The sequence below is a fragment of the Streptomyces venezuelae genome, from assembly GCF_008642275.1.
GTDB lineage: Bacteria > Actinomycetota > Actinomycetes > Streptomycetales > Streptomycetaceae > Streptomyces > Streptomyces venezuelae_E.
Window position 1 is genome coordinate 2740058 of the sequence record NZ_CP029189.1, and the last position, 56120, is coordinate 2796177.

The 56120-nt window shown below is 71.6% G+C and carries 52 protein-coding genes, 3 tRNA genes and 2 pseudogenes (2 of these 57 running past the window's edge); 17 read left to right on the plus strand and 40 right to left on the minus strand.

Translation table 11 applies throughout. The features are described from left to right. On the plus strand, window positions 1–2 hold a 2-nt sliver of the coding sequence (locus DEJ51_RS11750) for a hypothetical protein (RefSeq protein ID WP_150257556.1). 460 nt of this gene lie to the left of the window's left edge; only 2 of the gene's 462 nt are visible here; its start codon lies off the left edge, out of view; only part of the stop codon is in view: it crosses the left edge, with 2 bases visible at window positions 1–2. A 19-nt stretch (window positions 3–21) separates the two neighbouring features. Here the strand turns inward: DEJ51_RS11750 and DEJ51_RS11755 are convergent, their stop codons facing one another. Beyond that, a complete protein-coding gene (locus tag DEJ51_RS11755; RefSeq protein ID WP_150257557.1) occupies window positions 22–504 on the minus strand; it encodes a MarR family winged helix-turn-helix transcriptional regulator in 483 nt (160 codons plus the stop codon). Window positions 505–619: 115 nt separating this feature from the next. Between DEJ51_RS11755 and DEJ51_RS11760 the strand changes: the two genes are divergently transcribed. The 4 genes and pseudogenes from DEJ51_RS11760 to DEJ51_RS11775 all read left to right on the plus strand — a co-directional run bounded on the left by DEJ51_RS11760 (window position 620) and on the right by DEJ51_RS11775 (window position 2718). Further along, window positions 620–1189 (plus strand): NADPH-dependent FMN reductase, encoded by a 570-nt coding sequence (locus DEJ51_RS11760; RefSeq protein ID WP_150257558.1) that lies wholly within the window; start codon window positions 620–622, stop codon window positions 1187–1189. Between the two features lie 337 nt (window positions 1190–1526). Then, complete coding sequence (locus DEJ51_RS11765; protein WP_150257559.1) at window positions 1527–1868, plus strand: hypothetical protein; 342 nt, start codon at window positions 1527–1529, stop codon at window positions 1866–1868. A 160-nt stretch (window positions 1869–2028) separates the two neighbouring features. Next, window positions 2029–2683: pseudogene (locus tag DEJ51_RS11770) on the plus strand (bifunctional DNA primase/polymerase). Then, a tRNA-Lys gene (locus DEJ51_RS11775) sits at window positions 2645–2718 on the plus strand. Before DEJ51_RS11770 ends, DEJ51_RS11775 begins: the two are co-directional and overlap by 39 nt. 63 nt (window positions 2719–2781) lie before the next feature. Here the strand turns inward: DEJ51_RS11775 and DEJ51_RS11780 are convergent. Next, entirely contained in the window at window positions 2782–4017 is a 1236-nt protein-coding gene (locus tag DEJ51_RS11780) for a M6 family metalloprotease domain-containing protein (protein ID WP_150257560.1), read from the minus strand. 346 nt (window positions 4018–4363) lie between these two features. On the opposite strand from DEJ51_RS11780, the gene DEJ51_RS11785 reads away from it, so the two are divergent. Next, complete coding sequence (locus DEJ51_RS11785; protein WP_190620329.1) at window positions 4364–6250, plus strand: putative bifunctional diguanylate cyclase/phosphodiesterase; 1887 nt, start codon at window positions 4364–4366, stop codon at window positions 6248–6250. Window positions 6251–6396: 146 nt separating this feature from the next. After that, window positions 6397–8121, plus strand: a complete 1725-nt coding sequence (locus DEJ51_RS11790; protein ID WP_150257561.1) for a stealth family protein — start codon at window positions 6397–6399, stop codon at window positions 8119–8121. A 6-nt stretch (window positions 8122–8127) separates the two neighbouring features. Here DEJ51_RS11790 and DEJ51_RS11795 read toward each other — a convergent pair whose 3' ends face one another. The 4 genes from DEJ51_RS11795 to DEJ51_RS11810 all read right to left on the minus strand — a co-directional run bounded on the left by DEJ51_RS11795 (window position 8128) and on the right by DEJ51_RS11810 (window position 12371). Then, window positions 8128–8316, minus strand: a complete 189-nt coding sequence (locus tag DEJ51_RS11795) for a DUF397 domain-containing protein (protein WP_150257562.1) — start codon at window positions 8314–8316, stop codon at window positions 8128–8130. Then, complete coding sequence (locus DEJ51_RS11800; protein WP_150257563.1) at window positions 8276–9124, minus strand: helix-turn-helix transcriptional regulator; 849 nt, start codon at window positions 9122–9124, stop codon at window positions 8276–8278. Before DEJ51_RS11800 ends, DEJ51_RS11795 begins: the two co-directional genes overlap by 41 nt. A gap of 157 nt (window positions 9125–9281) precedes the next feature. Beyond that, window positions 9282–10976, minus strand: coding sequence for a glycosyl hydrolase family 18 protein (locus DEJ51_RS11805; protein WP_150257564.1), 1695 nt, complete (start codon window positions 10974–10976; stop codon window positions 9282–9284). 255 nt (window positions 10977–11231) lie between these two features. Next, entirely contained in the window at window positions 11232–12371 is a 1140-nt protein-coding gene (locus DEJ51_RS11810; protein WP_150257565.1) for an LLM class flavin-dependent oxidoreductase, read from the minus strand. Between the two features lie 250 nt (window positions 12372–12621). Here DEJ51_RS11810 and DEJ51_RS11815 point away from each other — a divergent pair, with 250 nt between their 5' ends. Beyond that, on the plus strand, window positions 12622–13380 hold the full coding sequence (locus DEJ51_RS11815; protein ID WP_030012142.1) for an IclR family transcriptional regulator: 759 nt from the start codon (window positions 12622–12624) through the stop codon (window positions 13378–13380). A 94-nt stretch (window positions 13381–13474) separates the two neighbouring features. Here DEJ51_RS11815 and DEJ51_RS11820 read toward each other — a convergent pair. From DEJ51_RS11820 to DEJ51_RS11845, 6 genes and pseudogenes are all read right to left on the minus strand, one after another. Further along, window positions 13475–13548: transfer RNA gene (locus DEJ51_RS11820), tRNA-Lys, on the minus strand. Window positions 13549–13596: 48 nt separating this feature from the next. Next, a pseudogene (locus DEJ51_RS35725) lies at window positions 13597–13665 on the minus strand (DNA-binding response regulator); the annotation flags it as partial. Between the two features lie 84 nt (window positions 13666–13749). Beyond that, entirely contained in the window at window positions 13750–15420 is a 1671-nt protein-coding gene (locus DEJ51_RS11830; RefSeq protein WP_150257566.1) for an AMP-binding protein, read from the minus strand. Window positions 15421–15446: 26 nt separating this feature from the next. Next, the gene (locus DEJ51_RS11835; protein WP_190620331.1) at window positions 15447–16064 is read right to left on the minus strand and encodes a lytic polysaccharide monooxygenase; all 618 of its coding nucleotides are present in this window, start codon (window positions 16062–16064) and stop codon (window positions 15447–15449) included. Between the two features lie 169 nt (window positions 16065–16233). Further along, window positions 16234–18354 (minus strand): SPFH domain-containing protein, encoded by a 2121-nt coding sequence (locus DEJ51_RS34980; RefSeq protein ID WP_223835765.1) that lies wholly within the window; start codon window positions 18352–18354, stop codon window positions 16234–16236. 11 nt (window positions 18355–18365) lie between these two features. Beyond that, window positions 18366–19709, minus strand: a complete 1344-nt coding sequence (locus DEJ51_RS11845; protein ID WP_150261843.1) for a peptidoglycan-binding protein — start codon at window positions 19707–19709, stop codon at window positions 18366–18368. A 223-nt stretch (window positions 19710–19932) separates the two neighbouring features. On the opposite strand from DEJ51_RS11845, the gene DEJ51_RS11850 reads away from it, so the two are divergent. Further along, window positions 19933–20006, plus strand: a tRNA-Lys gene (locus tag DEJ51_RS11850). Between the two features lie 70 nt (window positions 20007–20076). On the opposite strand, the gene DEJ51_RS11855 is transcribed toward DEJ51_RS11850, so the two are convergent. The 13 genes from DEJ51_RS11855 to DEJ51_RS11915 all read right to left on the minus strand — a co-directional run bounded on the left by DEJ51_RS11855 (window position 20077) and on the right by DEJ51_RS11915 (window position 33599). Continuing rightward, window positions 20077–20745 (minus strand): class F sortase, encoded by a 669-nt coding sequence (locus tag DEJ51_RS11855; protein WP_150257567.1) that lies wholly within the window; start codon window positions 20743–20745, stop codon window positions 20077–20079. Next, on the minus strand, window positions 20738–21337 hold the full coding sequence (locus tag DEJ51_RS11860; RefSeq protein ID WP_223835766.1) for a hypothetical protein: 600 nt from the start codon (window positions 21335–21337) through the stop codon (window positions 20738–20740). Before DEJ51_RS11860 ends, DEJ51_RS11855 begins: the two co-directional genes overlap by 8 nt. 188 nt (window positions 21338–21525) lie before the next feature. Beyond that, window positions 21526–22305 carry an HAD-IIA family hydrolase gene (locus DEJ51_RS11865; RefSeq protein WP_030728679.1) on the minus strand — a complete coding sequence of 260 codons (780 nt, stop codon included), beginning with the start codon at window positions 22303–22305 and terminating at the stop codon, window positions 21526–21528. A 108-nt stretch (window positions 22306–22413) separates the two neighbouring features. Next, window positions 22414–23934 (minus strand): alkaline phosphatase family protein, encoded by a 1521-nt coding sequence (locus DEJ51_RS11870; protein ID WP_223835767.1) that lies wholly within the window; start codon window positions 23932–23934, stop codon window positions 22414–22416. 151 nt (window positions 23935–24085) lie between these two features. Next, a complete protein-coding gene (locus DEJ51_RS11875) occupies window positions 24086–25162 on the minus strand; it encodes a 2-aminoethylphosphonate ABC transporter substrate-binding protein (RefSeq protein WP_150257568.1) in 1077 nt (358 codons plus the stop codon). 89 nt (window positions 25163–25251) lie between these two features. Then, a complete protein-coding gene (locus DEJ51_RS11880) occupies window positions 25252–26049 on the minus strand; it encodes an ABC transporter permease (protein ID WP_150257569.1) in 798 nt (265 codons plus the stop codon). After that, window positions 26036–27061: a 2-aminoethylphosphonate ABC transporter permease subunit gene (locus DEJ51_RS11885; RefSeq protein ID WP_411757302.1), complete on the minus strand. Its 1026-nt coding sequence runs from the start codon at window positions 27059–27061 to the stop codon at window positions 26036–26038. The genes DEJ51_RS11880 and DEJ51_RS11885 overlap by 14 nt, the downstream gene beginning before the upstream one ends. Continuing rightward, window positions 27054–28103, minus strand: coding sequence for an ABC transporter ATP-binding protein (locus DEJ51_RS11890; RefSeq protein ID WP_150257570.1), 1050 nt, complete (start codon window positions 28101–28103; stop codon window positions 27054–27056). The genes DEJ51_RS11885 and DEJ51_RS11890 overlap by 8 nt, the downstream gene beginning before the upstream one ends. Further along, a complete protein-coding gene (locus DEJ51_RS11895; RefSeq protein ID WP_150257571.1) occupies window positions 28100–28813 on the minus strand; it encodes a phosphonatase-like hydrolase in 714 nt (237 codons plus the stop codon). Before DEJ51_RS11895 ends, DEJ51_RS11890 begins: the two co-directional genes overlap by 4 nt. A 5-nt stretch (window positions 28814–28818) precedes the next feature. After that, window positions 28819–29946, minus strand: a complete 1128-nt coding sequence (locus DEJ51_RS11900; RefSeq protein ID WP_150257572.1) for a TIGR03364 family FAD-dependent oxidoreductase — start codon at window positions 29944–29946, stop codon at window positions 28819–28821. A 148-nt stretch (window positions 29947–30094) separates the two neighbouring features. Beyond that, complete coding sequence (locus DEJ51_RS11905) at window positions 30095–30859, minus strand: GntR family transcriptional regulator (protein ID WP_150257573.1); 765 nt, start codon at window positions 30857–30859, stop codon at window positions 30095–30097. A gap of 134 nt (window positions 30860–30993) precedes the next feature. Further along, window positions 30994–31737 (minus strand): hypothetical protein, encoded by a 744-nt coding sequence (locus tag DEJ51_RS11910; protein WP_150257574.1) that lies wholly within the window; start codon window positions 31735–31737, stop codon window positions 30994–30996. Between the two features lie 644 nt (window positions 31738–32381). Further along, window positions 32382–33599, minus strand: coding sequence for an ROK family transcriptional regulator (locus DEJ51_RS11915; protein ID WP_223835768.1), 1218 nt, complete (start codon window positions 33597–33599; stop codon window positions 32382–32384). Between the two features lie 55 nt (window positions 33600–33654). Between DEJ51_RS11915 and DEJ51_RS11920 the strand changes: the two genes are divergently transcribed. Then, window positions 33655–34776 carry a Gfo/Idh/MocA family oxidoreductase gene (locus DEJ51_RS11920; protein WP_150257576.1) on the plus strand — a complete coding sequence of 374 codons (1122 nt, stop codon included), beginning with the start codon at window positions 33655–33657 and terminating at the stop codon, window positions 34774–34776. Window positions 34777–34997: 221 nt separating this feature from the next. Here the strand turns inward: DEJ51_RS11920 and DEJ51_RS11925 are convergent, their stop codons facing one another. The 4 genes from DEJ51_RS11925 to DEJ51_RS11940 all read right to left on the minus strand — a co-directional run bounded on the left by DEJ51_RS11925 (window position 34998) and on the right by DEJ51_RS11940 (window position 38092). Continuing rightward, window positions 34998–35855 carry a fumarylacetoacetate hydrolase family protein gene (locus tag DEJ51_RS11925; RefSeq protein WP_150257577.1) on the minus strand — a complete coding sequence of 286 codons (858 nt, stop codon included), beginning with the start codon at window positions 35853–35855 and terminating at the stop codon, window positions 34998–35000. A 122-nt stretch (window positions 35856–35977) separates the two neighbouring features. Beyond that, window positions 35978–36697: a YidC/Oxa1 family membrane protein insertase gene (locus DEJ51_RS11930; RefSeq protein WP_150257578.1), complete on the minus strand. Its 720-nt coding sequence runs from the start codon at window positions 36695–36697 to the stop codon at window positions 35978–35980. A gap of 114 nt (window positions 36698–36811) precedes the next feature. Beyond that, window positions 36812–37165: a DUF6412 domain-containing protein gene (locus tag DEJ51_RS11935; protein WP_150257579.1), complete on the minus strand. Its 354-nt coding sequence runs from the start codon at window positions 37163–37165 to the stop codon at window positions 36812–36814. A gap of 96 nt (window positions 37166–37261) precedes the next feature. Then, on the minus strand, window positions 37262–38092 hold the full coding sequence (locus tag DEJ51_RS11940; protein ID WP_150257580.1) for a class E sortase: 831 nt from the start codon (window positions 38090–38092) through the stop codon (window positions 37262–37264). A 56-nt stretch (window positions 38093–38148) separates the two neighbouring features. On the opposite strand from DEJ51_RS11940, the gene DEJ51_RS11945 reads away from it, so the two are divergent. From DEJ51_RS11945 to DEJ51_RS11955, 3 genes are read left to right on the plus strand one after another with little or no spacing between them, the layout of a single operon-like run. Then, window positions 38149–39165 (plus strand): SEC-C domain-containing protein, encoded by a 1017-nt coding sequence (locus DEJ51_RS11945; RefSeq protein WP_150257581.1) that lies wholly within the window; start codon window positions 38149–38151, stop codon window positions 39163–39165. 41 nt (window positions 39166–39206) lie between these two features. After that, complete coding sequence (locus DEJ51_RS11950) at window positions 39207–40061, plus strand: NaeI family type II restriction endonuclease (RefSeq protein ID WP_190620333.1); 855 nt, start codon at window positions 39207–39209, stop codon at window positions 40059–40061. After that, window positions 40036–40518, plus strand: coding sequence for a very short patch repair endonuclease (locus DEJ51_RS11955; RefSeq protein ID WP_150257583.1), 483 nt, complete (start codon window positions 40036–40038; stop codon window positions 40516–40518). The genes DEJ51_RS11950 and DEJ51_RS11955 overlap by 26 nt, the downstream gene beginning before the upstream one ends. Here DEJ51_RS11955 and DEJ51_RS11960 read toward each other — a convergent pair. The 4 genes from DEJ51_RS11960 to DEJ51_RS11975 form a co-directional block, all read right to left on the minus strand. Continuing rightward, window positions 40515–41723, minus strand: coding sequence for a DNA cytosine methyltransferase (locus DEJ51_RS11960; RefSeq protein ID WP_150257584.1), 1209 nt, complete (start codon window positions 41721–41723; stop codon window positions 40515–40517). The genes DEJ51_RS11955 and DEJ51_RS11960 overlap by 4 nt on opposite strands. A 123-nt stretch (window positions 41724–41846) precedes the next feature. After that, window positions 41847–43676: a DEAD/DEAH box helicase gene (locus tag DEJ51_RS11965; RefSeq protein WP_150257585.1), complete on the minus strand. Its 1830-nt coding sequence runs from the start codon at window positions 43674–43676 to the stop codon at window positions 41847–41849. Next, window positions 43673–45088, minus strand: a complete 1416-nt coding sequence (locus DEJ51_RS11970) for a transcriptional regulator (RefSeq protein WP_150257586.1) — start codon at window positions 45086–45088, stop codon at window positions 43673–43675. Before DEJ51_RS11970 ends, DEJ51_RS11965 begins: the two co-directional genes overlap by 4 nt. A gap of 84 nt (window positions 45089–45172) precedes the next feature. Beyond that, complete coding sequence (locus tag DEJ51_RS11975) at window positions 45173–45856, minus strand: hypothetical protein (protein ID WP_150257587.1); 684 nt, start codon at window positions 45854–45856, stop codon at window positions 45173–45175. A gap of 195 nt (window positions 45857–46051) precedes the next feature. Here DEJ51_RS11975 and DEJ51_RS11980 point away from each other — a divergent pair, with 195 nt between their 5' ends. Continuing rightward, window positions 46052–46900: a hypothetical protein gene (locus tag DEJ51_RS11980; protein ID WP_150257588.1), complete on the plus strand. Its 849-nt coding sequence runs from the start codon at window positions 46052–46054 to the stop codon at window positions 46898–46900. Window positions 46901–46948: 48 nt separating this feature from the next. Here DEJ51_RS11980 and DEJ51_RS11985 read toward each other — a convergent pair whose 3' ends face one another. Both DEJ51_RS11985 and DEJ51_RS11990 read right to left on the minus strand, forming a co-directional pair. Further along, window positions 46949–47245, minus strand: coding sequence for a hypothetical protein (locus DEJ51_RS11985; protein ID WP_150257589.1), 297 nt, complete (start codon window positions 47243–47245; stop codon window positions 46949–46951). Between the two features lie 39 nt (window positions 47246–47284). Further along, window positions 47285–47476: a hypothetical protein gene (locus tag DEJ51_RS11990; RefSeq protein WP_150257590.1), complete on the minus strand. Its 192-nt coding sequence runs from the start codon at window positions 47474–47476 to the stop codon at window positions 47285–47287. Between the two features lie 186 nt (window positions 47477–47662). Here DEJ51_RS11990 and DEJ51_RS11995 point away from each other — a divergent pair, with 186 nt between their 5' ends. Together DEJ51_RS11995 and DEJ51_RS12000 are read left to right on the plus strand one after the other, a co-directional pair. Next, a complete protein-coding gene (locus DEJ51_RS11995; RefSeq protein WP_223835769.1) occupies window positions 47663–48199 on the plus strand; it encodes a GNAT family N-acetyltransferase in 537 nt (178 codons plus the stop codon). A 34-nt stretch (window positions 48200–48233) separates the two neighbouring features. Then, window positions 48234–49256, plus strand: a complete 1023-nt coding sequence (locus DEJ51_RS12000; protein ID WP_150257591.1) for a hypothetical protein — start codon at window positions 48234–48236, stop codon at window positions 49254–49256. Here DEJ51_RS12000 and DEJ51_RS12005 read toward each other — a convergent pair. From DEJ51_RS12005 to DEJ51_RS12025, 5 genes are all read right to left on the minus strand, one after another. Continuing rightward, complete coding sequence (locus DEJ51_RS12005) at window positions 49226–50584, minus strand: DUF445 domain-containing protein (RefSeq protein WP_150257592.1); 1359 nt, start codon at window positions 50582–50584, stop codon at window positions 49226–49228. The genes DEJ51_RS12000 and DEJ51_RS12005 overlap by 31 nt on opposite strands. A gap of 674 nt (window positions 50585–51258) precedes the next feature. Beyond that, the gene (locus DEJ51_RS12010; protein WP_150257593.1) at window positions 51259–51939 is read right to left on the minus strand and encodes a DUF1707 domain-containing protein; all 681 of its coding nucleotides are present in this window, start codon (window positions 51937–51939) and stop codon (window positions 51259–51261) included. Window positions 51940–52045: 106 nt separating this feature from the next. Then, entirely contained in the window at window positions 52046–53014 is a 969-nt protein-coding gene (locus DEJ51_RS12015; RefSeq protein WP_150257594.1) for an ATP-binding cassette domain-containing protein, read from the minus strand. A gap of 4 nt (window positions 53015–53018) precedes the next feature. Further along, complete coding sequence (locus DEJ51_RS12020) at window positions 53019–53873, minus strand: ABC transporter permease (RefSeq protein ID WP_223836165.1); 855 nt, start codon at window positions 53871–53873, stop codon at window positions 53019–53021. Window positions 53874–53922: 49 nt separating this feature from the next. After that, the gene (locus tag DEJ51_RS12025) at window positions 53923–54726 is read right to left on the minus strand and encodes an ABC transporter permease (protein WP_190620334.1); all 804 of its coding nucleotides are present in this window, start codon (window positions 54724–54726) and stop codon (window positions 53923–53925) included. Between the two features lie 186 nt (window positions 54727–54912). On the opposite strand from DEJ51_RS12025, the gene DEJ51_RS12030 reads away from it, so the two are divergent. After that, window positions 54913–56120, plus strand: the 5' portion of a protein-coding gene (locus tag DEJ51_RS12030) for a transglycosylase domain-containing protein (protein ID WP_150257596.1). 1168 nt of this gene lie beyond the right edge of the window; only the first 1208 of its 2376 coding nucleotides appear in the window; its start codon is at window positions 54913–54915; the stop codon falls past the right edge of the window.

A 56120-nucleotide genomic window follows, 5' to 3' on the forward strand; every position in this document is an offset into this window, starting at 1 on the left:
GAGACCCGCGCGACCGCCGGGTCAGGGCTTGCGGCGGGCGCCCGTGCGGGCGTGGAGGGTCTCGCCGACCTCGGCCAGGGTGCGCAGCTGGTCCGGGGTCAGGACGTCGATCAGGTGGCGGCGTACGGATTCCACGTGGAGCGGGGCCGCGTCCGTGATCGTGGCGATGCCGGCGTCGGTGAGGACGACTTCCGCGCCCCGGCCGTCGGCGGCCACTTCCTCGCGGCGGACGGCGCCGCGCTGCTCCATGCGGGTGAGCTGGTGGGACAGCCGGCTGCGGGACCAGCGCATCAGCTCGGCCAGCGCGCTGATGCGCATCCGGTGGCCGTCGGTGGAGCCGAGTACCGACAGGACGTCGTAGTCGGCTTCGGAGAGTCCGCTGTCCTGGCTGAGGTCGCGTGCGATCTCCGCGTTGACCAGCGGGAACATCCGCCGCCACGCGTACCAGGCGTCCTGTTCGGACTCGGTGAGCCAGCGGGGCCCGGGCTCCGGTGCGGGGGTCATGTGCGCCACTCTAACCAGGTCGGTGACACATCACTTATCTGATTGACATGTCACCCATTTCCTGGGTTTGATCAGCTGACACATCAATGATCACGCCGACCGGGAAGTCCTCACCATGACCCGCCTGCACGTCATCTCCGCCGCCACCCGCCCCACCTCCTCCGGCCGTCCCCTCGCCCGATGGGTGACCGAGCAGGCCCGCGAGCGAGGCGGCTTCGACGTCACCCCCGTCGACCTCGCCGAGATCGCCCTGCCCTTCCTCGACGAGCCCGAATACGCCTCCACCGGCAACTACGCGCACCAGCACACCCGCGACTGGAGCGCCCTGGTCGACTCGGCGGACGCCTTCCTCTTCGTCCTGCCGATGTACAACGGCGGCTTCACCGCCCCCTTCAAGAACGCCATCGACTTCCTCTACAACGAGTGGAAGGGCAAGCCGGTCGGCATCGTCAGCTACAGCGCCGGCCCCACCGGCGGCGTCCCGGCCGCCGAGATGCTGCTGCCGGTCCTCACCCGTCTCGGCATGCTGCCCGCCGAGCACTCCGCCGCGGTCCCGGGCATCCCCAAGCTGGTGGGCCCCGAGGGCTTCCAGGCCCCGGAGACGCTCGTGGGCGAGCTCGCCGCGGTCCTGGACGACGTGGCCGAGCTGGCGGCGAAGCGCGCCGCCGAGGCCGTCACGGTGTGACCAGGCTTCCCGCCAGGTGGTCGTACGCGGCGTGCGCGTGCAGCCGTACGCCGTAGCCGAGGGCGCCGCCCGCCTCCACCACCCGGACGGGCGGCACGGGCGCGGCAGCGGCCGCCCGGGCGCGGAGGCGTGCGACTGACGGCCGGTCAGCGCGACGCGGTCGGGACGGGGCACGTTCCGATCGCCTGTGCGACTCCCTCGCCACCGGGCCCTTCCACCTGCTCGTGCGCCTCGTCGGCCGGACGGGTGTTCCAGCCCGTCGAGCAGGGGTCTTGCGCGGCGTTGGACAATGGACGGTGGCCCGGAATCACTTCGCACGCGCAGCAGGAGGACACGCATGGCAGAGCCCGAGCGGACCGAGCGGCGGCTGCGGCCGGCGCCTCTGCTCTTCGAGCCCTCGGAGGCCGTGGCGGACCCGGAGCACTTCTTCGACCTGGAGTCGATAGAGGACCCGCGGGAGCTGCTGGCCCGTGCGACCGAGCTGACGCTGGCCTTCCGGGCCGCGCAGGAGCGGGCGGTCGAGTTCCAGGCCCTGGCGGCGGCGCAGCTGGCGGATCCCCGCCGGTTCGACCGGCTCTCGCCGGCCCTGATCGCCGAGCGGGCGGAGTGGACCGAGGACTACGCCCGCAAGATGATCGAATTCGGCGAATCGCTCCAGCGAGGCGCGGGTACGCCGTAGCGCCGCACCGGTCGGCCGCCGGTCCCCACAAGCGCGCAGGGGCGGGAGATCCAGCCCCTGCGCCGCGTGAAGGGCGCAAGATACTCCGGCGGCGGCCCCGCTGTCCTCGTTTTTCGTAACTCGTGGATACCGCTTCACTACGGCGGGTAGACAGTGGCATATGACGACGCTGACGAAGGCTCCCGGCTGCACCGCCCTTCACGCGCGCGGCGAACGCACCCGCACCGCACCCGCCACCCACGTCACCCCCCAGGGCGCCGCCTGGCTGACCTCCGCGGCCGCCCACCCCCGGCGCACCCTCGCGGTGTGGGAGGCGCGGCCCGGGCTTCCGGCCACCCTGCCCTGCGGCGACCCCTTCGACGTCGTCAACGTGCCGCTCGTCCTCGGGCGCCGGATCCTCGACCTGCTGTGGGCCGAGGGTCCCGGCTCCGGGCCGGTCGCCGTGCACCGCGGGCGGATGCTGCTCTTCGCCGCGCCCGGGACCGCGCACCGGCTGCCCGCCCTGCTGGCCTGGGAGGAGTGGGGCGGCTCCCGCACCGCGCCGGCGCCGCTGTGCCACGGCCGGGGCGACGCCGTCACCGTGCCGCCGCTGGCGGCCACGCCCGGGCCGTCCCGGTGGCTGGTGGCCCCCGACGCGCGCGAGCCCTGGCTTCCCGGGCCCGAGGCCCTGCTCTGGGCCTTCGTACGGGCGGCCCGCAACCCGGCACCGACCGGACCTGGGGATATCGATTTTTCGTTCCGCCGATCCTCCTGCTAATGTCTTCCACGTCAGACAAGCGCCGCTAGCTCAGTTGGTTAGAGCAGCTGACTCTTAATCAGCGGGTCCGGGGTTCGAGTCCCTGGCGGCGCACAGACGGAAGAAGGCCCCCACGCGAGTGGGGGCCTTTTTCGTCGTCCCGCGGGGTGCCCGCGGTCACGTCGTGATCTTCACCGTGTACGCGCCGGACCGGGTGCGGTCCGCCACCTCGATGGTGATCCGCTCGCCCGGCACGGTGTACGTCTCGCCCACCTCCAGCGGTGCGTCCGCCAGCGGCGGGTACACCGAGCGGTCCCAGCACGCCTCCGTCGACGGGTGCGCGTCCAGCACCTCGATCGGGCCGCCGCCCGACGACGCCTCGTTGCGCACCCGGTAGACCAGGACGCCCTCCGTGCAGGTGTCCCCGTCGTTGCCGGCGGAGCCCCGCGCCTCGACGGCGATCGCGCTTCCGGGGCCCGTACGGATCACCGCGAGGCGGGTGCCGCCCGTTGCGCCGCTCGGCGGGGCCTGGGCCAGCGGCTGCAGGGTGTGCATCGAGGAGCCCGACTGCACGCAGTCCACCTGGGAGGCGTCGAGCCAGCCCAGCTTCCACTTGTGCCAGGCGAAGAGGTCCGGGGCCATGCCGAACTGGCTGCCCATGACGTCCCAGTCCCCGACGTAGGTGTCCCAGTCGCCCTTGCCGTCGGTGGGCCGGTGGTAGAGGTCGGGCAGGTCGAAGACGTGCCCGGTCTCGTGGGCCAGCACGTTCCGGTCCGGCGGGTGGCGCTCGAAGACGGTGACGATCCGCCGCAGTTCCGTGCCGTCCGCGACGATCGGGTGCTCGAAGTTGACGACCTTGGTGGCGTCGGAGTCCACGCCGGGCGCGTCCGGGTCGGCGACGAAGTAGACGACGTCGTACTTGCGGAAGTCCACCTGGGCGTCGGCGGTGGCGACCGCGTCGCGCAGGTAGGAGGCCCGGTCCCCGGCGGCCCAGTCCCGCTTTATGCCGTACGCCGTGGACGGCTTGGGCATCTGGATCCACTTCTTCTGCGGGTGCGGGACCAGCCGGAACCGGCCGTACGAGGCCTGCTCGAAGAAGTCGCTGGTGGCGGGGAAGTAGTCGCCGACGATCTCCTCGGTCTTCAGGGTGCTCCGGTGGTCGGGGAAGGAGAGGAAGACCATGACGGCGTTGAGCGTGCGCTCGGGCCTGGGGTAGGCGCCGTTCCAGGTGTCCAGGCCGAGGGAGTGGTGCGCCGAGGTGCGCGTCAGCGCGCAGGGCGCGGATCCGGAGTCGGCCACCGCGGGACCGGCGACGAGCGACATGGCGGCGAGCGCCGTGAGGGAGGTGAGCGCCGCGGCGGTACTTCGGATGCGGGAGCGTTCCACTCCCCCGGGTGTCTGCTGTCGCGCCACATCGACCTCCGGTGGTGGATTCGTACCTGTTCATCCACCTTGAGGCGATTGTCTTACTAATGCCCTGTTCCGCTGCCCCACACGAGTGAGTAATACGGCAAGTCGGTGACCCTCCAACTTCACGCCACTGCCTACAGAACGTCACGACCGATCACCTGAGATCAGCAGAAGCCCCCGCATGCTCAGAGCCGCGCAGAAACGATCGCCCCGTCTTTCGCCGACGATCCGTCATCACGCCGAACCGAACCGTCTCAACCGGTGGCGCCGCTGGATAGGGCCTCCCGGCAGCCTCTATGATCGGCACACTTTCCTGCGCGGACACTCACGAACACTGCGGGAGCCAACGGTGAGCGGAACCTCAGAAGGAACCGGTTCGGCGGCCGACAGCATCCGATCGGCCATTACGGAGCGTCACCCGGCAGTGCCGGCAGTGCCGTCGGCTTCGGCCACCCCGGCCGCTCCGCCGTCGCCGTACCGCGCCGCCGACTCCGACCTGCGCGACTACCGGGCCGCCTTCAACGCGGCCCACCTCGCCATGGCCGTCGTCGACCGCGAGGGCTACGTCGTCGCCGCGAACCAGGCCTTCGCCGGGCTCCTCGGCAGCGAACCCCACGCGCTCGTGCACCGGTCCGCCGCCGACCTGGTCGACCTGGCCGCGGAGGCCCGCACCTGGGCCGCGTACCAGGAGGTGCTCCGCGGCCGGCAGGCCCGGCTGCGCTGCACCCGCCGCCTCAAACACCCCGACGGGCACTCCCTCTGGACCGAGGTCACGCTCGGACCCGTCCCCGGCACCGGGGACGTCCTGCTGTCGGTGGCCGACATCAGCGACCGCCGCGACCTCCAGGCCCGCCTGCGCCACCTCCAGATGCACGACCCGGTCACGCGCCTGCCCAACCGCGCCCTGTTCTTCGAGCGGCTCTCCGCCGCCCTGGAGGCCGCCTCGTACGAACACGGCGGCGGCACCGGCCGGATCGGGCTGTGCTATCTGGACCTCGACGGGTTCAAGGCCGTCAACGACACCCTCGGCCACCGCGTCGGCGACCGGCTGCTGACCGCCGTCGCCGCCCGCCTCACCCAGTGCGCCGACCAGTCCGGCTACGGGCGCACCGGCGGCCACCTGGTCGCGCGCCTCGGCGGTGACGAGTTCGCCCTGCTGGTCGAGGACTCCACCGGCACCGAACAGCTCGCGGACCTGGCGCGGAGCGTACTGACCGCCGTACAGGAACCGTTCGACCTGGCCGGGCAGCGGCTGTCCGTCTCCGCCTCGATCGGGGTCGTGGAACGGACCGCGGCCGGCACCTCTGCGACCGGCCTGATGCAGGCCGCCGACACGACGCTGTACTGGGCCAAGGCGGACGGCAAGGCCCGCTGGACGCTGTTCGACCCGGAGCGCAACGCGCACCGGATGACCCGCCAGGCGCTCTCCTCCACCCTCCGGCCGGCCGTGGAACGCGGGGAGTTCGAGCTGGAGTACCAGCCGCTGGTGGATCTGGAGAGCGGTGCGGTGCGCGGGGTCGAGGCGCTGGTGCGCTGGAACCACCCGCAATTCGGCACACTCACGCCGAATCGGTTCATCGGGATCGCCGAAGAGGACGGGTCCATCGTCCAGCTGGGGCAGTGGGTCCTGCGGACCGCCTGCCGGCAGGCCCGCCGCTGGCAGATCGAACAGCCCAGCGACTGCCCCGTCTTCGTGTCCGTCAACGTCGCCGTCCGCCAGGTCTGGGACTCGGACCTCGTGGGCGACGTCGCGGAGATCCTGGCCGAGACGGGCCTCGCCCCGCAGCTGCTGCAGCTGGAGCTGACCGAGTCCGCGGTGATGGGCTCGGCCGGGCGCCCCCTCCAGGCCCTCCAGGCGCTCAGCGACATGGGCGTGCGGATCGCGATCGACGACTTCGGCACCGGCTACTCGAACCTCGCCTACCTCAGCAGGCTCCCGGTGTCGGTCCTGAAACTGGACGGTTCCTTCGTACGCGGCTTCCGCTACGAGGAGGGCACGCACCCGAACCCGGCCGACGAGACCATCGTCGAGGCCCTGGTCCAGCTCGCGCACCGGCTCGGCCTGACGGTCACCGCGGAATGCGTGGAGACCGCCGGACAGGCCGCACGGCTGCGGCGCGTGGGCTGCGACACGGGCCAGGGCTGGCTCTACTCACGCGCCGTCGCCCCCGAGCGGATCGCCGAGATGATCGGCACCCGGCCGGGCGCTGAGCCGCACGAGCCCCGCCCCACATGAGAACTCGCTGTAATTCGGGACGGTGGGACTCCCGGCCCTTGCATGAACGGTGAACAAGAGGAAACGTATCGCTGAACAAGCCATCCACCGCTGTTCCTGACCGCGCCCTCCGCTCAGGACACCCGAACATCCGGCCGAGGACGTACATGCAGGGAATTCGCCGCCTCTCCCTTCCGGCCGGGCTGCGCAGACTCGCCCGCACCGTGCGTGGCCGCGGCGGCATCCCGCGGCAGACGGGCCCCTCCGGCCGGGAGCACACGGGCGACGGGCCCGCACGGGGCGGCCGGGCCGCCGACCGCGAGGACGAACTGCTGGCGGCCGTTCCGGCCCTGGTCCGCCACCGCGGCAGGCTCGCCCTGGTACGGGACGACCTGCTCCCCGCCGACGCCCGCGACGCCAACCTCCGGTCGGTCGCCGAGGCCCTCGAAGCCGCCGCCGTCCCCTACGGGCTCGTCCCCGACGGCCGGCTCCGCCACCGGGTGGCCATCGCCCCGGGCGACCGCGACACCGCGCTGAAGGCCTGCGCCGCGGCCTTCACGGGACTCCCCCTCTACGCCCGCCTGATCACCGCCGACGGCGAGGCCGGGGACGTACTCGCGGAGGACCTCCCGGCAGCGGTCGAAGCCGCCGAGGCGCACCCCGCCCGCGTCCGGGCCGTACGCCTCCACCATCCGGTCGTCACCTCCGGCCGGACCCTGGCCTACGGCCCCGAGACCGGCTGCGACCTGGAGTTCTGGGAGGCCCCCGACTCCGGCGAGGGCGCCCTCGCCACGCTGTGCGAGACCCCGTACGGCTGGTGGGTGCCCTCCCTGGCGGCCTCGGCCACCCGCCGGATAGGCGACCGGGACTACCCCGTCGTCGACTGCTTCGCCGGCCGCTTTCCGGACGACATCGACTTCCCGGTCGACGCGGTGATCACCTGGGTGGACGCCGCCGACCCCGCCTGGCGCAGCCGCCGGGACCGCGCCGCGCAGGCCGGGTCCGCCGCCGGCACCGGCGGCGGGACGGGGGTCGACCTCGCGGACAACCGGTACCGCGACCGCGGCGAGCTCCGGTACTGCCTGCGCGCGATCGCCGCCTACGCGCCCTGGATCCGGCACGTCTTCCTCGTCACCGACGACCAGGCCCCGGACTGGCTCGACACCTGCCACCCCGACATCACGGTCGTCGACCACCGCGAGCTCTCCACGGACCCCGACGCCCCTGAGGTGTTCAACTCCCACGCCATCGAGAGCCGGCTGCACCGCATCCCGGGCCTCGCCGAGCATTTCGTCTACTTCAACGACGACATCTTCATCGGCCGCCCGCAGCGCCCGCAGGACTACTTCCTGCCCTCGGGGCTGCCCAAGGTCTTCCACGACCAGCGCGCCGTCGACCCCGGCAGCCGGGTGGGCGACGACGTGTTCACGTCCTCGCAGAAGGTCACCCGGCAGGCCGTCGAGGAGGTCGTCGGCCGCACCTATCCGCACATCCTCGCCCACACCCCCTACCCGCTGACCCGCTCGCTCTTCACCCGGGTGGAGGAGCTGCTGCCCGGCCGGCTCGACGCCACCGCCCGCTCGGTCTTCCGCAGCACCGACGACCTCGCCCCCGTCACCCTCGCCTCCCACCTGGGGCTCGCGGAGGGCCACGCCGTCGAGGGCCACCTGGCGCACACCTACGTCAGCACCTCGTGCCAGGACGTGGTCGAGACCCTCCCGCCGCTGGCCGCCGAGCGCGGCCACGACGCGTTCTGTCTGGCCGACGACGAGGAGACCGGGGCGGAGGGCACACTGACCGCGACGCAGCAGCAGAACGTCGTCGCGGCCTTCCTGGAGGCCTACTTCCCGGTGCCGTCGCCGTTCGAGCGGCCGCCCGTACCAACGGGCTGAGCCTGCTCAGAGGCTGCGCACGAAGACCGCAAAGGCTTCTGGAGCCACGGTGAACGCGGGCCCGCCGGGGTTCTTGGAGTCCCGGACCGCCACGAGGCAGGGCTGAGCGGCAACCTCGACGCAGTCACCGCCGTTGGTGCTGCTGTAGGACGACTTACGCCACGGCACGGCCGTCAGATTCAGAGTGGTGCCCATACCGTTCCTCCATTACGCGCGCGATCAGAAGGGCCGAGGCCGCCGGCGAAAGGGCGTCGGCTTGCAGGCGAGCGTATCCGACGGAGCGTTCCTTGATCACTTTCGGGTTTGCCGTCATACGGCCTGAGTCATAGCTCTCCGTGTAGAAGAGGTCGGGGTCGTCGTCGAAACGGAGGAGGTTGAACGAGCCCGTCATCCCGGTGTGTTCACCGGCCGAGAAGGGCATCACCTGGATCTGCACCCACGGCCTGTCTGCGACGCTCAACAGGTGGGCCAGCTGGTTGCGCATGACCTCGCGGCCGCCGACGTTCCGGTGCAGCAGCGCCTCGTCCAGCACCACCAGCAGCACCGGCGGCTCCTCACGCATCAGAATGCGCTGGCGCTCCATTCGGGCCGCCGCGATCTCGTCGGCCCGGTCGGGAAACTCCACGCTCACCAGGGCCTTCGCGTACTCCTCCGTCTGCAGCAGCCCGTAGACCACCTGCGCCTGGTACGTGGAGATGAACGTCGCCCTGGCCTCCATCTCCGCGTACGCCTGGAACCACGTCGGCAAGATACTCCGCAGGACGAGCCCCACCAGGCGGGAGAAGTGGCCGTCCGTGCCCAGCGCCACGTCGACCCGCTCCGAGAAGTCGCGGGTCGGGACCCGTTTGCCGTTCTCGATCATGCCGATCAGGGACCCGGTGCAGAAGATGCTCGCGCCCAGCTGCGCCTGTTTCAGCCCGGCTTCCTCCCGCAGGCGGCGCAGCTCGTAACGGTAGTAGTCCAGCGGCGAAGCACTGGGATCGATGTCACGGACCACGGCCATCAGACGGCACCTCCAGGCGGAGAACGAGCTTGTGGCCGAGCGTAGCGATCCCGACACGGAGTGATGTGCGGAATCCCGCAACCATGTCACACACCTCCGCCCCGCCCCCGGAGAGGGGACAGGGCGGAGGTGTCGCTCGGCGCGGGGTGGGGGGAGATCAGCAGGCGCCGAGGTCCTTCCAGACGCCCCACTCACCCGTGGTGCCCGGGGTCTCGTTCTGCGTCCACCACTGGGCCTTGTACTTGCGGCCGTTGTGCGCGACCTCGTTGCCGGCCGTGTAGACCGTGCCCGCGACGTACGCCGGGGTCGAGCCGCAGCCCGTCGGCGGGGTGGTCGGGGGCGTGGTCGGCGGGGTCGTGGGCGGAGTGGTCGGAGGCGTCGTCGGCGGGGTGGTCGGCGGGACCGTGGTGCCGCCGAGGGCGTCCGAGATCTGGTTCAGCAGGGTGGTGTTGTTGTCCAGGCCGAGCAGGGAGTACATCATCGCGCCGGCCAGGCCGCGCTGCTTGCCGTAGTCGACCCGGGCCTGGATGGACTTCTGGTTGAGGCCGGTGAAGAACTCGCCGTCCTTGTAGAAGTACGAGGCCTTGGCCTGGTCGTCCCAGAAGGTGGTCGCCGGGTTGTCGACGAGGCCGCCGAGTTCCTTGTAGTTGGCGATGCCGGCCTGCTGGCTGGTGGGCCGGGCGCCGGAGGCGCCGGTGGCGGACTGGGCGAGGCCGTTGTTCGGCCCGGCGGGGACGCCCTTCCAGCCGCGGTAGTAGAACTCGTAGCCCAGCGTCAGCTTGTTCGCGGGGAAGCCGCCGGTGATGCCGTAGGCCGGGTTGCCGTCGATCCAGGAGTCGATCGCGTTGTCGATGCTGTACTTCTGGGTGCCCGGCGCGATCGGGTCGGTCGGGTCGTTGGCGCCGGAGTACAGCGGGGACTGGTGGTACGTCGGGCCGTCGCCGTCCCAGGCGCCGTGCATGTCGTACGTCATGATGTTCGCGTAGTCGAGGTACGCGCCGATCTTGTCCGTCTCGATGTACTTGATCTTGTCCTGGCCGGCCGGGAGCGCCGAGGTCAGCAGGTACTTCTTGCCGCCGTTGGCCTGGCCGTAGGCGTCGAGCTGCTCGCGGAACTCCTTGAGCAGGAGCGTGAAGTTCTGCTTGTCCTCGGGGGCGTAGTGGTTGCCGAGGTGGCCGCCGGAGGAGCCCGGGTACTCCCAGTCGATGTCGATGCCGTCGAAGATGCCGGCGGCGACGCCCTGGCCGCCGTAGCCGCCCTCGACCGGGAGGTTGCCCTTGATGTACTGGTCGATGCAGGAGGAGACCAGCTTCTTGCGGGAGGCGTCGGTCTTGGCCGCGTCGCTGAAGTACTTGGAGTAGGTCCAGCCGCCCAGCGAGATGTTGATCTTCAGGTGGGGGTACTTGGCCTTGAGCTGCTTGAACTGGTTGAAGACGCCGACGATCGGCTGGTCCCACTTGTCGGCGACCCCGCTGACGCTGTCCGCGGCGCTGAAGGACTTCTGGTAGTCGGCGTACGAGTCGCCCGCGCCGTCACCGGCGTTGGGGTTGTTGTCGTCGCCCGCCGCCTTGTTCGCCTCGAAACAGGTGAGGTTGGTGGGGTGGATGTTGCCGAACGAGTAGTTGATGACGTCCAGCTTGCCCGCTATGCCACGGGTGTCGAGGTGCTTGGGGTAGAAGGCGTTCCCGTACACGCTCCACTGGTCGTAGTAGGCGATGCGGACCCCGCCCGCCGCGGCGGTGGCGCCCGCGTCGGCGGCCTGGGCGGTGCCGAGTCCCGCGAAGGAGGCCAGCGCTCCGGCGGCCAACGCGGCCGTGGCGGCGGCTGCGAGGAGTGGTTTACGGATGTGCATGAGCTGTCTCCGTGGGGGTGGGAGGGGAGTTCAAGCGGTTCGGGTGAGAGAAGTGATAGCGATCACTCCACCCCCACGTCAATGGTTCGGACCAAAGAAGGACTAGACCACTCAGGTGCTATTTCCCCAAGTCAGAGACCTGAACGCACATCAGAAACCGCCCGCCACCCCGGGTGACGAGCGGTTTAAGGCTGCCTTCAGGCAGCTCCGTGCAAGGTTTCGGCAACAAACCAGCCAAACGCCGTTCGCACGCCGTCAACCGGCGGCGGGTACCTCCACCGGCATGCCGTACGCGTCCGCGACGAGCTCGTACGAGCGCAACCGGGCCGCACCGCCATGGGCGTTGGCGGTGAGCATCAGCTCGTCCGCGCCCGTGCGCTTCGCGAGGTCATCCAGCCCGGTGCGGACCTCGTCGGGGGTGCCGTGGACGACGTTCGCGAGCCAGCCGTCGACGAACTCCCGCTCCAGCGGGGAGAAGGCGTACGCCGCCGCTTCCTCGGGCGTCGGGATCAGGCCGGGCCGTCCCGTGCGCAGCCGCAGCATCGAGAGCGCTCCCGTGAGGACCTGGGAGCGGGCCTGCGCGTCGGTGTCGGCGGCGAGTGCCGAGACGCCGATGACGGCGTAGGGGGCGTCGAGGACGGCCGAGGGGCGGAAGCTCTGGCGGTAGAGGTCGAGCGCGGGCAGGGTGCCGGCCGCCGAGAAGTGGTGGGCGTAGGCGAAGGGCAGGCCGAGCTCGCCGGCGAGGCGGGCGCTGAAACCGGAGGAACCGAGCAGCCACAGCGGCGGCCGGGCGGCGGGGCCCTGGACCGGGCCGGGTACGGCGTGCACGCGGGCGTACGGATGCCCGTCGGGGAAGTCGTCGTCCAGGAAGCGGGTGAGCTCGGCGAGCTGCCGGGGGAACGCGTCGGCGGCCTCGTCCAGGCGCCCGGAACCGCGCAGCGCGGCGGCGGTGCGGCCGTCGGTGCCCGGGGCGCGGCCGAGTCCGAGGTCGATCCGGCCCGGGGCCAGCGCCTCCAGGGTGCCGAACTGCTCGGCGATGGCGAGCGGGGCGTGGTTGGGCAGCATGACCCCGCCGGAGCCGAGCCGGATGCGGGAGGTGTGCGCGGCGAGGTGGGCCAGGATCACGGCGGGTGAGGAGCTGGCGACGCCGGGCATGGAGTGGTGCTCGGCGACCCAGTGGCGGTGGTAGCCGCGGGATTCGGCCAGGCGGGCGATCTCGACGCTGGTGCGGAGGGAGGCGTGGGCGGTGCTGCCCGCGCCGACGGTGACGAGGTCGAGGACGGAGAGCGGTACGATCGCCCGGCCCGGCGCGGTGGCGCGGATCCCGTTCGCGTTCCGGTTCGGCGCTCCGCCCGCGCTCGCGTCGCCCCGCGCGTCGTCCCCTGCGTCACTCATCGTCGCTCCCGTTTCGCTCTCGCGTACGTACGACATCAGTGCGACACCGTACGAAGAACTCGAACCGTGAGCGGTCGCCGGGCATTCCCGGAGGGACCGGGCTAAGCTCATGACCTTGGCATATGCCAATAGGGTAGATCCTGGCAGACGGACGTGATTGAGCCAGCAATCTCCCCAACAGGCGCTCCACATGGGCCTCTTGGTGGCTATCGTGGTAGGGCAAGCGGTAACAACCTGCTAGGGGGAAACCGTGGCGCTGAAGCCCGAGCCGACCGCGCCGTTCCACTCGGTGCAGTACGCACTCCGCGTACTCGAAACGATCGCACGCCACACCGGTGGTGTGACGGACGTGCAGATCGCGCGTGAGACCGGCCTGCCCGCAGCCCATCTCGCGCCGATGCTGCTCATGCTGCGCCGGGAGGGGTACGTCCTGCAGGTGTCGGACGGCGCATACGCCATAGGGGATTCCCTCGTCCTGCTCGGCTCCGGCATCGACCGGCAGCAGGCGCTCACCGACAAGCTGCAGGAGACCCTGGACCGGCTGCGCGACTCGGTCGGCGCGGCCGTCTACATCAGCCGGTACGTGGACGGCGAGGTCAGGATCACGCAGTTCGCGGACAGCCCCCGCACCCCGAAGGTGCACGAGTGGGTCGACTTCCGCTCCGCCGCGCACGCCAGCGCGGTCGGCAAGTGCCTGCTGACGCAGCTCGACCTGAACGGGCGCCGCGACCACCTGTCCCGGCACAAGATCGCCCGGCTCACGTCGAAGACGATCGTGAACGAGCGGATCCTGTTCTCCAAGCTGGACGCCCAGCCGGCCACCGTGCCCATGCTGGACCTGCAGGAATACGCCGTGGGCACGGTCTGCGCAGCGGTCCCGATCACGGCCGGGGCCTCGGTGGGCTGCCTGGCCCTGTCGATGCCGGTCGAACACGCGCACCGGCTGCGGGCCGCCGCGGACACCCTGAACCGGAAGGCCGCGCCACTGCTGCTGTCGCTCACGCTCTAGAAGAGCGGGGCGGACGGCGGCACCGGTACTGCCGGCGGACCCGGAAAACACTTCGGGCGGTTCCCGGTGAACCGGAAACCGCCCGAAGGACAGGTGCGCCGCCAGGGACTCGAACCCCGGACCCGCTGATTAAGAGTCAGCTGCTCTAACCAACTGAGCTAGCGGCGCCTGCTGACAAAGAAAATACTACCCGGTCCTCAGGGGTGCTCAAAACCATCAGCCGCGGAGGTACGCCAGGACCGCCAGAACCCGGCGGTGGGTGCCCTCGGCGGGCGGCAGGTCCAGCAAGAACCCGGGGCACCGCCCCGGACCCCCGCGCCCTCATCGCCGGCAGGGCTGAGATGCGGCCCCGCCGGCGATCGAGGCGGGTCAGTCGGGGAGGAGGGCCGCGCGGCCGTGGGTCTCGTACGCCGCGAGGAGCGCCGCCCGCGCGGCCGCGTCCAGGCGGCGGTAGCCCCCGGCAGGGGACCGGTGCCAGACCTGGTCCGCGCGGTGGAAGCCCTCGCGGCGGAGGGAGACCCGGTGGATCTTGTTCGTCGCCGTGGTCGGCATGGTCTCGACGATGCGGACGTAGCGCGGGGCCATCTTCGTGCCCAGATCCGGCTGCCGGGCCAGGAAGTCCTCGAAGGCGGACGGGTCGAAGGCCGCGCCCTCGCGGAGGGCGAGGGCCGCCATGACCTGGTCCCCCGCCACCTCGTCGGGGACGGCGTAGACGGCGACCGCCGCCGCGTCCGTCCAGCGGGCCAGGATGTTCTCGATCACCGCCGCGGCGAGGTTCTCGCTGTCGACGCGGAGCCGGTCGTCGGTGCGGCCCGCGAAGTAGAGGAAGCCCGCCTCGTCGCGGAAGAAGAGGTCCCCCGTCCAGTACCAGCCGTCGCGGGTGCGGTCGGCCTCCGCGTCCGGGTTGCGCCAGTACCCCTCGAACAGGCTGCGGCCCCGGTTGACCAGTTCTCCGATCGCCGCCGACCCGCCCAGCAGACGGCCGTCCGGGCCGAGGACCGCGGGCGGGCATTCCGCGCCGGTGGCCGGGTCGATCACCGCCAGGTCGTCGCCGGCGCCCGCCCGGCCCAGGGCGCCCGGCGGGGTGTCGGGGGTGCGCTGGACGGAGGCTCCGCCCTCGGTGGCTCCGTAGCCCTCCACCAGCCGGACCCCGAACCGCTCGGCGAAGCGGGCCGCGTCCACCGCTCCGGCCTCGGTGCCGAAGCCGAGGCGCAGGGTGTGGTCGCGGTCGTCGGGGCGGGCCTCGGTGGCCAGGAGGTACTGGATCGCCCGCCCGACGTAGGTGAAGTACGTGGCCCCGTACGCCCGTACGTCGTCCAGGAACGCGGAGGCCGAGAAGCGGCGGCGCAGCGCCACCGGGGCTCCGCCGACGAGGGCCGGCAGCCAGTCGGCGATGACGGCGTTGCCGTGGAAGAGCGGCATGCAGATGTAGTGGACGTCGTCCGGGGTGACGGTGAACTGGCGGGCCAGCGCGGCTCCGGCGGCGGCGAGCCGGCCCTGGCTGCAGATGGCGGCCTTGGGGGCACCGGTGGAGCCGGAGGTGAAGTAGAGGAGGAGGCGGGAGCCGGGGCCGGGGGTCCGCAGGGCGGCCTCGCCGGGCTCGGCGGCCGCGTAGGGAGCGAGCAGGGCCTCGTACTCCTCGGTGCCGGTCACCAGGATGCGTACGCCGGGCAGGTCGAGGCCGCGCAGCAGCGGCAGGTGGGTGCGTTCGGTGACGAGGATCCGGCAGTCGGTGTGCAGGATGTCGCGGGCCAGTTCGGGGCCGCGGCGGGTGGGGTTGATCCCGGCGACGGCGGCCCCGGCGAGGGCCGCCGCGCCGAGCCAGAACGGGAACTCGGGGGTGTTGTCGAGCAGGACCCCGAGGTGCGGCTCGGCCCCCGGGGGCATGAGGTCGACGAGGAGCGCGGCGCGCGCGGCGGCCTCCTGGGCGGTCCGGTGGTGGGTGAGGACACCTTCCTCGTGTTTCAGCCCGGGCCGGTGGTCGCCCCATTGGCGCGCTATGAGCTCCGCGACGGTTTCGGGTGCAGTCGTCGTCCGCATGCCGCCGGAGGGTAGCTGACGATACGTCAGAACTGAACGTCGGAGCAGGCGTAGAAGGCCATCGGGGTGTCGTTGACGGTCCAGACGGCCAGGATCAGGTGCCGGCCCGTCTTGCCGCTCGGCATGGCGCCCTGGTGGACGGTGGTCATGGCGGGACGGGCGCCGTTGTAGGCGACCGTGAGGAAGGGCTGGGGTTCGAGGTCGGCTCGGGTGAGGGCCTTGGTGCCGGTCCAGCCGTTCTTGGTGACGTAGTACTTGAAGTCGGTGGTGGAGTGGTTGGCGGTGAACTGCCACCGGAAGGAGTAGCTCTGCCCGCTGGTCACCTTGGTGGTGGGCCAGGCGCCGCCGCGCGGGTTGTCGAGCTCGGAGAACTGGGAGAGTCCGCCGGAACATATCTTGCCGTCGGCGGGGCCGGCGGCCGGGAAGCCCTTGAAGCCCTCGACGCTCTGCGGCTCCCACTGGATCGCACCGCAGTCGGAGACGGTCCGGTTGGCACAGAGCTTCTGGCGGCTGATCGGGGTGTCGGTGTAGCCGTGACTGCTGGCGGTGGGGGCGCCGACGAGGGTGATTCCGGCGACGAGGCCGACGCCGAGCGCGGCGACGCCGGCCCGCCGGGGGATTCCGGGCATGCGGATGGGACGCATGATGCTCCTTGAACGTGGGGGGAGTTCGGTGAGAGCGCGCGCACGTGGGGATCAGGTCTAGACCAAGTCCCAGATTATTGACGAGAGTTGGCCATGTCCATACCAATGGGAAAACGGGTGGTCCGTTACCTTCCGGCCACCCGTTCCCGTACCGCCGAACCGCCGCTCCCTACTCGGAGCGGCCCGTGTAGAAGGCGACCGTGAGGTCCTTCACCAGCGCCTTGCGCTCGTAGTCGTCGAGCTCGACGAGCCCGCGCGAGGTCAGCCGGTGGACGGTGTCGTCGACGGCGTCCACGACCGAGGACAGCACGGTGTCCCGGTGCTTGGCGTCGATCGCCGCGACCCGGCGGCGGCGCATGGCCTCGGCCACCTCGGCCGCGTACTCGATCCGGGTCGGCTGGGCCGAGAACACCTCGATCCCGACGGCCTCGGTCTCGGCCGCCAGCATCCGGGTCAGCGCGTCGCCGACGGCCTCGGCGTCGCGCAGGGTCGGGGCGTCCTCGTGGAAGGCGTCGGCGGGCAGCTGCGACAGCACGCGGGCCATCGCCGACTCGACCTGCTCGGCGAGGTACTCCGTGTGGTCCTCGACGGCGAGGGTGGCGCGCGCGGTGTCCCTGACCTGCCAGACGACCTGGACGACTACCTGGAGGGCGAGGCCGCCCGAGTCCACGGCGGGCATCGGGTCGCTGCGCCAGTGGCGCAGGCGTACGTCGACCCGGCGGCGCAGGAGCAGCGGACTGACCCAGGTCAGGCCGGTCCGCCGGACGGTGCCGCGGTAGCGGCCGAAGAGGGTGAGCACCCAGGCGTGGCCGGTGCGGGACCGGCCGAGTCCGCCCAGCGACACGAGGGCGACGATGCCGAGGAAGGCGAGCGGCGGCCAGTGGGTGGCACGCAGGCCGTGATAGGCGCGGGGCGTCGCGCCGAAGGCGGCCACGAACGCGGCGGGGACGGCCCCGGCCCGCCAGAGCACGGCCAGGCAGCCGGCGAGGGCGAGCCCGCCGACCGCTACGCCGACCCAGCCGGGCAGCACCGGGCCGCGGTGCTCCCGGAGCCGGTCGTCACCGCGGGGCACCCGGCGGCCGGGGGCGGGGCGCGGGGAGCGGGCGGTGGGTGCGGTGGCCGCGCGTGCGGGTGCGGTGGCCCCGCGTGCGGGTCCGGGTACGGGCGCCGGTACGGGTGCCACCGGAAGCTGCCGCGTACCGCGGAACGGGAGGTGCACGGGCACCTCGGTGACGGCGGTGCCCCGGTGGGCTCCGGGGCCCGGCAGGTCCGGGGCCCCGGAGTCCTCGTCCAGGCCGCGGGCCACCGCCTGGGCGACGATCTCGACCGGGCCGGGGCCGGGGATGCCGGAGCGCGGTGTCGCGTCCGCGGGTTCGGGAGCGTACTCGGGCTCGGGATCGGGATCGGGCTTGGATTCCGGACCGGGCTCGACGACGGCCGCCGGTCCGGGCCCGGGGACGTGGAAGTCCGGCGGAAGTGCCGCGTCCACGGGGTCGGAAGCGGGCTCGATTCCGTGCCCGTGTTCGTGCTCCGGCTCCGGCTCCGGCTCAAGAGCGGCCGCCGGTCCGGGCCCGGACTCGGACTCGGCTGTCCGCAGGCGCAGGGTGGCCACCCCGGCGGGGGTCTCCGCCTCCTGCGGGTGCGGGATGTCCAGGCCCGGGCCGGCCCACGGGGCCGCGGCGCCCTGGTCCCCCTCGTCGTACGGATGGGCCCGGGCCGCCGGGACCTCCCAGCCGTGCGGCGGCTCGGGGGCCGGGCGGGCGGCCCGCGCCGCGGCCCAGCCGAACGAGGTCTCGGCGGCGCCGGCGTGCTCCGGCGCGGCAGGGCCGCCCACCAGGGCGGGCGGCGGGAACGGCGGGGCGGCCTCGCGCGGGGCCGCGAGGGCGACGGCCGCGTGCACCGGCTCCGGTACGGGCGGCGGCTCCGCGGCCCACTGCGGGTGAGCCGCCGGCAGGACCGCGGGCGCCGGGGCCGGAGCCGGGGCCTGGACGGGCGCCGGAGCCGGGACGGGTGCGGGAGCCGGGGCGGGCGCCGGGGCCGGGGCCGGGGCCGGGGCGGGCGCCGGAGCCAGGACGGGTGCGGGAGCCTGGACGGGAGCCGGGGCGGGCGCCGGAGCCGGGGCGGGTGTGGGTGCCGGAGCCTGGACGGGCGCCGGAGCCGGGACGGGTGCGGGAGCCGGGGCGGGATCCGCCGACCGGACCGACGCCGGGACCGCCGACCGGACCGACGCCGGGACGGCCGGCGGCACGCGGAGGGTGCCCGTCGTCGAGGTGGTGCGCGTGGGGAACATCGTTACCTCCGTCATGCGAACAGCCGGCGCCAGGTTTCCGGGCCCGGGTAGCCGTTGGCCGAGGCGCCGGTCCAGCCCTGCGCACGCTGGAAGGCCTCGACGTTGCGGCGGTCGGCCTCGCTCCAGCGCAGGCCCGGACCGGATGTGTAGTACTTGCCGAAGCCCTTCTTCACCAGCTGGCGGCCGAGCGCCCTGATGGCCTCGTGCGACTGGCCCGGGCGGAACACCCCGGCGCCCGGGAAGGCCCGTACCCCGCCCGGTCCCGGCGCGGCCCCGACCGTCGGCGGGATGTTCTTGCCCTGCTTCTCGACCAGCAGCTTCCACGTGTGCGTGCCGGGAATGCCGTCGGCGTCCGCGCCCGTCCAGCCCTGCGCGCGCTGGAAGGCAGCGGTGGCGAGCTTGTCGTGGTCGCTCCACGTCCGGTCGGCCACCCCCTTGGGGTAGAACCGGTAGGCGCCGCGCTCGATCAGCATCCGGCCGAGCTGGGCGACGTGGTCGTTGGTGGCGCCGGGGCCGAACTTGTCCGCGCCCGGGAAGACGGTCGCGTCCCCCGGCTTCGGGCCCGCCGGCGGCGGGGCGCCCGGAGTGTCGGGCAGGATGCCGGCCGGCACCCCGTTGAACCGGTACGGGACGTACTTGGTCGCGTTGCTCCAGTACCCGTAGGGGGTGGCCAGCTTCCGCGTGTTCGGGCGCGTCTGCTCGTAGGCCACGTAGTGCGTGTGCGTCGAGTCGACCCAGCCGCCGAAGATGACCACGTGCGAGCCGTTGTTGGGGTCCGCCGGGTTGTGGAAGAGGAGCATGTCCCCCGGCAGCAGCTCATCCTTCGTGATCTTGGTGGCGAACTTGTCGAGGCTGCCGGTCCATTCGTTCGACCCCAGGTTCCAGACCATGGAGACGTAGCCCGAGCAGTCCTGGCGGTACCCGTCCATCCAGTACTCGGACATGCTGTACGGGACCTGCGCGTCCAGCCACAGCTTCGCCCGGTTGATGATCGTCGCGCGGTCGATCCGCCGCACGACGCCGGGCTGGGCGGGAGCGCCGGGCTTCCCCACCGGCCCGCCCTTCGGGCCGTGCAGCGGGGTCCGGGCGCCCTGCGGGGAGCCCGGGTCGTCCAGGGCGACCGGCCCCGGGGCCGGGGTGGTCACGGCGACCGCGGCCGTGGTGCCGCCGCCGCCCAGGACCACTCCCGCGGCGGTGGCCAGCACCAGCGCCCGGCGGGCGCCGCGTGCGGCCGGGTGCCCACCGTCCCGGAGCGGTACGGCCCGCCCGCGGGCGAGGGCGCGGCGGCGCTGGGCGCAGCCCCGGCACACGCAGTCGCCCGCGGGCTGGTACTCCTCGAAACCGGGCATCGGCATCTGCACATGCGTCGGAGGCTGCATCGTCATGCGGTTCCGTCCACTCCCCTGCTCGTCCACTCGTCCACCGGTCGGCCGGAGCCGCAGCTGATGAGGCATCAGATGCGGCACGCGCAGACATATGGTGCACGATAAACCCCTCAAACATGGGTTAATCGGACAAGGTGGGCGTGGCTGGTCACGGGCACCCCTGGAGGTGGGGTAGAGTTTTCCCTGTCAGCAAGCGCCGCTAGCTCAGTTGGTTAGAGCAGCTGACTCTTAATCAGCGGGTCCGGGGTTCGAGTCCCTGGCGGCGCACAGACGGAGGAAGCCCCCCGCAGCGAAAGCTGCGGGGGGCTTCCTCGTTGTGCCGGGGCGGCGCGGGCGCTCAGGCCGCGGTGCCCGGCGCGGCCGGGCGGGCTCCCACCCCGGTCAGGTAGGCGGAGACCACCACGTTCGCCGTGTACTCCTTGGCCACCTTGTCGTACGTGCCCCCGCAGGTCACCAGCCTCAGCTCCGCGCGGCCCCGGACCCGCGGGCCGTAGGCCTTGTGCGCGTCGAAGGCCGCGCGCGGGTAGACCCGTACGTCCTCGACCGTGAACTCGGCGACCGAACCGTCCGTCCGCACCACCCGCACCTTGTCGCCCGGCTGCGTGGAGCTCAGGCCGTAGAACACGGCCGGCTTGGAGCGGGTGTCCACGTGGCCCACCATCAGCGCCGTCCCGGCCGTCCCCGGCTGGGTGCCCCGGCCCCACCAGCCCACCGTGCCCGGCCGGTCGTACGGGGGCGGCTCGATCGCGCCGTCCTTGTCCAGGTCCCGGGAGATCACCGGGGCCTGGATGCCTATGGAGGGCACGTCGACGCGCTGGGGCGGGGCCGCGGCGAGCGGGGCGTGCGCGGCCGGCAGTCCCGGACCCACCGCCCCTCCGGCCTGCCCGGCGGGCGGGGGAGGCGCCACGGTGAGCTGGCGGCCCCACAGCCACAGACCGAGCACCAGCACCGCCCAGGCGGCGAAGGTCAGCAGCCGGCCGCCGGCGGAGGCCTTGTCCTCACTCACCGCTGCGGCGGCGGCGCAGGGCCAGCGCCCGGCCCGCGACGGCCAGGGTGGCCACCGCTGCGAGGACGGCACCGATGACCGTGTGCGGCAGCCCGGGTCCGTCGGCGCCGTGGGCCTTCTTGGCCGACTGCGCCGCGAGCTCGGCGGACATGCCGCCGCCGCCCGCGTGCACCGGCCAGACGGGCGTCGCGTGGTGGGACGGGTGGCGGTACTCGGAGACCTGGACGGAGCCGCTGAACTTCTCGTGGCCGTCGCACATCACCCGGACGGCGTGCCAGCCGGGCGAGGCGTGCGAGCTGATCATCGCGTCGCCGTAGAGCGGGCTGCGGCCGCCGTCCCGGCCGTAGAGGTCGACCTCCGACACGAAGACGGCGGACCTGGCCGCTCCGCGGGTTCCGTCACAACCCTGGACGCGCAGCTTGACCTGCGCTCCGGGGTGAGCCGGACTCGGGTCGACCGTGACGCTGCCTCGATCTCCGCGGTCACCGCGGTCCTCCTCGCCCGCGAGGGCGATCGGCGCGGTCACCGCCGAGAACGCCGCCAGGACGACGGCCATCGCGGTGGCGCGGACAGCGATCGGAACACTGCGCATGGTGAACCTCCTCGACAAGGAGATTCACGCGCGGCGCGCCGCCGCGCATCCGGAGCGGCGCCGTACGGGTCGGCCGTACGCCCCAAACGCGGTACGCCCGTTCGGCCGTACGCCGTACCCGTGTGCCGCGGGCATGCGGCCACGCGCCGGGGCGGGCACGCCGGACGCGTCAGACCGGTCCGGACGCGTCAGACCAGGTCGACCAGGTCCGCGATCGACGCGACCGTCCTGGTCGGGCGGAACGGGAACTTCTCGGTGTCCTGCTCGGTGGTCAGGCCGGTGAGGACGAGGAACGTCTGCATGCCCGCCTCCAGACCGGCCAGCACGTCAGTGTCCATCCGGTCGCCGATCATCGCGCTGGTCTCCGAGTGCGCGCCGATCGCGTTCAGGCCGGTACGCATCATCAGCGGGTTCGGCTTCCCGGCGAAGTACGGCTTCTTGCCGGTCGCCTTGGTGATCAGCGCGGCGACGGCGCCCGTGGCCGGGAGCGGGCCCTCGGTGGAGGGGCCGGTCTCGTCGGGGTTGGTGCAGATGAAGCGCGCGCCCGCGTTGATCAGGCGGACCGCCTTGGTCATCGCCTCGAAGCTGTACGTCCGGGTCTCGCCGAGGACCACGTAGTCGGGCTCGTGGTCGGTCAGGATGTAGCCGATGTCGTGGAGGGCGGTGGTCAGGCCGGCCTCGCCGATGACGTACGCCGTGCCGCCCGGACGCTGGTCGTCGAGGAACTTCGCGGTGGCCAGCGCCGAGGTCCAGATGTTCTCGACGGGGACCTGCAGCCCCATGCGGCTCAGGCGGGCCTGGAGGTCGCGGGGGGTGTAGATCGAGTTGTTGGTCAGCACCAGGAAGGGCTTGCCGGACTCGCGCAGCCGCTTGATGAAGGCATCGGCGCCGGGGATCGGGGTGCCCTCGTGGATGAGGACCCCGTCCATGTCGGTGAGCCAGGATTCGATCGGCTTGCGCTCTGCCACTGGACTGTTCTCCGCTCTCGGTGACCTGCGACCTCTGGTCTCTGCCACCCTAACGGGGCCGGGCCGTCGACGTCCCTGCCGTCCACAGCCCGGACCGCGGGAGGGGGATCAGCCCAGGCGGACGTTGTCGACGGTCCAGAACCAGTTGTTGTTGCCGCTGTAGCGGAAGCGGACCTGGACGTCGGTGGCGCCGGCGGGGACCTGGAGGGCGAGGGACTCGGACCTGGCGACGGCGTCGGCGGTGTAGGTCTTCACCACGACCGGGGCGGCGCCGTTGTAGGAGACCAGGACCTGGCCGGTCTGGCCGGCCTCGTGACGGTAGTGCGTCTGGAAGGTCAGGTTCCGTGTGCTGCCGCCGGCGACCGTCCACTTGGGGGTGACGAGGGTGGAGTCGAAGGTGCCGGTGTGGCTCTTGTCGTCCCACTCGTCGGAGTCGGCGACGGCGAAGACGTCACGGGAGCGGACGTTCAGCTCGCGCCACTGGTCGCGCTGCGACTGGCTCCAGAACTCGTCGGTCGCGAAGGCCCAGCCGGCCCACTCGGTGACACCGCCCGTGCCCATCTTGGAGTTGTCGACGGACCACCCGGCGGGCGGGGTGTGCGTGAAGCCCTTCACGCCGGCCGGGATGCCCGTCTCGTCCACCCGGGCCTGGAGGTTCGGGCGCAGGCCGTCGAACGGGTCGTCGTCCGGGGCGTTCAGCGGGACGCCGTCGAGAGCGGAGGTGCTGACGCCGACCTGGGCGAGCGCGGTGGCGGCGACGTCGGCCAGCCGCACGTCGGTGCGTACGGAGCCGGCCGGGATGCCCGCGCCCTTGGCGATGACGAAGGTGCCGCGCTCCTGGATGGTGGAGCCGCCGTGGCCGCCGGAGTCGGTGTGGCCGTGGTCGGTGGTGACGAGGATCTTCCAGTTCTCCTGGGCGTACGTCGGGCGGTTCTTGACGGCCGTGAGGAGCTGGCCCACCAGGGTGTCGACACGGGCGATGGTGTCGAGGTACTGCTGGCTGGCCGCGCCGTAGGAGTGGCCGGCCGCGTCGATCTCGCCGAGGTAGACGAAGGCGGCGTCCGGGTTCTGGCCCTGCAGTTCGGCGGCGGCCGCGGCGATCTTCGGGTCCTCGGAGCGGTAGCCGTCGCGGTCGCCCTTGAGGGAGAGCCGCTTGTCGACCTTCGCGGAGAAGATCGGGCCGTTCTGGTCGGTGGAGGTGATGGGCTCCCAGTCGGCGGCCGCGTAGGTGTTGAGCGCCGGCCTGGCGTTCTCGATGCGGGTCAGGAAGTCCGGGTGGGCGGTGTAGTTCTTACCGGTGAAGGAGTTGTCCTTCACGCCGTGCTTGTCGGGCCAGACCCCGGTGGCGATGGTGGACCAGCCGGGGCCCGAGGAGGTGGCGGCCATCGGGCTCGCGTAGAGGGTGCTGCGGGCGGTCAGGCCCTGGGCCATCAGACCGTTGAGGTGGGGTGCGTTGGCCGCCTTGACGCGGTCCAGGACCGCGCCGTCGATGCCGATGACGAGGACCTTGTCGGTGTTGGCCGCCGCGCCGGCGGCGCCTGCGGGGGTGGCCGCGACGGTGGCGGCGATCAGGGCGGAGGTGACGGCGGTCGCGGCGAGGGCGCGACGTCCGGGCAGGACAGGGGACACGTACTCCTCCTGGGAGCAAGTGAGCGGCGAAAGGAGCGGGGATCTTCGACGTTCCGTCGTGCGCCGGGTCCGGACCGAAGGTGCGGTCTTCGGTCCAGACCCGTTATGCAAGAGTCACTCTGCCGGTCGGGAGTGGCCAGGAAGTTGCCGGTCAGCTTCCGGTTGCCGACTTCCACGCGTCGACGTAGCCGGTGAGGTTCGCGTCGATGTCGGCCCAGTCCGGCTCGAAGATCTCCACGCCCGTCATGAGCTTGGTCAGTTCCACGGCGTTGGCGTCGGTCGGCTTGACGTCGGTGCGCGCCGGGAAGCCGCCGCCGACCCCGCTGACGAGCTGCTGGGCCTCCTCGCTGAGCAGGAAGTCGAGGAGCTTCCTGCCGTTCTCGGCGTGCGGGGCCTTGTCGACCAGACCGGCCGCGTACGGCAGCGCGAAGCTGGTGGGCCTGCCGCCCTCCTTCGCCGGGAACCAGATGCCCAGGTTCGGCATGGACTTGGACTGCGCGAAGTTCATCTGGACGTCACCGTTGGCGACGAGCAGCTCGCCCTTGTCGGTCTTGGGCGCCAGCTTGCTGGTGGAGGAGGACGGGCCGACGTTGTTGGCCTGGAGCTTCTTCAGGTAGTCCATCGCCGACTCCTTGCCGCCGAAGTCGTGCATCGACTTGATGAGCACGGCCGTGCCGTCACCCGCGACGCCCGGGGTGGAGTACTGCAGCTTGCCCTTGTACTTGGCGTCCAGCAGCTCCTCCCAGGTCCTGGGGGCCTCGGCGAGCTCCTTCTTGTTGTAGACGAACCCGAAGTAGTTGTTGACGACCGAGGTCCACTTGCCGTCGGCGGCCTTGTCCGCGCCGTTGACCTTCTCGGAGCCCTGCGGCCGGTAGGACTGCAGCAGGCCCTTGCCGTCGGCCTGCTGGATGAACGGCGGCAGGGTGATCAGCACGTCGGCCTGGGTGTTGGTCTTCTCGCGGACGGCGCGCTGCACCATCTCGCCGGAGCCGCCCTCGACGTACTTGACCTCGATGCCGGTCTTCTTGGTGAAGTCGGCGAAGACCTTGTCGTACCAGCCGTCGCCCTTCTCGCTCTTGAGGCCGTCGGCGCTGTAGACGGTGACGACCTTCTCGCCGCCCTTGGAGTCGGCGGCGGAGGAACCGCCACCGCAGGCGGTGAGGGAGGAGGCGAGGGCGAGGCCGCCGGTGACGGCGGTGGCGATGCGGAGGAGTCTCTTGCCGGTCATGGAACTTCCTTACGGGGAAAGGGAGTCTGCGGGGGTGTGAGTGCGGGTGCGGGTGCGGGGGTGTGAGTGCGGGTGCGGGCCCCGCGGGTTCAGCGGTAGGAGGCGCTGGTGCGAATCCGGGAGACGGCCAGGAGGACCAGCAGGGTGGTGGCCATCAGGACCACGGCGACGGCGGAGCCGCTGTAGAGCGAACCGCGGTCGGTGGCGGTGAAGATGCGGACCGGGAGGGGCATCCAGTCCGGCGGGTAGAGCATCATCGTGGCGCTCAGCTCGCCCATGGACAGGGCGAAGCAGAGGCCGGCCGCGGCCGTGAGGGACGGCAGCAGGAGGGGAAGCCTGACCCGCCACAGGACGTACGCGGGACGGGCGCCCAGGGAGGCGGCGGCCTGCTCGTACGCGGGGTCGAGCCGTACGATCGCCGCCGCGACCGACTGGTAGGCGAACGCCGTGACAAGGACGGTGTGCGCCAGGACGACGATCGAGCTGGTGCCGTTGAGCAGGACCGGGGGCCGGCTGAAGGCGACGAGCACGGCGAGCCCGACCACCACGGACGGCACGGCGACGGGCAGCATGAACAGCGCGTCCAGCATCCGCTTGCCGCGCTCGCGCAGCGTGGCGGCGGCGAGGGCGGCCCAGGTGCCGACGGTGAGCGCGAGGAGACTGGAGACGAGGGCGGTGACCAGGCTGGTGGTGAGGGCCTGGAGGGATTCGCCGCGCACGGCGGCCGCGTAGTTCCCGGTGGTCGGACCGGAGGGGAAGGCCCCGGACCAGTGGGTGGCGAAGGAGGCCGCGACCACGACGAGCAGGGGCAGGGCGAACAGCGGCAGGAAGAGAACGCCGAAGAGGCCCCAGGCGGCCCGGCGGCCGCTCTTGCTATGCACCAGCACGCTTGCCCACCACCCGGTAGAGGCCGAACAGGCCGACGGATATCGCGATGTTGACGACGGCGACCACGCAGGCGGCCGAGTAGTCGGATTCGAGGATGGCCTTGCCGTAGATGAGCATCGGGAGGGTCGTGACGTCCTTGGCGCCGGTGAACAGGACGATCCCGAACTCGTTCAGGCACATGACCAGGACGAGGCTGCCGCCCGCGGCCAGGGCCGGGAGCGCCTCGGGCAGGATCACCTGCCGGACGATCCGGCCGGGCCGGGCGCCGAGGCCGGCAGCGACCTCCAGCTGGGCGGTGTCCAGCTGGGAGAAGGCGGCGAGCAGGGGGCGCATCACGAAGGGCGTGAAGTAGGTGACCTCCGCGAGCAGGACGCCCCAGGGGGTGGTGAGGAACCGGAAGGGCCCGACGGCAGCGCCGGTGAGGTCGGTGACGAGGCCGTTGGCCATGCCGACCGTGCCGTAGACGAAGAGGAGGGCGAGGGTGATGAGGAAGGAGGGGAAGGAGAGGAAGACGTCGATGAACTTGGCGACGGCACGGGCCCCGGGGAAGGGCACGAAGGCGATGATCAGCGCCAGGGTGAAGCCGAGCACGAGGCATCCGGCGGTCGCGCCGACGGCCAGCCAGACGGTGGTGCCGAGGGCCTCGCGGAAGCTCTGAGAGGCGAAGACGGAGGCGTACGCGTCGAAGGCACCGCCGCCGTTCTCGGGGCTGAGCGACTGCTGGACGACGAGCGCGAGCGGATACAGGAACCCGAACGCGAGCAGGGCCACGGGCGGCAACCCCCACACCCAACGCGGCACCCTTCCCGGCCGCGCCGGGGCACCATCCAGCCCGGCCCGGACACGATCCAGCCCCGCCGGGGCACCATCCAGCCCCGCCGGCGTTCGAGGCGCGGGGCCCGGGGCGGAGCCCCGATCTTCCAGCCCCGCCGGCGTTCGAGGCGCGGGCTCCGGGGCGGAGCCCCGGTCCTGGGCCGGGACCACCCGCGCCCGCCGGGCGGCGTCAGGCATCGGACACCCCCGCCGCCAACAGCACCGCGTCCCCCGGCTCGAAGTGCAGCGTGACCCGGTCCCCCAGCGCGGGCGTCACCCGCAGCTCGGGGAGGTCCGCCTTCACCCGGTGCCCGTCGACGTCCACGTACAGCCGGTGCGTCGACCCGCGCCACTGGACCTCGGCGACGGTGCCGCTCAGCGCGTTGGGGCCGGCGCCGAGACCGAGCAGGTGCGGCCGTACGCACAGGGTCGCCGTCGAACCCGGCGCCGCCCGCCCGCGGTCGAGGGTCAGCGTCCGGCCCTCGAAGACCGCGCCGCCCTCGGCGACCGTCACCGGCAGCAGGTTGGCGTTGCCGACGAACGAGGCGGTGAACTCGGTGCGCGGCGACCGGTACAGCTCCTGCGGGGTCCCGCAGTCCCGCAGCCGGGCCTGGTCCATGACGGCGATCCGGTCGGCGAGGGTGAGCGCCTCCACCTGGTCGTGGGTGACGTACAGAATCGATACGTCGGGCAGTTCGCGGTGCAGCCGGGCCAGCTCGGTGAGCATCCCGGAGCGCAGCTGCGCGTCGAGGGCGGACAGCGGCTCGTCGAGCAGGAGCACCCCGGGGCGGATGGCGAGGGCGCGCGCGATGGCCACGCGCTGCTGCTGGCCGCCGGAGAGCTCGCGGGGGTGGCGCCGTGCGTAGGCGGCCATGCCGGTGAGTTCGAGGGCCTCGGCGACGCGGCCGGGGATCTCGGCCTTCGGGGCCTTCTGGGCCTTGAGGCCGAAGGCGACGTTGTCCTCGACCCGCATGTGCGGGAAGAGCGCGTACTGCTGGACGACCATGCCGATGCCGCGCTTGTGCGGCGGGAGCGCGGTGACGTCCCGGCCGCCGATCAGCACCCGACCCGCGACGGGCCGTACGAAACCGGCGACGGCGCGCAGGGCCGTGGTCTTGCCGGAACCGGACGGGCCGAGCAGGGCCATCACCTCGCCCGGTTCGACGGTCAGGTCGAGGGAGTCCAGGACGGTGTTGCCGCCGTAGGCGACGCTGACCCCGTCGAAACGGATCCCGCTCACGCCGACTCCACCAGGAGGGCGGGCAGTTCGGCGACGGAGGCGAGCACGTGGGTCGCGCCGTTCCGCGTGAGCGCCTCACGCCCGTGGGCGCCGGTGAGGACGCCCGCGACGGTTCCGGCGCCGGCCCGGCGGCCGCTGAGCATGTCGTAGGCGGTGTCGCCCGCGACCACGACGTCGCGTACGTCGGCCACGGCGCCGGTGCGCAGGAACGCGGTCAGCACCATGTCCGGGTACGGGCGGCCGCGCCCGCCCGCGTCGGCGGGGCAGAGCGTGAGGTCGGCGAGGTCCTGCCAGCCGAGGGCGTCGAGGATGGCGTCCTGGGTGACTCGGGCGAAGCCCGTGGTCAGGACGACGGTGCGGCCGTCGGCGCGGAGTTGCTCGATCGCGGCGCGGGCGCCGGGGAGCGGGGTGACGAGGCCGCCGTCGACGAGGGCGCCGTAGGCCTCTTCGAAGGCGGTGTTGGCGCGGCGGGCGAGTTCTTCCGTACCGAAGAGGTGGCGGAAGACCGAGATCTTGGACTCGCCCATGGTGTCGAGGACGTACCGGAGCTTCTCGGCGTGGTCGGGGGTGCCGGGCTCGACGCCGAGGTGCTCGGCGGCCTGCTCGAAGGCGCGCTCGACGAGGCCGCCGTCGGCGACGGTGGTGCCGGCCATGTCGAGGACGACCAGCTTGCCCCCGGTGTTGTCGGTTTCGTGCGTGGAGTCGCTCATCTGACTTACCAGCCCAGTTCGTTCGCGGTGGTCTCGGCTATGGCGGGCGAGCAGGTCATGCCGCGCCCGCCGGGTCCGGTCACCAGCCAGACGCCGTCGGCCACCTGCTGGCGGTGGACGACGCGGGTGGTGTCGGTGCACTGCGCGTACACGCCCGCCCAGCGGTGGCGGATCCTCGGCAGCGGACGGCCGAGGAAGGATTCGGCCACGGCGGCGACGTGCTCGTAGGGGTCTTCGAGGGTGTCGAAGGCGAAGGGGTGCTCGTACTCGTGGGTGTCGCCGATGGTCAGCCCGCCGTCTCGGCGCTGGACCATCAGCAGTTGCATCTTGTGCTCGGCGGCGACCGGCGCCTGCTCCTGCTCGGCGTTGAGGACGTCGAGCGCGGGGGACCGGTAGGCGGGGTAGTAGCGGAAGCTGTCGGGGTCCGCGACCGAGGTGGTCAGCGGTTCGCCGAGCGGGTCGGTCTGCATCATCTGCAGGCGGACGCGGCGCACGGGCAGGTCGGGGGCCAGTTCGCGGACCAGGCCGGAGAGCCAGGCACCGGTGGCCAGGACCACCGTGTCGGCGCGGTGGACGTCGCCGTGGTCGTCGCGGACGGTGCCGGGGCCGGTCACGTCGCGGACCTCGCGCCCGGGGAGGAAGGTGTAGCGGCCGTCCGCCCGGGCCCGCAGGGCCTCGCGCAGGTGCAGCTGGGCGGTGCGCGGCTCGACGGCCGCGTCCCGCTCGCACCACAGGGCCGCTTCGAACGCGCCGCGCAGGGCCGGGTTGACCTTTCGGGCCTGGGCCGCGGTGAGCAGTTCGTAACCGCGGGCGGCGGCGTCCGGGCGGGCCAGGGCCGCTTCGGCGACCGCGAGTTCACGCGGGGTGCGGACGGGGGTGAGGGAGCCGTTGGCGCGGAAGCCCAGGCCCGGCACCTCCGCGCCGATGCGCTCCCAGAGCTCGCGGGCCCGCAGGGCGGTGTCGAGCTCCTCTCCCCCGGCGCGTCCGCTGACCCATATCTGGCCGAAATTGCGCAGGGACGCGCCGCGGGCCTCCGCCTCTCGCTCGATCTGGACGACCTCGTGGCCGCGTTCCACTGCTTGCCAGGCGTGCATGGTGCCGACCACGCCGCCTCCGACGACTATGACTTTCACGCCGCCAACGGTGGGTCGGGTCCGTGACCCGGGAGGAGCGGTCCGGCGACGTGCCGGTGAACAGCCCTCGAAGCTTGGACTAGACCCGTTATCTTTTTGTGACTTAACTATGCCCCTTTTCATTTGGTGTGTTCGGATTGGCGGGCTGCTATTCGGCCCGCAGGCGGGTCGTGAAACTGAACCGGTCACCACGGTAAAGCGAACGCACCCGTTCCAGCGGCCGGCCGTCCTGGTCCCGCGAGAAACGGTGGATGAGCAGCATGGGCAGAGCGGGCGGAGTGCCGATCAGCAGGGCTTCGCGCGGGGTCGCCAGGACCGTCTCCAGCTTCTCGTCGGCCTCGCCGAAGGAGATGCCGAGGCTGTCGCGGAGGTAGCCGTAGAAGGAGGAGTCCGGCTGGAAGTCGCCGTCCAGGCGAGGGGCCCGGGCCACCCGGATGTACGTGCTCTCCAGGCCGACGCGCTCGTCGTCGGCGAGCAGGACCCGCTCCAGGTGCCAGACGGGCTCCCCGGGCTCGGCCCCGATGCCGGGAGCGAGGTCGGGCGGGCAGGGGAACTGCTCCAGGCCGATGAGATGGCGGCCAGGACGGCGGCCCTGGCGGCGCACGCCCTCGGTGTAGCTGGCGAGGGAGAGCGGCTGCTCCAGCTTGGGGCCGGCGACGACGGTCCCGCGGCCGGATCGACGCAGCCGGCCCTCCAGCAGCAGCTCGCGCAGGGCCTGTCGGACGGTCTCGCGGGACACCTCGTACCGCTCGGCGAGATCCCGCTCGGTGGGCAGGGTGCCGCCCTCGCCGAGCTCGTCGAGGAGCTCGGCAATGCGGGCCTTGACGGCGTAGTACTTGGGGATGCGGCCGTGCTCGGGAATGCCGGAACGCACGGGTGAGCCGGGGCGGTGCCGCTGGGTCTGTTCTTCCACGGTGGGACTCTATGCGGGGCGTACGCCACCGCCGCGGGGCGGCGGGGGTACGGGCGGGGTGGGGATGGTCGGGGGTCGACGGCAGGGGGTCGACGGCAGGGGGTCGACGACCGGGGATCGACGACCGGGGATCGTCAGGGGGCGGGGCGGCGCAGTCGGCGGGCCCCCAGCAGCAGGCCGCCACCGGTGACGAGCGCGGCCACGGCGCCCGTGCCGTACACCCACTCGCGCGGGCCCGTGTGGGCGAGGGAGCCCGCCTCGACGGGCTCCTCCGGCCCCTCGACCGAGAACCGGTAGCCGCCCGCCTCACCGATCCAGTCGCCGTCGTCGCCCTTGCGCTGGACCAGGGCGGCGTCGGCGACGACCTCGCCGACGGGCGCGTCGGGCGCGAAGGAGAGACCCACCTTGACGGTCCGGGAACCGCCGGGGCCGACGGTGAAACCGGGGAAGGCGTCCCCGCCGTCGAACACGGCGATGATCTCGTCGCGGTCGCTGCTCTCCAGGCTGACGGGGAAGGTACCGCCCGGGGCGTCGAACTCCATGCGCAGGTGCGCGGGGCGCAGGGTGCGGGCCTTGTCCGTGAAGACGACGATCGGGTGGATGGCCGTGCACTCGGAGTTGGTGGTGTTGGTCAGGTCCAGGTACCAGGTCTGCAGGCCGGCACCGGTGCGGTACACGGCCGGGCCGCCGCGGATCCGCGCTCCGATGGGAAACGCGGTGCTCTTCCCGTCGCCGCAGGTGGCCTGCGTGCGCGAGGGCAGCGCGGGCGCGGGGCGCCCGCCGCCCGCACCGATGTCGGCTCCGGCGGTGGGCGCGGTGGTGGCGACCAGTGCGGCGGAGAGGGCGGCGGTGAGGGCAAGGGCTTTGCGCAGTCGCATGGAAGACCTTCGCTGCTCGCCGGACGGGACGATGATCGGACGAGGTGACAATCACCCCGGCCCTGCCCGCACCCTGCCACCCCCGCGCGACGCCCCACCCGGAGCCACGCCTGAGTTGATCCGGTTTACGCCCGAATGGTGGATGAGGTCAAGCCCCGCACCGCCGTTAGAGCCCCAGCCCCGCCCACGACGCCCCCACAGCCACCCCGGCAGCCCCCCGAGCCCCGCCGACACGCGATGCGACTCCGGCCCGTCGGCGATCGAGGCGCGGTACCCGTCTCGCCACCACCCCAGGGTGCAGACCCGGCCGGCCATCGCGACCCCACCGACGGCTGAGGCGCGGCCCCCGGCCACGGTGCACCCGCCGACAGCGGAGGACCAGCCTCCGGCAGCCACCCCAGCGCTCGATGCACGCCCCTCGGCCCGCCACCGTGGCGTCACAGACCGCAGCGGCACCCCAGCCCCGCCGGCAACTGAGGCGCGGTACCCGGGTCGCCACCACCCACGGCACAGCCACCGGCAGCCACCCCAGCCCCGCCGGCGATTGAGGCGCGGGGCTGGGCAGAGCCCGGGTTCGGCAGCACGGCACGGCTCAGCGCCGCGACACCGCACGGCTCAGCGCCGCGACACCGCGCAGCGACACCTCACCCCGGACGCCCGAACAACGGCGCCAGCGCCAGCTCCGCCGCGCCCTCCGCCACACCCGCCCCCGCCAGGGCGACCACCGGCCGGGCCGGGTCCAGCGCGCGGGCCGCGAGAACGGCCCCTACCCCGGCCACGAAGACCTCCGGCGCCGCCGCCACCACGCGCCCACCGAGCAGCACACGGTCCACGTCCAGCAGCGCGACCAGGTTGGCGGCACCCTCACCCAGGATCCGCGCCGCCTCGGAAAGATCCCCCCGGGCCACCGCGCCCAGGCACAGCACCTCCACGCAGCCCCGCGCACCGCACCGGCACGGCGGGCCGTCCAGCAGGAGCACCTGGTGGCCGAACTCCCCCGCCGCCGAGCGCGCACCCCGGTAGACCCCGCCGCCCAGCCACAACCCCGCGCCGAGCCCGGTCCCGACGTGCAGGTACACACAGGTGCGGGACCCGCTCCCATACGCGTCGGCATCGGCTTCCACATCCGCGCCGACGCCGACGCGCACGCCCGGCCCGGCAGCACGCGCGGCACCCACGCCCACGCCCACGCCCGCGCCGTCCGCATCCGCATCCGGCCAGGCGGCCCGGAGCCATGCCCCGGCAGCCGCGGCCGCACCGGCGTTGGTGTCCTTGTCCAGCAGCACCGGCAGGCCCAGCAGCCCCTCCAGCACCCCCCGCAGCGGAAAGCCCTTCCAGCTCGGGAACCCCGTCACCCGCCCCATCGCCCCGGCCCGGTGGTCCAGCGGTCCCGGTGCGGCCACCCCGACGCCCAGGAGCGGCAGCCCGGACGGGTCCCCGAGCCTCGCGACCGCCCGTACGACCGCGTCCACCGCCGCCTCCGGGCCGGCCCCGAAGTCCAGCGGGCCACCGCTCTCGGCGACGACGCGGCCCGCCAGGTCGACCCGTACCGCACGGAGCTCGTCGCGGTCCAGATGCACGCCGACGGCGTGACGTACACCCGGCACCAGCCTGAGCAGGGTGCTCGGCTTGCCACCGGTGGACGCGGCACGCCCGGCCTCCGCGATCAGCCCGTCCGCACCGAGCCTGGCCGTGATCTTGCTGACGGCCTGCGGGGTGAGTCTCGTACGGGCCGCGAGATCGGCGCGGCCCAGGCCCGCCGGGCCGGCGCCGCGCAGGAGATCCAGCAGCAGCGCCTCGTTGTACCCGCGCAGCGCCGGCAGGTTCACCCCGCCACGACTGTCCCCGCTACCCGTGTTCACCCGACCATTGTCCACCTTCCTTGCACTTCAGCAACACTGTTGCCAAAGTGGTCCCATGAGCACCCCCGCCTCCTCTGACTCTTCCCCCTCCCCCGCCCCGCTGCGCGTCGGCCTCGTCGGCTACGGACTCGCCGGCTCCGTCTTCCACGCCCCGCTCGTGGCCGCCACGGACGGGCTCACGCTCGACACCGTCGTCACCTCCGACCCGACCCGGCAGGCGCAGGCCCGTACCGAGTCCCCGGACGTGCACATCGCCGCCTCCGCCGCCGAGCTGTGGGAACGGGACCTCGACCTGGTCGTGATCGCCTCCCCCAACCGGACGCACGTGCCGCTCGCCACCACCGCCCTCGAAGCCGGCGTCCCGGTGGTCGTGGACAAGCCGCTCGCCGCCACCGCCGCCGAGGCCCGCGCCCTCGCCGCCCTCGCGGACCGCAGCGGCACCTTCCTCTCCGTCTTCCAGAACCGCCGCTGGGACAACGACTTCCTCACCGTGCGCCGCCTCATCGCCGACGGCGAACTCGGCGAGGTCCAGCGCTTCGAGTCCCGCTTCGAGCGCTGGCGCCCGCAGCTGAAGGGCGGCTGGCGCGAGTCGGGCGCCCCGGAGGAGATCGGCGGCCTGCTGTACGACCTCGGCAGTCACGTCGTGGACCAGGCACTGGTGCTGTTCGGCCCGGCCGTACGGGTCTACGCCGAGGCCGACCTGCGCCGCCCGGGCGCCGAGACCGACGACGACACCTTCATCGCGATCACGCACGCGAACGGGGTCCGTTCCCACCTCTACGTCAGCGCGACCACCGCCCAGCTCGGACCGCGGTTCCGCGTGCTGGGTTCGCGGGCCGGCTACGTGAAGTACGGCCTGGACCCGCAGGAGGGCGCCCTGCGCGAGGGGCTGCGGCCGGACGGGGACCTGCCCTGGGGAGAGGAGCCCCCGCACCTGTGGGGACTGCTCGGTTCCGGCGAGTCCCCGCTGACCGGCGGCGGGATCCCGGTCCCGACCGAGCAGGGCGACTACCCGGCGTACTACGCGGCGGTGGCCGCCGCGCTGCGCACGGGCGGGCCCGCGCCCGTGACGGCGCACGAGGCCGCGGCCTGCCTCGACGTACTGGAGGCGGCCCGCCGGTCGTCCGAGGAGGGCGTGATCGTGGAAATCCCCGCCACGGTGTCCGATTCGGACTGAAAGCCCGGGAGGCGGCCGGGGTCGAGGGGAGGGGTACGAGGACGCCCGGGCCCGGACACACGCGGACCCGGGCACACGCGCACCCGGGCGAAGGGGCACCCGGGCAAAGAGGCACCCAGGCACACCGGCACCCCGGGGCAGGGGCAGGGTCGCGGCCGCCACTGGCAGCCCGCCCCTGCCCGCCCCGGTCCGCGTCCGACTGCGGGGCCGGCCGCGTCCGCCTACGCGCCCTTGAACTCCTGGCGCTGACGGCCGAGACCCGTGATCTCCACCTCCACCACGTCACCGGCCCGCAGGTACGGCTTCGGCTCCGGCTGGCCCATGGCCACGCCGCCCGGCGTACCGGTGACGATGACATCGCCCGGGTACAGCGTCATGAAGTGGCTCAGGTACCGGACGACCTCGCCGACCGGGAAGATCTGGTCCGAGGTGTTGCCGTCCTGCTTGAGCTCACCGTTGACCCACAGCTTCACGTCCAGGACCTGCGGGTTCGGGACCTCGTCGGCGGTGAGCAGCCAGGGGCCGATCGGGGTGAAGGTCTCGCAGTTCTTCCCCTTGTCCCAGGTGCCGCCGCGCTCCGTCTGGAACTCGCGCTCCGAGACGTCGTTGACCAGCACGTACCCGCCGACGTGCGCGAGCCCCTGCACGGCGGAGTCCAGGTAGCGGGCGGTGCTGCCGATGACGACGCCGAGCTCCGCCTCCCAGTCGGTCTTCACGCTGCCGCGCGGGATCAGCACGGTGTCGTCGGGGCCGACCACGGTGTCCGGGGCCTTCAGGAAGAGGATCGGCTCGGTCGGCGGCTCCGAGCCGATCTCGGCGGCGTGGCCGAAGTAGTTCAGGCCGATGCCCACGACCTTGCCGATGCGGCCGACCGGGGCACCGATGCGCAGGCCTTCGCCGTTCAGGACCGGAAGCTCACCGGACTCGGCCGCGTCCCGTACCCGGGTCAGCACGGCGTCGTCCGCGAGCAGGCCGCCGTCCACATCCGTGATCAGGCCGGACAGGTCTCGCAGGGTCCCGTCCCGGTCGAGAAGCGCGGGGCGCTCCGACCCTACGGGTCCGACACGCAGCAGCTTCATGGGCATTCTCCCGTGGTCGTGGGTGGTCGGCCCAGGGCGTACCCAGGGCCGGCCGATGGGTTGCGGCCATCGGAGGATTTGGCTGATCCTCCAAGATGTCCACCCAATCCGCAAGACCCTGTTCACGGACTGGAACGCACCACTCCGTCGGCCGGCCGCCCGGCGGCGGGCAGGGCCGCACGCTCGGCGGCGCGCGCCTTGCGGTGTTCGAGCCAGGCCCGCTCCGCCACCGACCACGCGGTGGTGGTCAGCAGGTAGAGCCCGGCGGCCAGCGGCACCACGGCTGCCGTGATCAGCGTCCCGAAGGACAGCAGGGGCAGTACGCCGCCCAGCTTGCGCATGGCCTCCTGCTGCTCGGCGCTCAGCTCGGGCAGCGCCGCACCCCCGGCGGGCTTCTTCTTCGGGGCGGAGGCGGCGGCAGCAGCCTGCGCGCCCGCGGCCGCGGCTGCCGACCGGCGGCCACGCACCGCACTCCAGGCGGCCACCACCGCGATCGCCCCGAACAGTGCGAGGAACACCAGCCCCTGCGCCCCGAAGGGGCCGCCCTCCCCGAGTGCCTCGGTCCACCGGGACCCCAGCGGCGCGGCGAACAGCCGGTGGTTCAGGAGCTCGCCCCCCGACGAGAACGCCTGGTACATGAGGAAGAACACCGGCAGCTGCAGCAGCAGGGGCAGACAGCCGGCAGCCGGGGTCGCACCGCGGAAGGCGGCCCGGCTCAGCGGGTGCAGCGCGAGCCTTACGAGCACGGTGAACAGCACGATCGCGGCAGCGGTCGCGGACTGCGCCAGCACCGGCTCCAGAAGCCGGCCCAGCTCAGCAACAAGGTGGGTGAAAACGGACACGCGGGCCCTCCGGAGGGTCTCGTCGAACGTCGAAAGAGGTGCATTTCGGCGCGACGACCCGCGAGGGGCGACGACAGTGATCAGTCAGGAGAAAGCGAGAAGTACTGCGCGCCCCTACGCGGCCGTCGGGACGAGACGGCCGGGCGCCCTGGGCCTCGACCGGCCCGAGGCATCGGGATCACGCTGCGGCAGGAAAGCCGTGCGCTGCTCGCGGTCACGGATCGCGGTGCGTATTCGGTGCGGCGGCACGGGCCGCACGAGCCGCGCGGCAGCGGCGAGAGCCGCGGTGCCCACGGCGACGGTGGCCGCGAGGGCGACCACCACGGCGCCCAGCCCGCCTTCCCCGGCGAACAGCCCGAGGAGTCCCCCGAGGAGCATGAGCGGGAGCAGCAGGGCAAGGAGCCGCGAGGTCCGCGCGTACAAGGCGTAGGACAGCAGGCGGCCGCCACGTCGATCTCGTCGAGCCATACGGACCTCCCCCTCTCCACTCCCGCGCGCGAACTCCCGTACGAAATCGATGATAACCACGCCCACCGACAGATCCATCGCCCGGAAGTATCAAGCTCAGGAAGACCTGAGTAGGGTCCCCCAGACCACCAGCCGGTACTTCGAGCTGTACTCGGGCGTGCAGGTGGTGAGCGTGATGTACGCCCCGGGCTCGCTGTACCCCTGGTCCGGTTTCACCACGCTGCGCGGCACGGGCGCGATCACCCCGGTGTCCCGCGCCGTGGTCTCGCTCAGGATCTTGCCGACCACGTACGTGTACCGGTGCCCTCGGATGTCGACGATCAGCTCGTCGCCCGCCCGCAGCCGGTTGACGTACCGGAACGGCTCGCCGTGCGTGTTCCGGTGCCCGGCCAGCGCGAAGTTCCCCTGCGCCCCGGGCCCGGCGGTCCCCGGGTACTGCCCGGCGTAGCCCTTGTCCAGAACGGTCCGCTTGTCGACGCCCTGCGCGACGGGCACGACGAGCCCGAGGCGCGGCACGCGCAGCACGGCGTACGCCCGGTCCCGCTCGGACGCCCCGGCGGCGGGCCGGGCGCCGGTCCCGGCGGGCCGCGTCGCCGCAGGCACCGCCGCCCCGGAGCCCGCCGGCGCACTCGGCTCCGGACCCACCACCGGAACCCCACCGTCACCGTCACCGTTACCGCCACCCACCCCGGCTGCGGAACCAGCGGCGGGCTCATCCCCCCAAGCCCGCTCCAGCTCCTGGACCTGCTCCTGCGCGGCAGCCGCGGCCTGCCGGTTGGTCCACCACACCTGGTGCACCACCAGCAACAGGACCACCACCCCCACGGTGACGATCAGCTCGGCGCCCGCCCACAACACGCCCGCGAGACCGGCCCGGCGCGCCCGCCGGCCGCCCCCCTGCACCACCACGGGTACGCGATCTCGCACGGGCGGCACCTTAAGTCCTCCCCCGCCAACTGACCAGCGGCAGTACGGTGTGAACCATGCGCCCCGACACGCCTGCCGAGCACATCGCCGAAGCCGAGCGCCTCATCCGCACGGCGACCCGCTACCCCGAGGACCAGGAGCCCTTGCTCCTCCAGGCCGCGGCCCACCTCGAACTGGCCGACGCACGCGACCGGGCGAGTGCCCTCTACGACCAACTCCTCTCCTCCTCACCCGCCGACCCCCACCTGATCAAGGCCCTGCAGGCGGCGAACCTGTGGGAGTACGGCCACGAGGCGGAGGCTCGCGCCCTCATCTCGGGCATCCGCGCCGCCTCACCCAAGGAACCCGCACCGTGGGAGGTCATCGCGGAAGCCCTGGAGGCCCACGACGAGTTGGAGGCCTCGCACGACTGCTTCACCGAGGCGGCCACCCTCCTGATCGCCGAGGACGACCCGCTGACCCCGGCCACCACCGCCCTCCTCACGGGCCGCCACCGCGTACGCCGCCTCCTCGGGCTCCCCCACGACGACTGGGACATGGTCGCGGACACCCGCCACATCGGCCCGATCCCCCTCGACGAGCTCCACGACCCGAAGCGCATCTGGGCCCTGGGCTCCGACGACCCCGCCGAACTGCGCGCCGAGATCGCCCGCCTGCGCGCCGAACTGGGCGACCGCCGCGCGGCCCTGTCCCGCCCGTTCCCGGTGGCGATCCTGCACTGGCCGCAGCGCGAACTGTCGGAGCTGCTGAGCAGCTACCCGACCCTCGCCTCCGAGTACCCCTCGCACGAGGCCCACCTGAGGGAGATCGAGAGCTCGCTGCGCGCCCTGGCCGCCTCGGGCACCACGAACCTGGGCATCGTCACGGCGAGCGTCCCCTCCTACGAGGCCTTCGCCGCATCGGAGAAGACCTCCCCGGCCTCCCCGTCCCTCCTGGCCGAATACGCCACGACCCTGGCCGCCCGCGGCAAGGCCACCCCGTGGCCCCCCACACCCACGGCTTCCTGCTGGTGCACCTCGGGAAAGCCGTACGCGGAGTGCCACGGGGACACCGGCACGACCGGCGGCAGATGAGCCGGGGCCGCCTCGTCCTCCAGGAGCCGGGGGATCTCTGCATGGGCACCAACACGGGTGAGCACATTCTGCGTGCGCCAGCCGAGGACTCCGAGCTGCAGGACGTCCTCAGCTGGCTGGCCCCGCACGATGTCGCTGGGCTGTACACAGGGGCCATCGCGAACGCGATCGACTATGTGCTTGACGGTGCCAGAACAGGCCGCTACGACCTCCAGTCCGGCGAGGTGCACCCTGGAGAGAGGGCATCCGTGGGCGCGAAACTGGAGTACGAGGTCCTGCGTTCCTTCAGTCTCCCGAAAGCTGCACCTCTCGACACCCTGATAGCTGGCGTCCCCGTTGATATCAAGGCGACCGTCGGAGCGAACTGGGCCATTCCCTCAGAGGCGCACTGCCACCTCTGCATCTGCACCCAGATACAGCTTGGCCGCAACCGGCACCGTTCCTGGCTGGTCCGTACACACAAATCCTGGCTCTACCGGGGCAAAGGGAACCGGGATGGCAAGCGGGGCCTCGCGGTGCAGGCCTGGGACAAGTGGAGCGTTCCGCTCTACGACTGGACCCCACTGCCCGTCAATCCTCTGACGCTGCTCACACCGGAGCAGACGAGCCGCGTCCTGGCCGAGAAGCCCGGGCAGGAGGAGCGCCTCACGCTGATGTTCCGGTACCTCGCGGGTCACATCATCCCCCGCAGTGTGATCTCAACAGTGGGCGCCGGACGGCACGATCCGCTGCGAAGAGCCCGCGGCGTCAGAAACAGACTGGCCAAGGACGGTCTCACCCTCCTGTGCGGCAAGTTCCCCGAGCAGCGGGACACCGCCGCGGCCCACGCGATTACGCTGGGGCCAGAGGACTGGATTGCCCTGAGGACAGATGGAGAGCACGAAAGTGCAGGATGAAACGCCCTGGCAGCCTCCTGAGGGTTCCTGGGCTTCCACCGCCGCGCGCCGACGCAACATGCAGGCCATCCGGAGCCGTGACACCAAACCGGAGAAGGCAATCCGGCACCTCGTGCACGCCAAGGGGCTGCGGTACCGGATCGCTGCCCGCCCCCTTCCTGATCTTCGCAGGACAGCCGACATGATCTTCCGGCCCGCGCGGGTAGCGGTCTTCATCGACGGCTGCTACTGGCACGGCTGTCCGGAGCACTACGTGTCTCCGAAGACGAACCCGGGCTACTGGTCAGGAAAGGTCGCGGGGAACATAGCCCGGGACCGCGACACGGACCGGAGACTCGAAGAAGCCGGCTGGCTCGTGCTCCGTTTCTGGGAACACGAGGAGCCCGCCGCGTGCGCTGAGGGGATCGCTTCCGCGGTCCAGGAGCGGCGTAGCCGCCCCCGGACCACGGCAGGCTAGATGCCGCCTTCCGGCTCGCCGATGGTCATCGGGCCGGCTAGACGCAGAACCTTCGCGATCGATTCGCCTACCGCCTGTGCCACGGGCGGCGGGAAGGCATTCCCGACCTGCCGGTACTGAGCCGTCTTGCCCGGAGTCTTCTCCCGCTCAGGGTCTCCTTCGAAGTCCCACTCCGGCGGAAAGCCCTGAATGATAGCGGCTTGCTGGACGGTGAGCATCGGGCCGTCAGGCCGGAACAGATCGCGGTCTTCGCTCTGCTTCTTTTCGAGCTCCACAATCGAGTTGGCGACGCCCAGAGCGTCGACGCCAAGGTGCCTCCACGCTGCCTTGGCGCGGCTGGGCCCCAGGTCCGCTCCCCCATGCTTCTTCGACCCGCCGACGAGGGTGGGCGCGATACCGCCGCTCTTGCCCTGCCACCGTTCGAGCGCCTCCCGGGCCTTGCGCTCGCTCTCCCCGCCCTGCTGCAGGAAGGGCGCGTACCTGGCCTTCATCGTCTCGTCGAGCGCATCACGGACAGTCCGGATCTCCTCCTGCGGGGCAGGCCACTGGAACTCCTGGCCGCCGAGGACATCCTTATGGATTGCCACGAGAATCGCGCGCGGGCGCAGCTGCGGAACGCCGAAGGTACTCGCTTCCAGGACGCGCCATCCACACACCTTGTAACCAGCGCCCTCGTAATGCTTCTCAACGCCGGTCTGGGGATCTACCGCATCGCCGCCTTGCAGCCGGGCCTCTACCCAGGTTCGATACTCCTCGAACTTGTCATCCTTGATTCCGCGAACGTTTTCAATCATGACCGCATGCGGCAGCACTTCATCCACGAGGTCAAGCATGCGCGGAAACAGGTCACGCTCGTCGTCCTTACCCAGCTGCTTACCAGCATGCGAGAAAGGAGGGCAAGGAACACCGCCAGCCAGGAGACTGAGCTCGCCGCGCCGCAAGGGCCGCTCAAAATATTTGAGCGGCTTCTTGAGGTTATCCATGGGCTTGAAGTTGTTCACGTCATCTTGAATGACGTCGCAATAATCTCGCTCGAATTGCCAGCCGTCGCGGTCGTCAACGTTGCGGCGCAGCGTCGCCGCCGCGTGCTGATCGATCTCGACGAGTGCAAGGTGACTGAAACCCGCCTGGTGGAGGCCGATGGCCTGCCCCCCGGCTCCCGCGCAAATCTCAATCGAGGTCAGCGTGTGATCGCCGGCTCCCATCGAGTCCTCCTGGTGTGGCAGATGCAGACAGGCAAGTGTCGCACCTGCCACCGACACCAGCGGCACTTCGGCCCATGCTGACGCACTGGCCTCGCAGCCCAGGGCTCCCACTCGACGCCCTCGTCACACCCTGGCGGCTCCCATGTGATGCAGCAGCGCCCGCATATCGGCGTCGTCCATACCTGCTGCCACAGGCCGCTCCTCCTGCAGATCGCCCAGCTGCCGCACGGCGGGGTCGTCCAGGATGGCGCCCATGAACTCAAGCTTTTCCGCCAGGCGGAGTGTCACCACCTCATCGATGGTCCCGCCGGAGGCGAGCACAGTGACGCGCGTCTCAGTGCCGGGTGCCAGCCCCAGACGGTGGATCCGGTCGAGGCTCTGCAGGAAGCGCCCAGCCATGAAGTCGCGGTCGACATAGACGGCGTCGTGACATTCCCGGTGGAGGCTGATGCCTTCTCCGAGAGTGGCCGGATTAGAGATCAGGACGCAGCAGTCAGGATCTTGCCGGAAGCGTCTGATCTGCTCCTCACGATCCGGTGTCCCCCCGTGGACTACGGCAGGCCGATAGACGCTGAGCAGCCGCTCAAGGCTCGTGATATTCCGGACAAAGGTCGACCACACCAAGGTCTTGCGCCCTGCTGCCGCGTTCTGGGAAACGATGTCCCGCACGGCCTGATACTTCGGCGGCATTTCGTGCTGGGGAAGCTTGTGCAGCAGCGTGAACAGTGACTCATCCTCCGCTGCCTCCAAAGGGGGCACCTGGAAACTGAGAGGTTCGTATCTGCTGCTGCCTTCCACCAGCAGGGCTGGACTCGTCGCAGCCATCAAGAGCCGCAGCATTGCCTTGCCCAGAGCATCGAAGTCATCTCTTGACGCTTCAGCCCGGGCAGTGAAGCGCCCGACCAGTGCGTCGTAGATCTCCCGGTGCAGACCATCCAGCTCTACCGTCCGGATTACCGGCTGGAAGGGCGGGAGTCCCAGTTCACTCTTGGTCGTGCGCGTGAAAAGCGGCCGCAGCACCGAACTGGCGCGCGCGAGATCGCCGCCTGCCACAGCCTGCGTGACGACGCGACGCCCGTGGCCGGGCCAGACAAACGAAAGCAGGTTCTCCAGATCACGCGCTCCGTTCGGAGCTGGCGTGCCTGTGAGGATCAGGCGGCGGCGGCTGAGCGGACCCAGCGCCATACAGGCGCTGCCATACGTTCCCTGCGCTCCGAGCTTCATCCGGTGCGCTTCATCCAGGATGACCATCGAGGGCACCGCGCGCAGCCATCCGGCCAGACCGGCAAGCGAACGGTCGAGCCTCTCGTAGTTGACCACCAGGATCTCTGCGTGCGGATCGGGCAGACCGCCCATGATCCGGATGGCCGGGGGTGAACCGAAGCACTCCCGGCTCTCCGACAGCCATGACTCATAAGCGGACTTGGGGCTCACGACCAAGAGGCGCCGCGCCAGCCCGCGCTCCTTCATGGCCGCGTAGACAGCCAGGCCAACCCTGGTCTTCCCGGCACCAGGAACACTGAAGTTCGCACCATGGCGCATGGACAGCAGGTGGCCGATATCCCTGACTTGAAAAGGTGTCAGATCTGCTTGCCAGCCCGGGCCCAGGGCTTCCATGACGGACTCATCGCTCGGGACAGCAGACTCGGCCGCCCCCTGTCCCAAATAGCCCTCCGCCTGATCCGCATCATCAAGCACGTCGTTGACCAGCGTAAAGAGATCACCGTCCCAGTGGACGGACTCCGCGGCCGGCCAGTCCGACAAGACGTCGAGGCCTGTCAGGAATCCATCGAGCGGAACTTCCACCATCAGCAGCCCGAGCCGCACGCCCTCCGGGAAGCCTGCTGCCAGATGGGTCAGGTCAGTGGCATACGGCGCAGTCGCCTGGAGCACTGCCTTGGTGCGGGATACGTCGAAGCCAAGCCGCAACGAGGGTTCTGTCACCTCGCTCACTCCGCCCCCTGCCGCATCGCGGCAAGCAGCCACGCCACCCCGTCACCGGGTTCCTCAACACTGCGCGAGGTCTCCCGTGCCAGTTTGAGCAGGCTCGCCTTCAAGGCCAGTACCGCCTCGTCGAGGCTCTCCTCGTCCAGACTGCGCGAGGCGCGGGCCAGCGCCAGGTCCGTAACACACTGGTCAATGTCCTGGACGGCATCATGCAGCCGGTCCGGGGCCGCCTGCTTGCGCTTGCGCACCCGGGCGTCCTTGCCCGCCGGCACGAGTGCCTCCTCAACCGCGTCCTTGGCCTGCTTCCAGATGGCGGCCGCTTCGTCTGCCTGCTCCCGGGGCACTGCCCCGGGAGCCTTCTCCACAGCTTTGGCCTGCAGTAGCACGTTGGTGAATGCCTTGGCGGCGGCAACCTGGGGACTCTCGGCTCCCACACTCCGGTTCAGGCCCGGGATGACGCGCGCAACGGGTGCCGCTGGGGGCTGCTTCAGCTGCTCCGGAAGGTGACGGTGCAGGTAGCGCGCCCTGAAGTCCACGTCGGCGAGCCGGACGTCCGTCTTGGAGAATTCGAGGACGATCAGAGCGAGCTTGTTCTCCTTTAGCAGGTCAGCCTGCCCCGGGTTCTGCTTGGACTCCTTGACAAAGGCCCCGTGCAGCTCGCGCAGCTTCTCCTGCTGATCCTCAAAGTCCATCAGCTTGAGCTGAACTGCCCCCGTATTGGAGCGGTTCACCAAATCCCTCAGCGTGGTCAGCACCCACTGGTCCTGCTTGGCCGTTTCGGGCCTGATCCGGAACTCCTTCGCAATGTCCGCGAGCGGCCTGCCATTGCCGACTTGCTCTTCAATCGTGAGAAGCCGGTTGATGTAGGAGTACGGCCGGCGGGTGTCATGCCGAAGCTGCAGCGAGAGCTCGACCGAATTGATGTCGGACCATGTACAGGTCTCGGGCAATACTCCTACGCGGACGCTGAGCACGCCGAGTTCACGGAGGGCTGCCACACGGGTGTTGCCGTTGACTAGGATTCCGTCCCGGGTGATGAGACCCGGCTCGTTCTGACGGTACTCCTTAAGGCTGGTTTTAAGGTCGTCGAAGTCACCGTCACGCTTGCCCGGGTTCGAAGGCAGTGCCTGCAGCAGGTGGCGGAGGTAGTCCTGGCTTTCCTCACTCCATGCATCAGCCGTAAGCAGCTCGTCACGGTCAGGGTCGAAGCTGCGCTGCGCCCGGATCCGGTGCGTAGAAGGGTTGAAGTACACCTGATCGATGGGCATGTCGATGACCTGGACGACCATCGGCTTGGTCCGCCACTCAATGGTCAGAGTCTCTTGAAGCCCCTGGCCAGCGGCAGCCTCCTGCAGCCGCTTCTCAACCAGTTCCTGGTTCTCAGCGGCACGGGGCGGTCGGCCAAAGTCCATGCTCACGGTGTGTTGCCTCCAGTACAAGTGCGTGGGTGTGCAAGGGGCGGGACCGGGGGTCGTGCGCGACCCCCAGCCGCGTGGCCGGCGTTACGCCGACGGTAGCGCCAGGGCTTCACGGACCCTGCCCCGGGCGTCAGCCGGCAAGGTCCGGATGTCTGCCCACAGCCGCTCCACCTCCGCGAACTCGCGGGTGTCCGCGACGAGCCAGTCGGAGATCGTTGCGCGTTCCAAGGCTCCGAGCCGGCCCAGCCGGTCGAGGACGGACTTCAAGTCGGCGGTCAGGCCACGCCCACCGACCCGGCAACGGTTGCATTCGGCCACGAGTTCCACCGAGCTGCTTCCATCGGGCAGCAGCACCGGGCGCCGCGCAATATCGAGCTGGGCCGACTCGTAGGTACCCGCGAACGTCTCACCGGGCGTAATTCCGCAGGACCGGCAGTGGTGTCCGTCCCGGGCGAGCACCTCGCGGCGCTGGGTGTCTGTGATCGAGCTTCCCGGCTTCGTCCCCTTGCCGGGCTCCCAGACCGGTTCCCCCTGGGCCACGAAACGCTGTTCGTGCTGCCCCAGAGTGACGTCCTCGCGATGGGTGTCGATCCTCCAGCCGAAGTCACGCAGATCACGCACCCGGCGGTCGGCCTGGCTGACCCCGGGAAACGCGGCCTTTACGTCTTCCTTGGTGAAGGCATTCCCTTCCCCCACCACAGCGACGAGCCACAGCGCCGCGCGCTTCATGGTGCCGAGCTTTTGATCCGTCCATGACGGAAGACCCATCGAGTCTCTCCTAAATCCGGTCATACAGGAGCTGCTCAGCAGGGTCCGGGGACCGATACCCCCACCGGCAGCTTCAGCGGATGGCTCAACTCTTGCCGACGCGCAGGCCCAGAAGCCAGCATCAGTCCGGTATCGAGGGCAGAGGAAACGCCCGGCGCTTCGCCAACAGCTGTGGTTGCAGCAAGACTTCGGTCTATGAAGAAGCCCGGCATGAATGGAGAGACGGTGCCGCGCAAGACCAGGTGGAAGGAACTCCCAGACCTGCCCGAGGACCACCGGAGACTCGTAGTCATGCTTCGCAGGCTGCGCGATTGCACGAACCGGACGCAGGCTGAGATCGCTGCTCAGGCATTCCTCGTAGCTTCCAGCCTCTCCAACCACCTCAACGGTGGCCGGATACCGGAGGAATCGCTGCTCGGCGCCTTCTTCACCGCCGTGCAGGCAGATGCCTCAGAGCAGGGAACGGAACTGCCCTGCACGCTTGGGGAGCTGCTGGAGCTACGGCGACGCGCCCGGATTCAGCACTGCGACTGCCTGCCACACTCTGCCAGCGTGCAGCCCTCAGATGGACCCGACGGTGATCCGCCGGCTTCCACGCTGATACCGGCTCGCGCTACTCACCGGTTGCGCTCCCGCGCCCATCTCCTCACCGCCCGTGCGAAGGCTCGCTCCTGCTCCACAGCACACGCCGTCCCGCCAGAAAACACGCTGCCGGTCCCCCCTGCAGAGGGGGACCGGCAGCGCACAGGACTCTCAAGAGCAGCATGGACGGAGCTCGAAACAGTGACCCGCTTCCTTGCTGAAGGCAGGCACCGGGACGCTGGCTTCCTTCTGTGGCGCGCCGGTAAGACGCTGAGCGCGCATCAGATCATCGAAGCGGTGGCCTCATGCAGGGAGGCCGGGTTGCACGAGGCCGCGGAATCTGTACTCGCCGGCGTCAGCGAGCGTGCCGACAGACAAGCCGTGCTGAACATCACCGCGGCTCTTCAAGCTGCGGGCCGACACCAGGATGTCGGCTTTCTGCTGTCAGCCGCATCCAAGTAGCTCCGGTCGCGCGGTCACGGTTGGCCTGCCGGCCATCGGCGGGACGGCCTAGCGGTCCGCCGTGGCGTAGGCGGCCGTGGCTACCGCGGCTGCCGCCGTGAAGACCGCCGGCCAGGCGCCGATCTTCTTCGCCAAGGGGTGTGATCCCGCGAAGGCCGCCACGTAGGCCGCGCCGAGGAGGGCCGTCGTCGTCGGGGTCGTGCGGCGGTGCCATTCGCGGGCCGCTACGGTGCCCGCGGCCGCGAGGACCACGCCGCCGAGGGGGCGGACGCCGGTCCAGCGGGCGGTGGCGTAGCCGCCGACCAGGCCGGCCGCCGCTACTGCCGAGGTGGGAATCTGCGCCATGGTGGGGTCCTCCAGCCGTTCGAACGTCTCCGGACGAGGCTAACGCGCCCGCCGCGTGAAGCGGCGCGCGGTCGTCACCCCCAGGACCACCACGGCTCCGCCGAGGACGCCGGGCGGGACGGTGTCCTGGACGGCGGGGGGCAGCACGGCGATGACGCCCAGGGTGATGAAGAAGGCCACCGCGCACGCGGCGAGGCCGAGCAGGGCCTTGCGCAGGAGAGAGCTGGACACACGGGTTCAACGCCGGCCCGGGGGGCGGCGATACGGGCGGGCCCGGTCACCGTACGGAAGTCGGATTTGTCGCACACCCTCCGGATCCGTGCATGCGGCCTCCGTGGAACCTCCCCGGCGTAGATTCACTCTCCTACACGGGCGATACGACCGAAGTCGCCCAAGCCGGCCCAAGGAGCTGCAAACGTGATCTGTTATGGACCGGCCGTGCTGGACCTGTCGGACGAACTGGCCGACGCCTACGGCGAGGTGTTCTCCGCGCCGCCGTGGAACGAGGACGAAGAAACCATTCGCCAGTTCGCCGTCCGGCTCCAGACCGACAGCCGCCGCCCCGGTTTCCGTACCGCCTTCGTGCAGTCCCCCGCCGGCATCGACGGCTTCGCCACCGCCTGGATCACCCCCAAGGCCTTCCCCCGCGACCGTGCCTACGAACAGGTCACCGCACAGCTCGGCCGCCAGCGCGTACGGGAACTCCTCATCGGCGCCCTGGAGATCGACGAGCTCGCCGTACGCCCGCACGCGCGCGGCAACGGCACCGGCCGCGCCCTGCTCGCCGAGATCACCGCCGACGCCCCCGACGACCGCGCCTGGCTGCTGACCGCCCGCGTGGCCACCGACACCGTCGCCACCTACCGGCGCCTCGGCTGGCACGAGGTCACCCCGCTGCCCGGCACGCAGAACGGCGTCGTCGTCTTCCTCGCCCCGAACCACCCCTCGGTCTGAGCATCGCCCGCACCCCACCGGGCATACCCCGGGCATGATCACCCGTATCGCGCACCGCCAGCAGAACATGGCCACCTTCCACCAGCTCAGGCAGGCCGGAATCCCCGCCGCCACCATCAGCGGCCGCAGCCGCCACGGAGGACCCTGGCAGCGGCTCCTGCCCCGCGTGTACCTCCTGCAGACCGGCCCGCCGGACATCAGGCAGCAGGCACTGTCCGCCGTCCTGTACGCCGCCCACCCCGGGGCCGATCCGCTCGCCGGGACCACCGCCGCGCTCACCGGCGGCGCCGCGCTCGCCCTCCTGGGCATCCGCGACGCCCCGCCCGAACCGCTGGACATCCTCGTCCGCAGCCCCCGCTCGCCGGCCGCCACCGGCAGGGTCCGACCCTGCCCGACCTCGCGCTGGCCCGCCACCATCCACATCTCCGGCATCCCCAGCGCCCGCCCGGTACGGGCCGCCGCCGACTTCGCGGCCCGTACCGACCAGGCCGACCTGGTCCGCTCCGTACTCGCCAACGTCGTCCAGGGCGGCTGGTGCCACCCGCACGACCTGCACGCCGAACTACGCGCCGGCCGCGTCCGCAACCGCCCCGCCGTACGGGCCGCGGCCGCCGAACTGCTCGCCGGCGTCCGCTCGATCGCCGAAGGCCGCGCACGCGACACCCTGGCGGCGACCGACCTCCCGGCCCCGCTCTGGAACACCCGCCTCCACGGCCCGGACGGGACCTTCCTCGCCAGCCCGGACGCGTACTGGCCCGACGAGGGCGTGGCACTGGAGATCGACTCCGCGGAGTACCACTACACGCGCGACGCCTGGCAGGCCACCCTGCTCCGACGGCTGCGCCTGGAATCGCGGGGCGTCCTGGTGGCCAGCACCACCCCCGGGCTGCTGCGCGACAGCCCGGCGGAGGTGATCGCCGCCCTGCGCGCGCTCCTGGCACTGGGCGCCGCCCGCCCCGCGCCACCGGGGGTCACCGCCCGCGGCCACGCCCAGCTGGAGCTGCCGCTCCCGCTGCGGGAGCTGCCCTACGCCCCGAAGGCGCGGGACACCGTGTAGATCAGCAGGCCCGCCAGGGCGCCGACCACCGTGCCGTTGATACGGATGAACTGCAGGTCCCGGCCGATGTGGGCCTCGATCTTGCGGGAGGTGTGCTCGGCGTCCCAGCCCGCCACCGTGTCCGTGATCAGCGAGGTGATCTCGGCACGGTAGGTCGTGACGACATAGACGACCGCGCCCTCGATCCAGCCCTCCACCTTCGCCTGCAGTCGGCCGTCGGTGGCCAGGCGGGCGCCCAGGGAGATCAGCGAGGCACGGACCCGCAGGCGCAGCTCGCTCTGCTCGTCCTCCGCCGCCGAGATGATCATCGACCGGATCGCCGACCACGCGGAGGCGATGACGTCCTGGACCTCGTCGCGCGCCAGGATCTCGGACTTGAGCCGCTCCACCTTCGCGCGGGTCTCCGTGTCCGACTGGAGGTCGGCCGCGAAGTCCGTCAGAAAGCGGTCCACCGCCCCGCGCGCCGGATGCTCGGGCATGTCCCGCATCTCCGTGACGAACCGGAGCAGCTCCTTGTACACGCGCTCGCCCACCTTGCGGTCCACGAACCGCGGGGTCCAGCCCGGAGCACCGCCCTGAACGGCGTCCGTGATCGAGGCCCCGTGCGTGACGAGCCAGTCGTGGGCCTTGGCGCAGATGAGGTCGACGGCACGGCGGTGACCGCCGTCCTCGACGACCCGCTCCAGGGTCTTGCCGATGCCCGGCGCGATCTCGGCGGTCTCCGCGCGCCGGGTGATGGCCTCGCCGACGACGGCCTGCACGTCGGAGTCGCGCAGCACGGTGAGCGCGCCGCGCAGGGCGGCGGCCAGCTCGGCCGTGACCCGGTCGGCGTGCTCGGGCTCGGCCAGCCAGGAGCCGAGGCGGCCGCCGATGCCGAGGGCGTGGAGACGGGCCCGGACCACGTCGGCGGAGAGGAAGTTCTCCCCGACGAACTCGCCCAGGGAGACGCCGAGCTGGTCCTTCTTGGTCGGGATGATCGCCGTGTGCGGGATGGGCAGGCCGAGCGGGCGGCGGAACAGGGCCGTCACCGCGAACCAGTCCGCGAGCGCGCCGACCATGCCGGCCTCGGCCGCGGCGGCCACGTACGCGGCCCAGCCGCCCGCGCCCCACGCGTGCTGGGCGTACTTCGCGAGTACGTAGACCAGCGCGACCAGGATCAGCAGACCGGTCGCGGTGGCCTTCATCCGGCGGACCCCGCGGCGGCGCTCCTCGTCGGCGGCGTTGAACACGAACGCCCCCCGGGGTGGCGGTGCGGGTCTGCTACCTCCGGTGGTGATGCGGTTCTTCACGTGCTCCTGCCTTCCCCCGGGCGCCGGTTTTGTCTGCATAGCATCCGACTCCTGGGAGGCCGGAGGAGTTCCCGCCACGCCCGTCCGCTCCCGCGGCGGGTGGCAGTCCGGGTACACCCCGGGCCCGTCTACCCGCTCCCGCGGCCGTCACCCTGGCGGGGCGGGTCCGCCGTTCCCTGGCGGGGCGGGTCCGCCGTTCCCTGGCGGGCCGGGTCCGCCGTTCCCTGGCGGGCCGGGTCCGCCGTTCCCTGGCGGGCCGGGTCCGCCGTTCCCTGGCGGGGCGGTGGACAGCACCGTAACGGGCCGGGTCCGCGGAGCCGGGCAGGGATGTCTCCTCGGCTCGCGCGATGCGGGCACGTCTCGGCCGTACCCGGCGGTTGCGCGCTCGTCCTGCGGGGACACCCCTCCCCGTCCCCGCTCCCCCGCGCCGGGCGGACCCCCGAAGCCCTGCCGTGGGGCGGGGACACGGCGGAGTGTCCCCGCAGGACGAGCGCGCAACCCAGGCCGCGCAGCACACCACGGCCGCCTCGCGCGAGCCGAGGAGACACTCCGGCGGGGCACCGCCCCACACCACGCAGCCCCGCCGGCGATTGAGGCGCGGGGCCCGGGGCAGAGCCCCGCCACCACCGGCGGCAGCCACACCGCACAACTCCGCCACCACCGGCGGCAGCCACACCGCATCACCGGCGGAGCCCCCCGCGGGAGCCGAGGGGCTACAGCTCCTTGCGGAGCGACGGGCCCCCCAGGGGGCGTTTGCGCTGTTTGACCTTGATCTCCACGCCGCCCCAGAAGGCGAGCCCCGTCACGACCACCCGCGGCGCGCCCGGCTCGGCCGGGCCCGGGCTGTCGCGCTGGTCGAACGCGCCCATGAAGCCGATGCCGCGTACGTCGACGTCCACCCCCGGCGGCACCGTGATCTCGATGCCGCCCATGATCGCGATGCAGTTGATCACCACCTCGCGCTGCGCGAAGTCCGCCTCGCGCAGGTCCAGCTCCCCGCCGCCCCAGAACGCCACCGCGTCGAACCGCGCCGGCACCGTCCACCGCCCCTTGCGCTGGAACCCCGACATCACCGCGACGGCCGTCCCCGAGCCGCCCGAGCCACCCGCCCCGCCCGACCCGCCGATCCGGCCCGTCCAGGGCTCGGCGGCCGCCGCCGGCCGGCCCGCCACCACCGGCCCGCCCGACGGCGACGCCGCCGGCAGGTCCCGCGTCAGCGGTTCCAGTTCCGCGTACGTCCGCGACTTGTACGCCGCTTCGAGCCGCTCCTCGAACTCGTCCATGTCGAGCCGGCCCTCGGCGACGGCGTCCCTCAGACGCTCCACCACCCGGTCCCGGTCGGCGTCCGACGCCCTCAGCTCCGGCAACGGCTTCTCCGGCCGCTCGTCACTCATACGGACCAGACTATGCACGGATGCCGGGGAGTTGTACGGCCCGATCCCTGAGATCGTCCCCGGATCGTCCCCGGCTTTCCCCTGATGACGGCGAACCCGCGGAACCTCACCCGCGCCCCGCGTACATCCGCGCGATCACGTCCTCGATGTCCGGCTCCCGCACCGACAGGTCCACCAGCGGGTAGTCCGCCGCCACCGCCGCCACCAGCGGAGCCGCCGACGCCCCCGCCGGGAACGCCAGCCACTGCCGCGGCCCCTCCACCTTCACCACCCGCGCCCCCGCCACACTGATCGGCGCGAGCTCCCGCTCCAGGTCCACCACCAGCGTCCGCTCGCTCTCCCCCGCCGCCCCCGCCGCGTGCAGCCCGCCCAGCGGCCCGTCGTACATCAGCCGCCCGTGGTCGATCACCATCACCCGCTCGCACAGCTGCTCGATGTCCTGGAGGTCGTGCGTGGTGAGCAGCACGGTCGTACCGAGTTCCTCGTTCAGCTGCCGCAGGAAGCCCCGTACCTTCGCCTTGCTCACCACGTCGAGCCCGATCGTCGGCTCGTCCAGGTACAGCACCTCCGGATCGTGCAACAGCGCCGCCGCGATGTCCCCGCGCATCCGCTGCCCGAGCGACAGCTGCCGTACCGGTACGTCCAGCAGCTCGGCCAGGTCGAGCCGCTCCACGCAGCGCTCCAGGTTGTCCTCGAACCGCGCCCGCGGCACCCGGTACAGCCGCCGCATCAGCCCGTACGAGTCCTTCAGCGGCAGGTCCCACCACAGCGTCGTGCGCTGCCCGAACACCACCCCGATCCGGTGCGCGAGCCGCATCCGCTCCCGCGCCGGGTCGATGCCCGCGACCCGCAGCCGGCCGCCGCTCGGCGTCAGGATGCCGGTCAGCATCTTGATCGTGGTCGACTTCCCGGCGCCGTTGGGCCCGATGTAGCCGACCACCTCGCCCCGCGCGACCTCGAAGCTGATCCCGTCCACTGCCCTGACCTGGTGTTTCTCCCGGCGCATCAGGCTCACCCGGCGCCGTACGTCAAAGACCTTCTCGACCCCGTCCAACGAGATCAGCGCATCCGCCACAGCTCTAGCTCCCCGTGCTTCGGTACGAACGGACTCCCGCGCGCCACGCCAGCGACGCGGGCAGGAACACCACGAAGGCCACCAGCGGACTCAGGAACGCGACCCACCCGGGCAGTCCCAGCGGATCCGGCCGCCCCAACACGTACAGCGCCGGCAGCCAGTTGACGAAGGCCAGCGGCACGACGAAGGTCACCCCGCGCAGCAGGTCCTTCGCGAACACCGTCGGCGGGTACTGGAGCATCGTGCAGCCGCCGTACGTGAAGGAGTTCTGCACCTCGGCCGCGTCCCCGGCCACGAACTGGAACGCCGCCCCGGTCACCATCACGGCCGCGAAGAGGCCCGCCCCGGCGATCACCATCACGGGCACCAGCAGCACCTTGCCGGCCGTCCAGTCCACGTCCAGGCTCCAGACCGCCCAGACCATCACCCCGAGCCCCTGCCCGATCCGGCCGAGCCGGCGCAGCGCGAACCGGTCCGCCGCGACCTGCGCGAGCACCGGGACCGGCCGCACCAGCATCGTGTCGAGCGAGCCGTCGCGGATCCGGGCGCCCACCCGGTCGGTGTTCCCCAGCAGCAGGTCCGCCAGACCCAGCGAGGCCGAGCAGGAGCCGTACAGCAGCGCGATCTCGGGCAGTGTGAAGCCGCCCAGGGCGTCGATGTGGGAGAACATGAGGTAGATCGCGACGAAGTCGAGCAGGGTGATCGCCGCCTGCCCGACGGTCGTCAGGACGAAGGACGTCCGGTAGGTCATCGTGGACCGGATCCACATGGCCACGATCAGCCGGTAGCCGCGCAGCCCTTCCCGGACCGGGCCGCCGCGCCGGGACCCCTCCCCGGGCCCCTCCGGCGCCGCGTCCAGGGCGGGCTCCCGGGCGGGTGCCCGTACCGCCCCCGCCCCCACCTCGGCCTCAGCCACCCTGGACCACCACCTTCCGCGTCGCGGCCGACTGCAACAGCCGCCCCGTTCCCAGCAGTACGAGCACCCACCCGGCCTGGAAGCCCAGCGCCCCGGCAGCTCCCCCGGCCCCCGCGTGCTCGCCCAGCAGGACGTCCATCGGGACCTGCAGCATCGCCGCCCACGGCAGCACCCGGACGAACTCGCCGAAGCCGCCCGGGAAGACGGTCAGCGGCAGCAGCATCCCGGAGAAGAAGATCGAGGTGACGGTGGCCATGACGTTGATCCCCGACCCGTCCATCAGCCAGAAGGCCGCCAGCCCCACCATGTAGCGCAGCGCGAAGCTCACCACCAGCGCCAGCAGCACGGACACCAGGAACAGCAGCCAGCGCAGCGGATCGACCGGCAGCGCCAGCGGGAACGCCAGCGCCCCCGCCACCAGCGGCACCACCCCGCGTCCCAGCAACTGGAAGACCGCCCGGCCCAGATCGGCCGCGAGCCACCACATCTGGAGGTCCGCGGGCCGGTAGAGGTCGACCGCGATGTCACCCGTCCGGATCCGCTCCTGGAGCTCCTCCTGGAAACCGCCGCCGATCAGGGCGGCGGCGGCCAGCAGCGACTGGCTCATCCAGACGAAGGTCAGCGCCTGCGCCTGGTCGTAGCCACCGAGTCCGGGCCGCTCGTCCCACAGCGCGATGTACGTGTACGCGACGATGAACCCGAACACGGTGTTGGTGAACACCCCGGCCGCGGTCGCCGTCCCGTAGGTGGCGTAGCGCCTGAATCCGCCTGCCGTGACGGCCAGGTAGAGACGCACTCTCCGGCGCACCGTATCCCTCCGTTTCCCACGTCGTTCCTACGTCGGCCAAAGCGCGCGAGCTTAGTGCGGAGGGGCGAGCCACGCGACCGATTTATGCCCGTCCGGAGCGGAACAAGCGGCCATCGGGTAGACACCATGAGGTACAGAAGTGGATATTCTGAACGGCGTCGAGGAGTCCTGGAGATGAGCGACCAGTCACCACCCCCGGGCTGGACCCCTCGCGACCCCGACACCCCTCCCGGCGTACCGCCGACCCGGCACGGGAGAACCGGCCGGCGCCGCTTCCTGCCCACCTGGCGGATGGTCCTGGGCGCCGTCCTGCTCGTCGCCCTGCTGATCGGCGGCGCCCTCGTCGCCGGATACCTGCTGGTCGACATCCCGCCGGCCAACGCCGCCGCCACCGCGCAGTCCAACGTCTACCTCTACTCCGACGGCTCCCAGATCGCCCGCGACGGCGAGGTCAACCGCGTCAACGTGCCGCTGTCGCAGGTCCCCCGGACCGTGCAGGAGGCCGTACTGGCCGCCGAGGACCGGGACTTCTACTCCGAACGGGCGGTCGACCCCAAGGCGATGCTCCGCGCGGCCTGGAACACCGCGACCGGAAAGGGCACCCAGTCCGGTTCCACCATCACCCAGCAGTACGTCAAGAACTACTACTTGGGCCAGGAACAGACGATCAAAAGAAAGGCGAAGGAGTTCTTCATCGCGATCAAACTCGGTCGAGAGAAATCGAAGAACTACATCCTTGAGGGCTACCTCAACACCAGCTACTTCGGCCGCAACGCCTACGGCATCCAGGCCGCCGCCCAGGCCTACTACGGCAAGGACGTAGGCAAACTCACCACCGCAGAGGGCGCCTACCTGGCCACCCTCCTCAACTCCCCCAGCGCCTTCGACGTCGTCGCCCACCCCCAGAGCCGCCCCCGCGCCCTCGCCCGCTGGAACTACGTCCTCGACGGCATGGTCAAGAAGCAATGGCTGCCCGCCGCCGAACGCGCCACCACCCGGTTCCCCGAACCCGGCAAGGTACGCGCCGCCGCCGGCCTGTCCGGCCAGCGCGGCTACCTCGTGGAAGCGATCAAGGACTACATCGTCGACAACAAGATCCTCGACGACAAGACCCTCGCCGAAGGCGGCTACCGCATCACCACCACCATCGACAAACGCCGCCAGAACGCCCTCGTCGACGCCGTCGACGAGCAGATGGTCGACAAGCTCCGACCCGACACGCGCAAGGCCGACCGGCTGGTCCGGGCCGGCGGAGTCTCCATCGACCCGGCCACCGGCAAGGTCCTCGCCATGTACGGCGGCATCGACTACACCAAGCAGTACGTCAACAACGCCACCCGCCACGACTACCAGGTCGCCTCCACCTTCAAGCCCTTCGTCTT

What these genes read in the sequence shown, in the direction of transcription:
- DEJ51_RS11755 (WP_150257557.1), bottom strand. Translation starts at nt 504, where the DNA reads ATGACCCCCGCACCGGAGCCCGGGCCCCGCTGGCTCACCGAGTCCGAA.
- DEJ51_RS11760 (WP_150257558.1), top strand. Translation starts at nt 620, where the DNA reads ATGACCCGCCTGCACGTCATCTCCGCCGCCACCCGCCCCACCTCCTCC.
- DEJ51_RS11765 (WP_150257559.1), top strand. Translation starts at nt 1,527, where the DNA reads ATGGCAGAGCCCGAGCGGACCGAGCGGCGGCTGCGGCCGGCGCCTCTG.
- DEJ51_RS11790 (WP_150257561.1), top strand. Translation starts at nt 6,397, where the DNA reads ATGCAGGGAATTCGCCGCCTCTCCCTTCCGGCCGGGCTGCGCAGACTC.
- DEJ51_RS11795 (WP_150257562.1), bottom strand. Translation starts at nt 8,316, where the DNA reads ATGGGCACCACTCTGAATCTGACGGCCGTGCCGTGGCGTAAGTCGTCC.
- DEJ51_RS11800 (WP_150257563.1), bottom strand. Translation starts at nt 9,124, where the DNA reads ATGGCCGTGGTCCGTGACATCGATCCCAGTGCTTCGCCGCTGGACTAC.
- DEJ51_RS11805 (WP_150257564.1), bottom strand. Translation starts at nt 10,976, where the DNA reads ATGCACATCCGTAAACCACTCCTCGCAGCCGCCGCCACGGCCGCGTTG.
- DEJ51_RS11810 (WP_150257565.1), bottom strand. Translation starts at nt 12,371, where the DNA reads ATGAGTGACGCAGGGGACGACGCGCGGGGCGACGCGAGCGCGGGCGGA.
- DEJ51_RS11830 (WP_150257566.1), bottom strand. Translation starts at nt 15,420, where the DNA reads ATGCGGACGACGACTGCACCCGAAACCGTCGCGGAGCTCATAGCGCGC.
- DEJ51_RS11835 (WP_190620331.1), bottom strand. Translation starts at nt 16,064, where the DNA reads ATGCGTCCCATCCGCATGCCCGGAATCCCCCGGCGGGCCGGCGTCGCC.
- DEJ51_RS34980 (WP_223835765.1), bottom strand. Translation starts at nt 18,354, where the DNA reads ATGTTCCCCACGCGCACCACCTCGACGACGGGCACCCTCCGCGTGCCG.
- DEJ51_RS11845 (WP_150261843.1), bottom strand. Translation starts at nt 19,709, where the DNA reads ATGCCGATGCCCGGTTTCGAGGAGTACCAGCCCGCGGGCGACTGCGTG.
- DEJ51_RS11860 (WP_223835766.1), bottom strand. Translation starts at nt 21,337, where the DNA reads ATGCGCAGTGTTCCGATCGCTGTCCGCGCCACCGCGATGGCCGTCGTC.
- DEJ51_RS11875 (WP_150257568.1), bottom strand. Translation starts at nt 25,162, where the DNA reads ATGACCGGCAAGAGACTCCTCCGCATCGCCACCGCCGTCACCGGCGGC.
- DEJ51_RS11885 (WP_411757302.1), bottom strand. Translation starts at nt 27,061, where the DNA reads ATGCCTGACGCCGCCCGGCGGGCGCGGGTGGTCCCGGCCCAGGACCGG.
- DEJ51_RS11895 (WP_150257571.1), bottom strand. Translation starts at nt 28,813, where the DNA reads ATGAGCGACTCCACGCACGAAACCGACAACACCGGGGGCAAGCTGGTC.
- DEJ51_RS11910 (WP_150257574.1), bottom strand. Translation starts at nt 31,737, where the DNA reads ATGCGACTGCGCAAAGCCCTTGCCCTCACCGCCGCCCTCTCCGCCGCA.
- DEJ51_RS11920 (WP_150257576.1), top strand. Translation starts at nt 33,655, where the DNA reads ATGAGCACCCCCGCCTCCTCTGACTCTTCCCCCTCCCCCGCCCCGCTG.
- DEJ51_RS11925 (WP_150257577.1), bottom strand. Translation starts at nt 35,855, where the DNA reads ATGAAGCTGCTGCGTGTCGGACCCGTAGGGTCGGAGCGCCCCGCGCTT.
- DEJ51_RS11935 (WP_150257579.1), bottom strand. Translation starts at nt 37,165, where the DNA reads ATGGCTCGACGAGATCGACGTGGCGGCCGCCTGCTGTCCTACGCCTTG.
- DEJ51_RS11945 (WP_150257581.1), top strand. Translation starts at nt 38,149, where the DNA reads ATGCGCCCCGACACGCCTGCCGAGCACATCGCCGAAGCCGAGCGCCTC.
- DEJ51_RS11950 (WP_190620333.1), top strand. Translation starts at nt 39,207, where the DNA reads ATGGGCACCAACACGGGTGAGCACATTCTGCGTGCGCCAGCCGAGGAC.
- DEJ51_RS11955 (WP_150257583.1), top strand. Translation starts at nt 40,036, where the DNA reads ATGGAGAGCACGAAAGTGCAGGATGAAACGCCCTGGCAGCCTCCTGAG.
- DEJ51_RS11960 (WP_150257584.1), bottom strand. Translation starts at nt 41,723, where the DNA reads ATGGGAGCCGGCGATCACACGCTGACCTCGATTGAGATTTGCGCGGGA.
- DEJ51_RS11975 (WP_150257587.1), bottom strand. Translation starts at nt 45,856, where the DNA reads ATGGGTCTTCCGTCATGGACGGATCAAAAGCTCGGCACCATGAAGCGC.
- DEJ51_RS11980 (WP_150257588.1), top strand. Translation starts at nt 46,052, where the DNA reads ATGAAGAAGCCCGGCATGAATGGAGAGACGGTGCCGCGCAAGACCAGG.
- DEJ51_RS11985 (WP_150257589.1), bottom strand. Translation starts at nt 47,245, where the DNA reads ATGGCGCAGATTCCCACCTCGGCAGTAGCGGCGGCCGGCCTGGTCGGC.
- DEJ51_RS12000 (WP_150257591.1), top strand. Translation starts at nt 48,234, where the DNA reads ATGATCACCCGTATCGCGCACCGCCAGCAGAACATGGCCACCTTCCAC.
- DEJ51_RS12005 (WP_150257592.1), bottom strand. Translation starts at nt 50,584, where the DNA reads ATGCAGACAAAACCGGCGCCCGGGGGAAGGCAGGAGCACGTGAAGAAC.
- DEJ51_RS12010 (WP_150257593.1), bottom strand. Translation starts at nt 51,939, where the DNA reads ATGAGTGACGAGCGGCCGGAGAAGCCGTTGCCGGAGCTGAGGGCGTCG.